Raw genomic sequence first — 54005 nt, forward strand, 5'->3', positions numbered from 1 at the left:
CGAGCTAGGGTTGACGCGCGTCACCTTCCCTTCTATGTCCTTGAACTCGCCTCTGACTATCCTGACGGTGTCCCCGACACGCGGCCTGACTGTCCGCCTGTGGTGCTTCTCCCTCAGATCTGGCGAAAGTTGAGATCCGAACTTCATGCTCCCACCTATACTATTATGGACGCCAAGTTGGCTATCCTGGGCCACTTTTCTGCGGCCTCGCTCGCTACAGGGCCCTTGATGTCAGTCCCCTTTAGGTCTCCTTCGGGGGTGATGATGACAGCGGCGTTGTCCTCGAAGACGATTCTCTGACCGCTCACCCTCCGCACCGGGTACTTCTGCCTCACTATGACAGCCCCGAAGACGGTCTTCTTCAGCTCTGGGGGCCCTTTCTTCACGACGCAGACAATCGAGTCGCCGACGGAAGCGGATGGGACCCTGCTCAACCTCCCCTTCGCCTTCGTGACCTGGACGACCCGGAGCGTCTTCGCCCCGGTGTTATCTGCGCAGGTGATTACTGCATAGAGCGGGATGGCTCTCGTTATGTAGTTCTTGAACTCCTCCACGCCCTTGGCAGAGACGGCACGAGACTTCGTCGACACTACGCGCCCCTCCTGGACTCTACCACTACGAAGGAGATCGTCTTCGAAAGCGGTCTGCACTCACCCAAGGTGACCGAATCTCCTTCCCTGACTTCGATGCATGGCGGGACGTGGGCGCTGACCCTGCTCCTCCGCCTCTCTCCCCTGCTGAACTTTGGTACCATGTGTAGGTACTCCATCTGCACGACGGCAAAGCTCTTCTCTGAAGCGGAAACCGCCCTCCCGGACAGCAGCCGCCCCCTTATCTTCAGGTGGCCATGGAAAGGGCACCTCTCGTCCTGGCATTTCTTCTTCGGTGGGGCCACTTCGAGGCCAGCAGCGTTCATGCGGCGTCGCTTCCTATCCGGTCCTGGAGCCTGCCGGCAAGGCCGGCTCCCGGCACGACCTTCCCGGACTCGAGCCTGAACGTCGAGGTCCCCTTCTCGACCCTCATGACGCCTTCCTTTGTCCCAAGCAGGAGGGTCTTCGCAGTGTCCAGCAGCACGGTTCCCTCCCTCCCCACCTTGGAGGGATCGCTTGACGCGACCACCGTCACCCTTTCACCCACGACGTTCATTCCGCTACACCCTTTTCGTGCATGACAGTGACAACCCTGGCGATGTCCTTCCTAATCCTCCTTATGTTCCCGACGTCCTTCTTGACTATCCCCCTCTGGGCGCCGCCTGCGAGCTTGGAGAGCTCCGACCTGAGGTCGAAGAGCGTCTGCCGAAGCTTGTCAGCGTCCTGGTTCCTGAGATCCTTGGGTTTCAGATGTGGCATCTTCTTTCTTTTCCTCCTTGACGTCTTCCTTCATCTGGAAGTCCGGCGGAAGCGCGTCCCTGAGCGCGATCTTGACCTTAATCCCGTAGAGGCCGAGCTTCATCTGGAGGTCGGTGGTTGCCTCGCTGACCGACCTGTCCGCTGTGTCTCCGCTCTTGGGGACTACCCCTGCTCTGTACTTCTCGCCGTGGGACCTGTCGCTCCTCAGCTTCCCCGCTACGGAGATCTCCACGCCGGCGGCCCCCGCGTTCATGATGTTGTTCACGGACCACTGCGCCGCCCTGCGGAACGCCGTCCCGCGGGAAACAATCTGTCCAATCCTCGCGGCCATTATCCTGGCGTTGAGCTCCGGGTTCTCCACCTCAGTGACCGCTATCTGAGGGTTCGGGAAGGTGAACTTGGTGGCCACCTTGTCCGTAAGGTCCTTGATCCCTGTCCCGCGCCTCCCTATGGCGAGCCCCGGCCGAGCCACGTAGACTTTCAAGGTGGTTCCGACGGGAGACTTTTGCACTTCCAGCCCACCGTATCCGGCATCCCGCAGCTCCTTCTCGAAGAACTCGTCCAGGTCAGCATACGACTTGCTCGTCGTCAGAATCGACTTTACGGTGGTTCGCTGCTGGACGGACATCCCTACACTTCCTTGCCTACTAACTCGATGTGGACCAGCTGGTGGAAGTTCGGAGAACTCCTCCCGAAGGCCCTCGGAACGTAGTCCTTCACTGTCCTCCCCGCATACCCTGCCGCGTGGATGATCCGGACCCTTTCCGGGTCGAGACCCTTGAACTCCGAGTTGCCCTGAAGGTTGTGGAGGACGTCCAGATATGCCTTCGCAGCCTTCACAGGATACGAGCCGGTCGGGAACCCCTGCAGCTCGCTCCTATGCCCGACCTTGAGCTTGTGCCGCCTGAAGGCGACAGGCATCTTCTTGGCCTCCACCTGCTCCATCAGATCGATGGCCTTTGTCAGGTACATTCCTTTGACCGTTACCGCGACCTCACGGGCGGCCTTCGGAGAGACGTTTACCTCGCGCCCGCTGGCCCTGACATGTACCGCTGGGTCGAAACCCTCGAAACTGTAACCATAGTGAGGCACTTTACCCCTCTCGTAGACCCGGCCGATTGTTGATGCGGTTATAAACGTGTCCATGTGAAACGGGGAGTCAGCCCGAAAACGGGCGTTTTCGCCGCCCAGCATAGGTTTACAAAATCTGCGGCGCCTTCGGGGAAAGGCCTAAGAAAATATCTCAGACCACCCTTGACGGGGAAGTTGGTAGAGGCACTTAGGCACGACTTGGTCATCGTAGGGTCAGGGATTGCGGGCCTGAGGGCCGCCATCGAGGCGGCCAAGGTCAGCAACGGGAAGCTGGACATAGCCGTGGTGACCAAGGTACAGGCCATGCGCTCCCACTCGGTGAGCGCCGAGGGCGGGACAGCGGCGGTACTTTATCCCGAGTTGGGGGACTCCTTGGATTCCCATGCCTTCGACACGGTGAAGGGCTCGGACTACCTGGCCGACCAAGATGCTGTCGAGCGGTTTGTGAAAGAGATGCCCGGAGAGATCTACCAGCTCGAGCACTGGGGGCTCCCTTGGAGCCGGAGGGAGGACGGAAGGATAGCCCAGAGGTGGTTCGGAGGATACAGCTACCCCAGGGCCACGTTCGCCGAGGACAAGGTGGGGTTCTTCGAGATGCAGACGCTCTACGACACAGCCACAAAGTACGACGACATACATTTCTACCAAGAGTGGTTCGTCACCTCGATTCTTACCGAAGGGGGGGAGTTCCAGGGGGTAACGGCCATAGACATGAAGACGGGGGACTTCGTCCAGATACTCGGCAAGGCGGGGATAATCGCCACAGGAGGCTCCGGGCGGCTCTACAGCTTCGCGACGTACGCCTACAGCTCTACGCCGGACGGGATGGCAATCGCCCTCAGAGCAGGGATTCCGCTGAAGGACATGGAGTTCATCCAGTTCCACCCCTCCGGGCTGATACCTTCCGGGATACTCATCACGGAAGCAGTGAGGGGGGAAGGAGGCGTCCTAGTCAACAAGGACGGAGAACGATTCATGAAGAAATACGCCCCCCAGAAGCTGGATCTGGCATCGAGAGACGTAGTCTCCAGGGCAATGATGACCGAGATCGAAGACGGGAGGGGGTTCAAGGACGAGGCCACGGGGCTGGACTATCTTCACCTCGACCTCTCCCCCATTGGAGGCGACAAGATCAAGTCGAGGCTGTCGCAGATAAGAGAGATTGCGATAAAGTTCAGGGGGATAGATCCGGTGGAGAAGCCCCTTCCGGTCCGTCCGGTCTGCCATTACGTGATGGGAGGGATAGACGTCAACATAGACGGGGCGACGCAGATCAGAGGGCTGTGGGCCGCCGGAGAGGCGGCCTGTGTGAGCATCAACGGGGCCAACAGGCTGGGCGCCAACTCCACTGCAGAGTGTCTGGTTTGGGGCAAGCTCACCGGAGCGGAAGCCGCCCGCTACGCCGCGGGGAGGGGTGCCGCACCTCCAGTTGGGGATCAGGTCCAGCTAGAGGAGAAAAGGATCTTCGACGGGATCTTCCACGGAACAGGGGGGACGAACCCGTACGAGGTCAGAGATGCGCTACAGAAGCTGATGGCCAAGGACGTGTTCGTCTACAGGACCGCGGACGGGCTCTCTGAAGCCCTCAGGATGGTCCGTGAGCTCAAAACCAAGGACTTCCTGCACTGCGAGGACAGAAGCAGGGTGTACAACACGAACCTTAACGACGTCCTGGAAGTCGAAAGCATGCTCACCGTCGCCGAGGTGGTGATCGCCGGGGCGCTGGCGAGGACTGAGTCGAGGGGGGCCCACGCGAGGAGGGACTTCCCACAGAGAGACGACAAGAACTGGCTCAAGCACACCCTCGCGTTCTGGGGACCAGACGGGCCGCGGCTCCACTATTCTGGGGTGACGATTACGAAGTACCAGCCGACGGAGCGGCACTACTGAGAAACTGTAAAACGGGGCGAGGAGTAGGAGAAACCGATGGCGAAGAAAGCAGCCAAGAACAAGCGCGGGGTCGCGGGGTGGCTCAACCCATACCACTACAACGCCGAAAGGTGGGCATACATGTTCCAGAGGGTGACCGGGGTCGCGGTGCTCCTCTACGTCCTGGGGCACCTGGGGGACACGAGCTTCTTCGTTGGAGGCCCGATGGGTACCGGACCCAGCGCTTCCAGCTGGGCTTTCATCGGGACCGTCTTCGAGAACTCCTTCGGTCATACCATCCTAGTCCTCCTGGTGCTCGTGCTCGTGTTCCACGGAGTCAACGGAATCAGGCTGGTCCTGAGCGAGTTCGGGCTCATCCTGAGGAAACCTTCAGCCATCGAGTTCCCCTACAAGCCGAAGGCCCTTGCCGCGGGGCAGAGGACCCTGATATACGTGGGGATCGCGACGGCCGTCCTCGCTGCCATCTGGACCTACCTGGTGCTTTTCGAGGGGATGGGATGAGAGAGTCAAGGCTGATGCTCCTACAGTACGTGACGGCCCTGCTGGCTGTGGTTCTCGTTTCCATACACCTGATAATGCAGGGAGTCATCCTCCCCTATGACACTGCCATCTCGTTCAGCAACATGCTCTCGATATACAGGAACGCAGTCACCGCCGTATTCCTCGAGGCCCTGCTCCTCGTGGTGCTCGTGCACGGGTTCAACGGGCTCAGGATAATCCTCTATGAACTCAGACAGACGAAGCCCTGGACTACCTGGGTGGACGTCGTGACAGTCGCGGCGGTGATAGGGACGGTCGCGTATGGGACGAGGACCGTCATACTGGCAGCCTTCGGGGTGGTCTCCGCGTGACCGATGTGAGGCTCCTCGTCCAGAGGTTCGACCCCCTCAAAGACGAAGGGCCGCGGCTTGTGGAATACAAGGTCCCGAAGCGGGAAGGGATGACTGTTCTTGACGCCCTCCTCTACGCCAGGGACTACGTAGACCACTCAATCGCCCTGAGGTTCTCCTGCAGACAGGCTTCCTGCGGCTCGTGCGGGATGAAGATTAACGGGAGACCGAGGCTCGCGTGCTACACCCAGGTGGACGAGCTCGCAGGAGAGAAGGTGGTAGCCCAGCCCATCGACAATTTCACCATAGTCAGGGACCTCGTCACAGACCTAGGCTCCTTCTTCGAGAAACACATAGAGGTGGTTCCCCACCTAGTCAGGTCCGACCTCCAAGAACAGGAGCATCCGACCTCCGAATACGTGATGAAGCCTGAGGAGCTCTCGCGGGTCCTGCAGTTCACCTACTGCATAAAGTGCGGACTATGCACCTCTTCCTGCCCCACGGTGGCAACGGACTCGAAGTTCCCCGGGCCGCAGGCCCTCGCCCAGGCATACAGATACACGGCGGACGTCAGGGACGAAGGAGGAGACGAGAGGATCACCGCCCTCGACTCCTCTCATGGCATCTGGAGGTGCCATTTCGCGGGGTCGTGCTCCTACGTCTGCCCCAAGGGCGTGGACCCTGCCCTCGGCATACAGCTCCTGAAGCGGCATGTCATGTCTGGACACGCTCCACGAAGAGCAGGACAGGGGTCCCCGACAGCGAAGTCCGGCTCCTCGGGTGCCAGCCAGACCGGATAACCGTTATATCTCAGGTAAGGCGCAATAGGAGACCAGAGCCATGGCGAAGCTATCCGACCCGGCAAAGTGGGTCAACAGCCACATCCCGAGGACCGGGAACCAGTTCGAGACCGAGCTGAGGAGCCTCCTCAAGGTAGCGTTCTGGGTGGCGCTGCTCGCCCCGGTAGTGATAATCCCGGCGTACTACCTCCTCGTTTCGTTCGGGCTGGCTCCGCCCATACTTCTGCCGTCTGGCTAGGGGAGTTCCCCTTCGTCCTTCTCTTCGTACTGCGCGCCCAGGTACCCGTACACGCCTGTCTTCAGGACCTTCATCCCGAGCAGGGCGCATTTGACCCTGGACGGGCCGAGGTCAGGGTTCCCGAGCATCTTGAAGACGTCCTCCTTTGAGAGCTCCTTGACCCACCCCAGGGGCTTCCCCTTGGCCAGTTCGGTCAGCATCGACACCGACGCCTGGCTTATGGCGCACCCCTTTCCAGTGAACTTTACCTCGTCCATCTTCTGATCGCTTCCCACCTGTACCTGCATCTCGATTTCGTCCCCGCAGAGCGGGTTGCTGTCGTGGAAGTCGATGTCGAACTTCTCGAGCTTCCCGAAATTCCTCGGATGCCTGTAGTAGTCGAGGATGACCTCCCTGTAGATGTCTGCGCTGCTCATAGTTTGAACAGCCTCCCGGCCTTCTGGATCCCGGCCGTGAGAGCGTCGACGTCGTCGTAAGAGTTGTAGACGTGGAAGCTTGCCCTGGCCGTCGCGGGGACGTCCAGCCACCGCATGAGCAGCTGGGCGCAGTGATGCCCCGACCTGATCGCCACCCCCTCTTCGTCGAGTATGGTGGCGAGGTCATGCGGATGGACGTCTGCGTAATTGAAAGAGACCACCCCTCCCCTTCTGGCCGGGTCAGGAGGACCGTAGACCTTCAACCCCTTGACCTCAGAGAGGGTCTTCAGGGCGTACTCGAGCAGAGCGACCTCGTGCTTCCTCACCCTCTCCATCCCTATGGAGGCGAGGTAGTCGACGGCCACCCCCAGCCCGATTGCGTCCGCGATGTTGACCGTCCCGGCCTCGAACTTGTGGGGGACTTCGTTCCAGGTCGAGTGATCTTCGAACACCTCCTTGATCATCTCTCCCCCTGACTGGAACGGGTCCATCCCCTCTAGCAGCTCTTTCCTTGCGGCAAGGGCCCCGACTCCCGTGGGAGCGAGCATTTTGTGCCCAGAGAAGGCGTAGAAATCAGCCCCGATCGCACCAATGTCTACCGGCATGTGGGGAACGGATTGGGCGCCGTCGACCAGGGTGGTGGCTCCGGCCTTCTTCGCCTTCGCGCAGATTGCCGAGACTTCGTTGACCGTCCCGAGGACGTTCGAGCAGTGAGTCACGGCGACCAGTCGGGGGGCTTCTCTGAGGAGGTCTTCAAGCTGGCCCATGTCCAGGGTTCCGTCGGGGTTTAGCCCTACGTACTTCAGGGAAGCCCCTTTGCTCTTCGCTAAGAGCTGCCAGGGGACGATGTTGCTGTGGTGCTCCATCAAGGTCGCGACCAGGACGTCTCCCTTCTTCACGTACTTCTCCCCCCAAGCGAATCTCACAAGGTTCGTGGCTTCGGTGGTCCCTCTGACGAAGACGAGCCCCCTCGGGTCTGCGCCGACAAACTTTGCGGTCTTGGACCTCGCAGCCTCGTACCCGGCAGTCGCCTCCTCCCCCAGAGTGTGGACCGACCGGTGGACGTTCGAATTATAGCGCGAGTAGAAGTCAACCAGGGCGTCGATCACAGGCTGCGGCTTCTGGGTCGTGGCCGCGTTGTCAAGGTAGGTGAGCCTCTTGCCGTGGACCTTGCGCTTCAGTATCGGGAAGTCTTCACGTACTTTGGCGACATCGAAAGCTTCTGCCTTGAGCAATCCCTTGGCGACCCCTATACCTCAATAAAAATTGTCCCCTCGGAGACCCTCGCGTTGAAGCGCTTCAGGGGGGTCTCGGCAGGGGGATTGACCGCGTTGCCGGTCTTCAGCTCGAACTGTGACAGATGAAGCGGGCAGACAACCCTGTCTTCGATGACAAATCCCAGACCAAGATCACTCTCTTCGTGCGTGCACGTACCGCTCACGGCATAGATCTCCCCTCCGATCTTGGCGACGAGGATGTGGTTCCCGCCTAACTCGACCGTCGAGATGGAGCCTTCTTCCAGCTCGGCCGCTTTCATTGCAGGTAGCCAGTCCATTTGAGCTCTACCTGTACTTGTAGTGCCGCTCAAAGATGTCTTCCGACTCCTTGACCTCAGGGGTGAGCTCCCCGGTCGCCTTCAGGAGGGCCTCTCTGTCAACAAGGCGCCTCGTCTCCCCTTGCCACTTCCCTTCAATCATGAATCTGGCCCCCTCCCTGGTCTGCTCTATGGGGACCCTGGACAGGACGGGCTCGAAGAATCCGAGAACCACCATCTTCTTCGCTTCGTCATACGACAATCCCCTCGCCATCAAGTAGAACAATTGCTCGTCGTCTACCTGGGCCACTGAAGCCGAGTGGGTCGCCTTGACCTCGTTGTTGTCGATCTCCAGGCTCGGGACACCGTCAGACTTCGCCGTCCTCTCGAGGAGCATGGCGTGGTGGGCCAGGTAGGACTTCGAGTTCTTGGCGGCGTTCACAATCTTGATCATCCCCTTGAATATCGACTGTGACTCTCCCTTGAGGACCCCTCGGGCCTGGGTGGACCCGGTCGAGTCGCGGGAGTTGTGGACAAGGTTGGTTTCGTAGTCGTATTTCTGCTTCGAGTCTGTGAAAAAGATCTCGAAGCCCTCCGCGAGGGAGCCCCGGCCGTTGAGGAGGAAGTTCATCCTAGAGCGGGACGTCGCTGCGCCCAATGAGAGTGAGCTCACCGTGGCCCGGGCGTCGTTGGTGATCTCCACTGCCCGGTTGGAGATGTGTGTCGTCTGCTGGTCCAGCAGCTGGATTGAGGAGAAGTCTACATGCGACCCGGGCCTCGCGTAGACCTCCGAGTTGGAAGCAACAAGCGCCGGGGTACCTGGGCCTTTCGAATACATCTCCTCTAAGAACACGAGCTTGGACTCTTCCTCGGCTACGACGAACAGCTGCTCGATGACAGGGGTCGCGGGGGCGTCGAGGAGCAGCATCCTGCGAAGAGTCTTATCCACGGTCACCCCCCTCGGGACCCTCACGAACAGACCGCCGTTGAAGAAGGCGTTCACAAACGCGGCGTACTTGTCCCCCGACGACTTCACGTTCCTCGACTCGACGAGGGCCCTGACCTTCGTCTCGTCCGAAGCCAGAGCTTCATGGAACGACATCAGGTTCACCCCCTTGGAGGCCAGCTCAACGTCCAACTCGGAGTGCACCTGCACACCGTTGCCTTGCAGCACGATGTCAGACTCCCGACCCGTGAGGTAGTCCCCGAAGAACCTCCTTAAGTCTACCTTCGACTTCACGGTGGACATCCTGAACCGGTCGATGTCGAAACCGAAGGTGCTGACGTACTTGGTGTAGAGCGGATTCGTCTCTGGGGGGAGCTGTGAGAAGTGGTGGAACGAGTCCAAGCGCACCGCGGTGAGCCAGTCAGGCTCTTCCAGTGACCTGGACAGCGCCCTAACAAGGTCTTCTCCGAACGAGGACAGCGCTGCCTGGGACACTACCAACCCTCCAGAAGCGGTCTTACCCGACCGCGTTCGTCATTTCGAGCGACATCAGGCGGTTAAACTCCACGGCGTAGGTCATGGGCAGCTCTTTGGCGAACGGCTCCATGAATCCGTTGACTACCATGCTTAGGGCGTCTCCCTCGGAGATCCCCCTGGACATGAGGTAGAACAGCTGCTCCTCACCCACCTTCCCCACGCTGGCTTCGTGGGTGACGGTGGCGTCGTCTTCCTGTATCTCCATGTAGGGGTAGGTGGCGGTGGTGCTGATGGGGTCCACGAGGAGTGCATCGCATCGTACGGTCGATTTTACGTTCTTCGCACCCTTCGCGATGTGGAGCAGCCCACGGTAGGCGGTGTGCCCTCCCCCCTTCGACACAGAGCGGGAGATTATCTTCGACGTCGTGTCCTTGGCCAGGTGTATGGCCTTGGCGCCGGTGTCCTGCACCTGGCCGGGGCCCGCATAGGCCACTGAAATGATGTCCGCCTTGGCCCTCGGGCCAAGGAGGTAGACTGACGGATATTTTCTCGTGATCTTTGATCCACCGTTAAAATCGACCCAGGACACAGTCGCATCTTCGTGGGCGTGCGCACGTTTTGTGACAAGGTTGAGGACGTCCCTCGACCAATTCTGTAGGGTGGTGTATTTGACGAAGGAGCCCTTCCTTGCGATGATCTCGACGATGGCAGAGTGCAGAGACTGCGCAGAGTAGACGGGAGCTGAGCAACCTTCATTGTAGCTGACCTCGCTGTAAGGCTCTGCGACGATGAGCGTCCGTTCGAACTGCCCCATCTTCCTCTCGTTTATCCTGAAGTATGCCTGCAGGATCATCGGAACCTTGACCCCCTCGGGGACGTAGACGAATGAACCCGCGCTCCACACCGCCGTCTGCAGGGCTGCGATATAGTTGTCCTGATAGGGGACGACGGTCCCGAAGTACTTTTTCATGATGTCAGGGTACTCTTTGAGCGCGGTCACCGTGTCCGTGAAGACGACCCCCTGCTTCTGGAGCTCCCCCTGGATGCTGTGGTACACTGCCTCGCTTTCGTACACGGCCCCTACTCCGGCGAGAAACTTCTTCTCCGCCTCAGTGATGCCGAGCTTGTCATAGGTATTCTTGATGTACGCCGGAAGCTGGTCCCAGGAGTCTGCGGCTCTGGCGGTCGGCCTGGCGTAGTAGTAGAACCCCTGGTAGTCTATGTCGGCCAGGTCGGGAGCCCAAGCCGGGGGCTTGATGTCCAGGAAGTGTCTGAGCGCCTTCATCCTGGTCTGTTCCATCCAGGCGGGCTCGTCGTGGATCCGGACGATCTCCTGTACCACGCGCTCGCTCAGCCCCTTTATCCCCTGGACGGCGTAGGATTCGACAGGATCGCTGAAGCCGTACTTCTCCTTGTAATCGTCGGTCACGATGTCGACGTTAGACGTCAATCTTTCAGGCCTCCGAATATAACATAAGTTATTTTCCCCCTTTAAGGGTTACCCCGTCTGTTGGGCGACAGGCTCTTCTTCTTTGTAGCCTTGTATCCATGTGTACCCCTTTTCTTCCAGGAGCCTCGAGAGCTCTTCCCCTCCCGACTCGATGATTTTCCCCTGGAACATGACATGGACGAACTGGGGTTTCACGTACTTCAAGATCCGCTGGTAGTGCGTGATCATCAGAATGCCGGTCTGGGGGCCCGCCACTTTGTTTATCCCTTCAGCGACGATCCTGAGGGCGTCTATGTCGAGCCCCGAGTCTGTCTCGTCCAAGATCGCGAACTTGGGCCTTATGAGAGCCATCTGAAGTATCTCAGCGCGTTTCTTTTCCCCCCCGGAGAACCCGTCGTTCAGGTACCGGTTCAGGTATGAGTCGTCCATGCTGAGCATCTTCAGCTTCTCGGCGACGGCGTCCTTGAACTCGAAGATGGTGGGAGCTTCCGACCCGGCCGGGCGGGAATTGTTGTAAGCGGCCCTAAGGAACGAAAACATGCTCACTCCCTGGACGCTGACCGGATACTGGAAGGCGAGGAAGAGGCCCTTCTTCACCCGCTTGTCGGGGGTTAGGCCCACTATGGTCTCCCCGTCCAAAAGCACCTTACCGGAGGTAATCTGGTACTTCGGGTGCCCCATCAAAGCGTTGGCGAGTGTGCTCTTCCCCGAGCCGTTGGGCCCCATCAGGGCGTGGGTCTCGCCTTGGCCGATGGTGAGGTTCACGCCCTTCAGTATCTCTTTACCGTCGACCGAAGCATGGAGGTCCTTGATTTCGAGTTTCATCGTCGCTTCTGAGATTCCCTCGCGGTGCCTATTAAAAAGTATAACCTATGTTATAGGGGCATCCTACCAGACGGCGCTCGCCTTTCGCGCGACCGCCTCGAGAAACTCCTTGTCCACGGAGGAGAAGGCGTCGAGTTGGTCGCTGTCTATGTCTATCTCTCCGACGACCCTGTCCTGGTTCGATATCGGCACCACAATCTCCGCCTTCGTCGAAAGGAAACACTGCAGGTAACGCGGGTCCTTGGTGACGTCCGAGACAATCTCGGTCCTTCCTGCCTTGGCTGCGAAGCCGCAGACGCCCTTCCCTATCGGGATTCGCGTGTGCTCGGTAGCGGCAGGGCCGGACCAGGCATCGAGGACGAGGTCACTCCCTTCGACCGCGTAGATTCCGACCCAAGAGTAGGTCGGGACAGAGGAGTTCAGCAGCTTCACTATAGCCTCCCTGGCTGGCCGGCCGCGGGACGAGCCTACGGCCGAGTCGACGCTCACGAGCACCTCCTTTGCCTGCTCCCTTCCTAGCCTGGTGGAATTCGCCTTCAATATGCCGATGCCTCACTCATCTGCGACATTTGCTCGCGCCTCTTCAGTCCGGGCTCTCGACCAGATACCTGTACACAAGGCCGGCGAGAATCCCGCCTATGACGGGACCTATGAGGTAGATGTACCAGTAGGCCGGATAGAACCCGCCCGCGATCATGGGACCGAAAGCCCTCGCCGGGTTCATCGCCGCCCCGGTCAGGCTCCCTGCGACCAGGACGTCAGCCAGGACGGCCAGGCCGATACCCAACCCCCCGATGTGGGGCGCCCGGGCGTCGACAGCCGTCCCGTAGACTGCGAACACGAGGAAGAAGGTCATCATTGCCTCTATGGCGATCCCCTGGCCGTAGGTAAGGGCGCCGTTCAGCGTAGGCGATCCCCACTCGACGCTTGTTCCCATCACCGAAGGGAAGGCTGCCACGAGGGCCAGCCCAGCCCCGATGGCACCCGCGAGCTCGGCGACGATGTAAGGGACCAGGTCCTTGGACTTCAGCTTGTGCCCGACCCAGAGCCCGACGGCGACCGCAGGGTTCAGAGCTCCCCCGGAAACACCCATGGTGGCCGATACTGCCACAGCCAAGCCCAGACCGTTCGCGAAGGCCGCGACGAGAATCCCCGAGGCTGGGTCGAGATGCAGGCTCGCGGTTCCGACCGCCGAGCCAGCGCCGACGAGGACGAAGAGGAAGGTGCCTAAAGCTTCGGCGGCCAGCTTTTTGGAGAGGCCTGGGGCTGCTGACAAAACGTTCGAGCGCGCTGCGGAAGAGCAGTCCACTTAACTGTTGTCGTGTCTCTTCGGCCGGGACGAAGAGCAGAACAATTCTTATAAACCAAGAGTTGTATAGTGTTTTTGACATGTCGGCAACTGGACAACCCGTCATAATACTGAAGGAAGGTTCCGGAGAGTCGAGGGGGAGGGAGGCTCAGAGGAACAACATTTCCGCTGCGAAGCTAATCTCAGAAGTGGTGAGGAGTTCGCTCGGCCCGCGGGGGATGGACAAGATGCTGGTGGACTCGATGGGAGACGTCACGATTACGAACGATGGAGCCACCATGCTGAAGGAACTGGACGTGCAGCACCCGGCGGCGAAGATGATGGTGGAGATCAGCAAGGCGACAGACAACGAGGTCGGAGACGGAACCACGTCAGCCGTGGTGGTAGCGGGCGCCCTTCTCGAGAAGGCCGAGGACCTCATCAACAAGGACGTCCACCCTGTGGTGGTAGTGGACGGATATGGGAGGGCGGCTGAGAAGGCCCAAGAGATACTCGAGGAGATAGCAGAGAAGATAGACCCTGAAAGCAGGGCAGACATCCTCAAGGTGGCGAACACGAGCATGTTGACCAAACTCGTCAACGAAGACTCGCCTCATCTTGCCGGGATAGTGGTGGACGCTGTGCTTCAGGTGGCAGAGAAACGAGAAGGGGGGTTCAAGGTGGACATCGACAACGTCAAGGTCGAGAAGAAACCAGGAGGTGCCCTCACGGACACTCAGATGATAAGAGGTCTGATCCTCGACAAAGAGGTCGTCCACTCTGGGATGCCGAAGCGCGCAGAGGAAGCGAAGATAGCGTTGGTAAACTCGGCCCTTGAGATAGAGAAGACCGAGTTCTCGGCGGAGATCAGGATCAACGACCCCCAGCAGATGCAGCAGTTCATGGATGAAGAGACCAGCATCCTGAAGGGGATGGTCGAGAAGATCCAGTCGGCAGGGGCGACCGTCCTCATCTGCCAGAAGGGAATCGACGACCTGGCTCAGCACTTCCTCGCGAAAGCCGGGATTCTGGCTGTGAGACGGGTCAAGGAGAGCGACATGACCAAGCTCGGGAAGGCCACCGGTGCGAGGATAGTGACCAACCTAGACGACCTCGGATCGAAGGACCTGGGGTTCGCGAAGCTCGTGGAGGAGAGAAAGCTCGAAGATGACAAGTGGGTCTTCGTGGAAGGCGCCAAGAACCCGAAGGCTGTGAGCATCCTCGTAAGGGGCGGGACCCAGAGGGTGGTGGACGAGGCCGAGAGAGCCCTGCACGACGCGCTGATGGTGACGAAGGACGTCGTGGAGCTTCCTGCCGTCGTGGCAGGAGGTGGCGCACCTGAGGAAGAGGTGTCCATCAAGCTGAGGAGCTGGGCCCAGAAGCTCTCGGGGAGAGAGCAGCTGGCGGCGCTGAAGTTCGCCGACGCCATGGAAAGCATCCCTCTGACGCTCGCTGAGAACGCGGGGATGGACCCGATAGACACTCAGGTGGACCTTAGGGCCAGGCACGGCAAGGAAGGGAAGTGGTACGGCGTCGACGCCCTGAATGGCAAGGTAGCCGACATGTACTCGAAGTCGGTCTGGGAGCCTCTGGCCGTGAAGCTCCAGATACTGAGGGCAGCCACAGAAGCCGCGTCAATGATTCTGAGGATCGACGACGTCATAGCGGCAAGCAAGATGAGGGCACCACCTATGCCACCCGGAGGCGGGATGGGCGGCATGCCCCCGATGTGAGCTAGCCGAAGCTGAAACCAGGGTAGCGCGGGTCTGACCTCGCTTTATCATACAGCGCGCTGGCCAGAGCCACGTCTTCAAGGGCCACGCCCCCGGACTTGAACAGGGTCCGTCCCCTTGCGGCCGCCTTGCCTGTCACCACGTCGCAGAGTTTCAGGGCCGAGTCCCATGAGAAGGAGCCTGCATCCGCGGCAAGGATGAGGTCGCCGTATTCGTTCTTGGCCTGGGTGACGTCGTCCACGACCACGGTCTGGAAGGTCCCTAATGCTCCTGGTGCGATCTCGGAGTGAGTAGGCACGTTCCCTCCGCAGAGGTTCACGTGAGAGACGGCCCCGACCAAGTCTTGAGTGAGGAAAGGGTCCTTCGCCGATGTGATAGCGGTGGCTATCTGGGCCCCTTCAAGGGCATCCCTGGCCGAACCGCAGTCCTTCGCCCTGACCCCACTTTTGGCCAACCGCGCCACGAAACCAGCCCGGTTCCGTTGGTTGGGACTCCATACCCTTACCTCCTCCAGCGAAGTGACCACGCCCAGAGCCGTGACCTGCGTCATCGCCTGCTTCCCCGTGCCCAAGAGGGCCAAGGTGGCGGAACGCTTACGATAGAGATACTTCGTAGCAACCGCCGAGGCGGCGCCCGTTCTGTACCTCCCGAGCGCGTCAGCCCCCATGATGGCGAGCGGGGTGGAATCTGACGAGTCGAAGAGAGCGACCACGAACTTGGTCCCCGCCTTTGAATATGCGTAAGCCTTCAGCCCGCTCCTTCCGAGATAGGACAGGCTCGCATGCATGACGTTCAGGACCGAGGCTGGTCCTCTGGATCTGGTCCTCGGAGAGTTGGTAGCCTCCCCCTCCCCTTCCTCCCTGAACGCTACTTCGACGACTTCGACCGCCTCCCTCATGTCGAGCAGACCCTCTGCGTCTCCCTCAGAGAGGAAAATCGTCAATTTGCTTTAGGCTTCTTCTTCCTTCCTCTCTTCCGTCTCAGGAGCGCCCCATCTCCCGACCCTCGGGAGCCCCTTCGTGCGGAAGAGGGCCATCCCCTGCTGATATCTCTGGAGCTCCACCTCTAGGAACCTGACGTCGGCCGTGAGAGACGCAGCCGCTTTTTCGGCCCCTTTCTTCCCGGTGAGCTCTGCAAGCTTGGCCTTCTTCTCTTCGACCATCTTTGAAATGAGCTGTTCATACTCGGTGGTCATGGCGGGGCAGGTTTCGTGCCGCCTCGAAACTATAAAGGCGTTATCGGGGACCGGGAGCCATGCGTCCGTCGCTGTTCTCAGGGGGAGTGCTCGTCGCCCTGATGGGTGGAGTGTTCTACATCCTCGCCCTCCCCTTCGTCTTCTTCTGGAGCCTCCCGTTCGCGGCGGGCGGCGGGATAATGATCCTGGTCAGCCTCATCCTCCCAGAAGACGAGGCGCCCCTGGCTCCTCCGGAGGGGTACAGGTTCTGCCTTTTCTGTTCAACGCCTGTGCCTATCGAAGAAGAAAGATGCCCACACTGCAACGGTTACCAGCCGAGGCTGAAATGAAGATGGACGAACGTGCCGCTGCCGAGCCCCGGAAGCCCACGGACGTCGTGACTTTCAGGGGACACCCCAAGGTCCTTTCGGAACACCCCACGACCATTGAAGTCACCACCGAGGGGCACCTCTCGGAGAAGGGAGACTGCATAGTCGGCGTCTCGGCGGACAAGGGGTGTCTAGGGCTCAGTCCTGAGGTGAAGCATGGGCTCAGGAAGACCGGGACCCCGGTCAACGTCAGGATCGTGGTCGGAGAGCTGTCGTATCTCGTTGCGGCGCGGGGGGATTCCAGGCTCCAGCTCACGGACCCGCATGACATCGTCATCAGGAAAAGCGACTTCGTAAGTGAAAGGACGCTCGCGCTGCACGCCGACTCCTCGGCCAGGGACCTGCCGAGGGAGATGGTCCGGGCGCTCAGGGACCCGGAGGCAGAAGGAAGGCTCGAGATAGAGGTGGGCTGAGGGGTGGCCGAGTACAAGGCTGTGGCATACACCATGCAAGCCCTCGTCAAGTACCATGGGCTCAAGGACTGGAAGCTCCGGCTCCCTTACCACGACAGCATCTCGGTCAACACCACGTCGATGAAGACAGAGGCCACGATATCCGATTCCAGGGGGGGCGGGGTGTTCATAGAAGGGCGAGGGAACGCCTCGGCGAATGCCAGGTTACAGGCGGTCGTCGGGCGACTGGACCCCTCGAAACGGGTCACCGACTTCCGCATAGACAGCCGGAACGTCCCGTCGGGGAAGGCGAAGGGGATAGGCTATTCGTCTTCTGCAGGAGCGGCCCTGACCCTGCTCAGCCACAGGCTGCTGGTGGGCGGAGCTCCTGACTTGGTTGGCCTTTCGAAAGCCGCGCGCCTCTTCGCGGCCTCTGCGTCCAGGTCGCTGGTAGGGGGGTTCTCGAGGCTGTACGCCGGGAAGGACGACGAAAGCACCTATGCGGAGAGGTTTGCCGACCAGAAGACCATGGACCTCCGAATGGTGATCGTCCCTCTTCCGTCGAGGGTCAGGACGGAGGACGCGCACAGAGAGGTGCTGACCTCCCCGTTCTTCAAAGCCAGGGTGGAGTCGGCGCAAAGAAGGTGCGAAGAGATGCAGAAGGCCATCCTCGGGAACGACCTTGACCAGCTCGGGAAGCTGGCGGAACGAGACACGCTGGAGCTGCACGCACTGACGATGACCGGAGAGAGCGGGCTTGTCATCATGACTGAAGACTCGGTCAGGATAATCAGGAAGGTGAGGGAGCTCAGGGACGAAGGGGCGAAAGCCTACTACTCGATGCAGACCGGGCCGTCGGTGTTCATCAACACCTCCGAGAAGGACCAGGAAAGGGTGATGAAGGCGGTCCAGAAACTGGGGTATAGAGCCTATCCCTCCGGGGTCGGAGGGGAGGCGGAGATCCTCTGAGCAGGAACTTCAAGAACGTCAGAGATTACCTAGGAGAGCTCGAAGAGTCGAGACGAGGGAGAGAAGAGCAGGTTAGGGCCGGGCTGGACCTTTACGTGGACCTCTGGGAGAGGGCCATAAAGCGAGGGGTCATCGGAGAAGCAGACGCCATCGACGAGGCCCTTGCGAAGATTGAGCGGGCAGGCGGGCTCCAGAAGGCCGCCGGTGACTAACGGGTCGCTTCGCCGCCGTCCAGCGCAATCACCTGGCCGGTGATGAAGCTCGACTCCTCGCTCGCCAGGAAGAGCGCCAGGCTGGCAGCCTCGGATGGCTTCCCGAACCGGCCGAGCGGTATCGCCGCCCTGTAGGACTTCGCCTGCTCCGGACCCAGCCAGTCCACCCAGGTGGTCTCCATTGAGCCGAAGGCCATACAGTTCACCCTGATTGCGGGGGCGAGCATCTTGGCGAGCATCCTCGTCATGGAGACGACCGCCCCCTTCGCGGACGCGTAGACCAGCCCTTCCGTGTCCCCGACCAGCGCCGGGATCGACGCGACGTTGATTATCGAGCCACCCCGTTTCATGAGGCTCCGGGCGCCTTTGGCGCACAGGAAGGTACCGAAGGTATCTACGGCGAAGACCCGCCTCCACATATCCAGGGTCGTGTCTTCGATGGGGAGATTCCAGAGGGCGCGGTCTGCGAGCCCGGCAGCGTTGACGAGTATGTCCAACCCGCCTGCCCTCCTCCCCACCTCCGAGAACATCGCTTCGACGCTCGACTGGTCGGACACGTCTGCGTGGACCACTGAGGCATTCCCACCCCTCCTGCGGATCGATTCCAGGACAGGTTCGGGGTGCCTCTTCCCCCCGCGGTGGTTGATGAACACGGTCGCCCCCTCGCGGGCGAAGCGCTTTGCGATCTCAGCGCCTATCCCCTGAGATGAGCCGGTCACAAGGGCCCGCTTGCCCTCAAGACTCATTCGACCGCTACAGGAGGTTCCATGTCTTAAGGGTTCGAAGCTAGGGGCGGGGCGCTCTGTCCCTCGCCGTGGCTCCGGTATTGTACTTCTTCAGGAATCGTATGTTGAAGAGCGAGGCCTTGGCCGAGTTCCTCACCATCTCGTCCGGGTCAGACTCCGCCTTGACCAAGACCCCCTCTGAGTCCGCGCTCCCCACCGAGCCCAGAGCCGCCGCAGATTCGTGCCTCACGATAGGGTCTCTGTCGTTGAGCACCGCCTCCGCCAGGGCTACGTTCCCCTCAGAGAGTCCTATCTGCCCCAGGGAGAACGCGGCTTCGTGCCTGACAAGGGGATCAGGGTCATGCAGCAGGACGTCTCCCAAGGCAGGGACCGACTTCTCTCCTCCTACCTCCGCAAGGATGCATACCGCGTGGACCCTGAGGACCAGGCTGGGCTCCTCCGCCAAGACCTTTATGAAAAACGACTCGTCTTTCCTCTCCCACGCCTCTTCCATCCCCTTCATCACCAGCATGGCACGGGGTTCGTCTTCGACCACGGTCCTCGTGTACATCGTTGTAAGTCGGAGGTGTTCAGCCTATAAACAGCGCGGAGCCGGACGCGGTTCTGGTCTATGGTATCAGCAGGACCTTCCCTCGCACGTCTCTCGACTCCACTATTTCGTGCGCGCGCCGCGCTTCGCCAAGCGGCAGCTCTCTGTATATGGAAGGCTTCAGTCTGCCCTCGGCCGCCAGCTTGAGGACCTGCTCGACATCTCCTTTCGACTGGCCGTACACGCCCATGATGCTGAGCTCGTCGGAGTAGACGCGGCGCACGTCGACCTCGGACTTCAGCCCGGAGGTCAAGCCGAGGGCTACCATCCTTCCGCCCCTGGCAAGGCAGTCTATGCTCTTCGCCCAGGTGTCCCCTCCCACATGGTCGAACACGACAGAGGCGCCGAGCCCGTCTGTGAGCGACCGCACCTCCTCCGCTATGTCGTGGGACGCATAGTTGACGACGTGGTCAGCCCCGAGAGACCTGACGAATTGGGCCTTCGAGTCGCTCCCCACGGCTGCGATCACTCTGGCGCCGAGATACTTTGCTATCTGAACCGCGGCGTGTCCCAGACCTCCCGCCGCGCCCCACACCAGGACAACGTCTCCGGCACCGACTTCCGCCTTCCTCGAAAGCCCGCTCCAGGCTGTACCGAAGTCGACGGGCATCGCAGCTGCAGTCTTCAAGTCGAGGCCCTTGATGGGGAGCAGGTTCGCCAGGGGGACCTTCACGAACTCGGCGTATCCGCCGTCAGTCGCTATCCCGACGAAACCCCTCCCGAGACACAGGCTCGGGGAGCCTCCGCGGCAGTAGACGCAGGACCCGTCTGACAGTACGGGATAGACCACGACCTGTGACCCCGCCTCGGCACCTGTAGCACGGGAGCCAGCTGCGACCACATCTCCGGCGATGTCTGTGCCGAGGGTGTGCGGGAGGGACGTCTTGTACCTCCCGCTGCGGGCCCAGATGTCGATCCTGTTCACGCCGGCCGCGGCTACCCTGACAACCGCCTCCCCTTCGGAGGGCTCGAGGTTGGGGACTTCCTCCTGCGAAAGGACGTCAGACCCGCCTGTCTCGTGGTACCGGACCGCCTTCAACTGGTGCGAGGACCGGGAGCCAGGTACTTACAGGTATCAGGCGGCCTGAACGCCGACTTCCTTCTTCCTCGGGAGGACCAGGCTCCAGACGGCCACGATCGCAAGGTTGACTGCTAGCGCTATCAGCCCGATGTAGAGCAGGCCCCATGGGTTGACCGCGTAGGTCGAGGAATACAGGATGCCGAAGCTGTTCTTCAGTTCCACCAGATATATCCCGACGAACTCTCCGGCCAGGAGGCCCACTATGAGGGAGTGCTTGTTCATCCGTCTGAAGAAGAGGCCCAGGAACACGGCCGGCAGCGTCTGGACGATTATTATCCCCCCGAGGAGCTGAAGCTGTATGGCGTAGGTGCTCGCCACCACGAAGACGAAGGCCAGCGCGATGAACTTGAAGACCACGGACGCCCATTTGGAGATGGTCGTCTCTCCCTTGGGGGTGAGATTCGGCTTGAACTCCTTGATTATGTTCCTGGTAAGCAGGTTCGCCTGAGAAATCGCCATTATCGCGGCGGGGACCAGTCCCCCGATGAAGATACCGAGCAGAGCCACCCCGGCGAACCAACTCGGAAGGGTGCTGAGTATCATCGCGGGGACCACTAGGAGGCCCTGGGTGACCCCCGTGCCTCCGATCGGGAACTGCTTGAGGAAGGTCTGTGCGGCGGCGTTACCCCAGGCGAGCACCCCGAACATCGCCAGGGCTCCGAGCCCGAGGCCGTAGAACGGGAGGAGAGAAGTGCTCTTCCTCACCTTCTCCGGGTCCTGCGCACTCAGGACCCCGTTGATAGCGTGAGGGTACAGATAGAGCGCAAGGGCGCTGATGAGGAAGGTGCTCCAATATGCGTTGATGAGGACGGCCGGAAGGGTCGGATATACTTCAGGGGCCTTGCCGGCGTTCACCCCGGGGTAAGGAGAAAGAGTGGTGGTCGCCGCGTGGAACGCAGCCCCGAAGCCGCCTGATGAGACAACGACAGCTAGGACGGCGATGATTCCCAAGAATATGAGCAGGTCTTTCATCACGGCGGTGAGAGTGGCGCCTCTGAGCCCGCTCGTGTACGTGAACGCGGCCAGGACGATGAAAGCGATTATGAGCGAGACCTCGGCTATCGTGGTCACGTCGCCTATCCCCGCGAGCATCGCGGTCAGAACAGCCTGCATCCCCACGATCTGGAGGGCGATGTACGGGAGCTCCGCTATGATCCCCACGATTGCGACCAGCATGGCGAGGGTCCTGCTGTCGAAGGTCCCCCTGACGAAGTCCGCGGCCGTGATATACCCGTGCTCATGGGAGACTTTCCACATCTTTGGCATGACTATTATCGCGATGCCGAAGGTCAGAGCGACGTAAGGGACGGCGAAGAAGTACAGCGAACCTGTCCCGGGCAGGTTGTGGAAGCCTGCGTAGACGCCGGAGGGCACCGAGATGAACGTGTAGGCGGTATAGAGGTCGGCTCCCACGAGGAACCACACGAGGCCCGTCCCGAGCCGCCTTCCGGCTAAGGCCCACTCGCTGAGGTCGTTCATGTCTCCCTTCCTCCACTTGCCTCCGTAGAAACCCAGGAAGACGAACACCACGAAGAGCGCCAGGAACGCTACTATTCCGTCTATGGCCAGCATCTAGGACTTCCTCCCCAGAAGATTCGCCGCGATGAAGAACAGGACCCCGCATATGACCAGCCACACCATCTGGTACCACCAGAAGAAAGGTACCCCGCCCCACATCGGGTTCGCTATGTCGTAGGTCTTGACCGGGAGAAGAAAGACGAACGGGATGATGATAAGGACCGCTGCGACGATGTCCTTGGACCTCACGCGCAGGCAGGCTGGTAGTAATCTGGCGATATAAGACTCGGGGACTCCTGCCTGTCGGGATGTAAACTTCGACTACAGTCGAATTTTCGGGCGCGAGCTGCCACCGGACCAAGGGAGGGTTGCCGGGGGGAGACCAGTCCGTCTTCCGGGCCACGCCCTCGCCGCGTTCGGTCACGCCGGGGCCCGCGCCGGTCCCCGCTTAGCGTCTGCGGAGGCATCCGCGGATCCTGGTCAGCCCTTCAGCAATCCTTTCCTCGTCTTCAGCACAGAAGACGAGCCTCAGGTGCCCCTCCCCCGATGGTCCGTACTTCACCCCGGGCATGGTCTTCACTTTGGCGTCTCTTGACAGTCGAGCACACAGGGCAACGGAGTCTCTGGAGTGGGGCGAGAAGTCTGGGAAGACCTCGAACCCTGCGCTGGGGAGAGCGAATCCTACGTCCTCCAGCTCTGAGAGCCCCCGGAGCATCGCGCTCCTCCTTTTGTCGAGCTCTCGCACCATGGAATGGACGAAGGACGCGCACTCCTTCAGGGCTCTGGCTCCTGCGTACTGGACGGGGTAGCTCACTCCGCCGTTGAGCTCGAACGAGAGGTGCTTGATGGCGTCGGCGTGCGCCTTGTCTGTTACTACGTATCCGAGGCGCCACCCCGTCATGGCGTAGGCTTTCGAGAAACTGTTGACCAAGAACGTGCGCCCGCGAAGGTCCTCGTCGTCCGAGGGGAAGGCGGTGAACCTGGTGCCGTCAAAGAGTATCCTGCTGTAGCATTCGTCCAGGAGAAGGGAGACTCTCTTCTCTTCCCTGAGCACGCCGCTAAGCGCGTCGACGTCCCCTTTGCCTAGGACCGTCCCCGTGGGGTTGTTGGGGTTGCAGATGAAGACCATCCTCGTCCTTTCTGAAATCGCCGCCCTTACGGCGTCCGTGTCGAGCCTCCATCCTTCGCCCTCCAAGAGAGGAACCAAGACAGGGCGCACCCCGAATATCTCGAGCTTCTCGATGAGCGCGTTGTAGGTGGGCTGAGGGACGACTATCTCATCCCCCGGCTTCATGGCCGCCAGTATCGAGAGCGACAAGGCCTCCTGGGCTCCGTGGGTGATGCACACCTCGTTCGCAGGGTCCACCTCCAGGCCGCGGTCTTCCTCATAGAACGTAGCGATCGCCTTGGGGAGGACGAGCTCGTCGAACCCCTTCGCGGGGAAGTAGTGGGTGCACCCCGAGTCGACGGCGTAGTTGAAAGCGTCGACTACCTTCCGGTCGGTGGGAAACGCAGGGTCGGCTACCCCCATCGAGATGAGTTCATCGGCGCCTTCTGCCCTGCCAAGCTCTGACAACGCGTTGAGGAAGCGCCGGCCCCTCTATATCTTCGTCATCCAGAGCATGCGTCGTGCGGACGTTCGAGGAGCTTGTCGCAGAGGCGAACGCCGCGCCATTCGCACCTTCGGAGAACCGTCAGCGTCGAACAGGTCAGGCAGAAGCTGTGCGATTGACGGTCCGCCTTCTTGTATGATAGCTTGGGGGAGGCGATGAAGCTGGTCTTTGGGGCCGGTGGGCAGTCCGACTCGTTCTGCCTTTAACAACACGAGTTCCTTGGAGTGCGTCGCCTCGTACGCTGAGCCGTGTTCGGTCTGAGGGTGTTGAGATCGTACGGCTCCCTGACAAGAGGCACCACCTTGTCCCAGTAGAAACCATACTCTGAAGCTCTGTTCCCACTTGCGTAGCGGTAATGGGGCGGATAGCTGGTGAGGTTTCCATCGCCCAGGTGCAGCCAGGTCTCGTAAGCTAGATCACGGCCAGAAAGTTTGGGGCCAATCATAGCAAGATGCCCCCTGACGAGAGGGCGAAGCAGGTGGCGGGCCCTGTGGGATTCGAACTCGTGGGCGATTTGAGCGCCTCCCACGGCATGCTGGTGACTCCCAAAGCTAGCTAAGAGCCAGCCGCTCTAACCTGGCTGAGCCAAGGGCCCACCGAGGACGCCGCCAATTAGCCGGAATTAAAAGCGTTCCCAACGCCATGGGGATCGGGCGAGCGGCGCCCCGATAAGGAGGCAATCAAAAATGGAAAGCCCCCCCCGCCGGAACGTCGACGAAACCATTCTGGATTGATATAATGGGAAGTCATAGGCAAGGACAATGGGTCGTCTCTCCTTTGTCGGCCTCGGCCTAGGCGCCGAGGGGTTGACGCTCGAAGGCGTAGAAGAACTGAAGAAGGCCGACGTGGTCTATCTCGAGTACTATACCACCCCCCACGAGCCCAAGCTGCTCAACGAGTTGCAGAGGGCGACGGGGAGGATCCCCACGGTCGTGGACAGGGATTTCCTCGAGGATGGAGGGAGGATCTTGTCTGAAGCGGCGGGCCAGAAGGTTGCTCTCGCGGTCTTGGGGGACCCGATGATAGCCACCACGCACAACGAGCTGAGGGCGAGGGCGGTCAGGCAGGGGACGGAGACCAGGGTGGTCCACTCGGCGACCATCGCCTCCGCCGCCGCGAGCTCATCTGGGCTCCATTCATACAAGTTCTCGCGGACCGTCACGGTGACCAGGGACTCGGTGGGGAAGCTGACGCAGGCGTACCACATCCTACATCAGAACCTCCTCGAAGGGGCGCACACTCTGCTGTTGCTGGAGTACGATGTTCAGAGCGGGGAAGGGGTTTCCCCGGCGGACGCCATCGCGGGGCTCCTCTTGGCTGAGGGGAATTTCAAGCGGGGGGTGGTCAACGAAAGGACGCTCGGGCTGGTGCTTTCCAGGCTCGGACGGGAGGACGAGAGGCTAGCCGCCGGGAGTTTCGAAGCGCTGGCGAAGAAGGAATTCGGGGAGCCGCCGCACTGTATAGTGGTCCCTGGCAATCTCCATTTCACTGAGAAGGAGGCCGTGTCGGCGTTCTTCTCGGTGGCGGAGTCAGACCTCAGAGGGAACTCCGATGGCGTGCTGAGGACAGCCCAGACCCTGGTCCCCAGATACGTCGCAAAGACGAAGAGGGCGCTGGCTTCGGTGAAGCCGAAGCTGGGGACCGAGTACGAGCACGTGCTGGAGAACGCCGAGCTTTACATGAAGGACGCAGAGAGCTTCCTGGCGAACGGGGAGGACGAGATGGCCATGCTGAGCATCGGATATGCCGAAGGGCTTTTGGACTCCCTATCCTTCTCGGGGACCGTCAAGATTGACTGGTGACGCATGAACAGCAGGCACGTCCTGGCGGCCATATTCTCCGCTTCCCTGCTCGGGACCGCTCCCGACGCCCGGACCCTGGGGCAAAGGCTCCACCTGAGCAGGAGCGAAGCAGAGCACGAGCTTTCCGTCCTTGACGAGCGAGGACTGGTCAGGACAGAGGGCGGGAGGGCCAGGCTCACCGAGAAGGGGAGGAAGTCCATCAAAGTGGTCTTCATCGGCGGGGGGTTCGAAGTCATACACTACGGACACGTCTACACGATAGAGAAGGCGAAGGGCCTCGGAGACGCCCTGGTGGTCTCCGTCGCCAGGGACAGCACCATCAGGAAGAGGAAGGGGAGAGAGCCGATCGTCTCAGAGAAGGACAGGGTCAGGTTGCTGTCGGCCCTCCGGAGCGTCGACGCGGCGATACTCGGGGTCGAGGGGGACATCTACGTCACCCTGCAGAAGGTCTCGCCTGACGTGGTCGCGCTGGGCTACGACCAGTACCATATGGAAGGCGACATCAAAAGCGAGGCGGCGCGAAGAGGGCTGAAGGTCAACGTCGTCCGCCTTGACTCCCCCTATCCTGAAATCAAGACGAGCAGGCTGCTGAGAGAGTTCTAGGCACGCCCGCCAGCCAGCTTCTTCTCCAGGCGCGACATCGAAATGCTCACCGACTCCCGCCCGAGTTCCACGGCTAGTAGCCCCCTGGTGTCCTCGACCAACATCCTTGCCACGTCTATCTTACGGCGCGCGCCGTTCACGACGTGGTCGTAGACCGCCAGCGGCGCGCAGGCAGAGTAGAGCTCCTCCATGACCTCGAAGTATCTCTTCGCTCTGGGGAGCTTCCTCCTGAGGATAGAGTCGAGCACGAGCCTCTTCAGTTCCCCTACGGTGTCGAGCAGTCCGAGCAGATACGCTTCGGGAGAAGCCCCCAGGCTCTCCATGGACGGCACTGCCTTCCCTTTGGCAAGGGACACGACGGCTGACGCTTCGACCACCTCCGCTTCGGGAGAGATCAGGTAGCGGGACAGAGAGGGCTCTGAGGACTTTCTCAGCTCGTTCATCAGGGCCCTCGCCTTCGCCAGTTCTCTTTCCCCTTCCTTCAGCTTCCCCGTATGGACGCTGATGATCGCCCTGGAAGAGGCGGATATGACATCCCGGGTGTCTTTTAGGACCCTGTCGCGGCGCTGCAACTGCCCTGAGAAACGGGCCTCCATCGCCTTCAGGGACTTCTCGACCTCGTCCAAATCTGATCCCGCCTCTCGGCCCGGTCGTCATAAGCTTACCCTTCGGGATGAGTTTCTGCAGACCCCTCCCATGGGACGCCCGAGCCCAGAACACGTTTACATGCTTCTGAATCGAGCCCGCTTCCCGGTGCCCAACCGCAACTACCAGTCCGGTCGGTCAAGGGAATACAGGGCGATGAACGCGCTCAGGAAGGACGGCTGGATGGTCTCGCGGAGCGCAGCGTCTCATGGCGCGGTAGACGTGTTCGCGGCGAAGGGGGGGAGGGTCCTGCTCATCCAGGTGAAGAGCGGCAAGGCGAGGGCGACCAAGGAAGAGCTCGAGGAGCTCGCGGAGTGGGGGAAGAACGCGAAGGCGGAAGCCGAAGTGTGGTACTTCAAGGGGGGGAAGGAGATGGTGAAGAGGAGGATATACGCACCCAGGGGGAGCGGCGACTGAAGGCGAAGTGCTATTTCTGCGATGCGGAGCTGGAGGTCGTCCTGCACACCTTCAAGGTCGGGCCCAGGGAGGAACCTGTCTGCGAGGAGTGCCATGTGAAGACCGTCAACCGGATGAGCGCGAAGGCCGAAGAAGACTCAAAGGGCGGCTCAGGCTGAAGCGCAGGCCCGCCTCAGCTCTCGTATCAGAGTCGAACACTCGGTGAACCTCTCCTCGTCCTCTTCCCTCCTGTAGCAGTCCAGTGCCCTCTCATAGACTGAAAGGGCGCTTAGAGCCTTGATGGTGGGGGTGACCGTCGGCTCGGAGAGTATGAGCCTCCCGGCGGTCTCATACCACCCGGCAGCGTCTTCATATTGCTCTAGCTGGTAGAAGCAGCTCGCTATCGACTCGCAGGTCTCCACCTTCTGAGGAGATGAGGAGAACTTCTCGAACTGTTCCTTCAATATGTAGACCGCGGCGTTGCCACTGCGCATCCTGTCGACCCTGAACCCTTCGGAGAAGTCGCGCACGTCCCCGAGCAGCGGCCGAGCACCCTAAGTGCGACGTGCTCTAGTTTTCTTGAGCCGGCAATCAAAGTCCGGCAGGTGTCACCGGCTCCGAATCACTGCCTGGGCCGCCTCCCGTAGCTTCCTCCTTGCGAGGGCCTCCCTGAAGCGTCTCTTCTCCTTGGGAGTGGTCGGAGAGAGAGGAGGGATAGGGGTGGGCTTCCCCTTTTCGTCGAGGGCGACGTAGGTCAGAAAGCAGGACCCCGTGTGGGTCCCTCTGCGGGTGGACGGGTCAACCGCCTCTATCCTGACCCCAATCTCCATCGATGTCGTCCCGACGAAGTTCACCGCCGCCTTCATCATGAGGAGGTCCCCCACGAATACGGGTGCGTAGAAGTCCATCCTGTCGATCGAGGCGGTGACCACGTTCTTCCCCGCGTGCCGCCAGGCCACGATGGCGGCTATCTCGTCCATGTACCTCATTATCGCCCCACCGAAGACGTTCCCCAGGACGTTGGCGTCGGTGGGCATCATCAGCCTCGCTGTAGTCATCTCAGACTCCGACGGCTTCTTACCCGCGGGGCTCAAGTCCGGGCCTTCCCGTGCAGTGGAACTTGATAAACGTGAATCTGCCGCTGTGCGCGCGTGGCACTGGTGGTGAATCAGATCCCGGTAGGGCCCATGTCGAACATGGTCTACCTCGCCGTGGACCCGACGACGCGGGACGCAGCGGTCGTCGATTCGGGGTGGGAGACGGGGCCTATAGAGAAGGCGGTGGCCGAGTCGGGCGCCCGGGTGAAGTACATCGTGGCCACCCACGGACACTTCGACCACATGTCTACCATGGGAGAGCTCGCCGGGAAGGTAGGAGGGAAGCTGGTGGCCCATGAAAACTCCACGGCGGAGTGCGACCTTAGGGTCAGGGACGGAGACGTGCTCGAGGTCGGGCGGGCGGCCCTGAAGATCCTCCACACGCCCGGCCATACCGAGGACAGCGTCTGCATCTATGGAGGGCGCGAGGTCTTCACCGGGGACACATTGTTCGTCGGGACAATCGGGAAGTTCGACCGGGAAGAGGCGAGCGCTATGTACTCGAGCCTTTACGACGTCATCTTCAACCTCCCTCCGGAGACCGTCATCTACCCTGGGCACGACTACGGCGAGGTGAGGTCGAGGACCTTGAGGGAGGAGCGTGTGTCGAACCCGTATCTTATGGCGCGGAACGTCAGGGAGTTCATTTCCGCCTTCGCGTGATGATGGACCGGAGGAGGTCCACTGCAATGTTCCCCCCGCTTATCACCAGCACAACCCTGTCTCCCGGTTCTCCCCTCAGTGGTCCTTTCATCGCGGCCAATGGGGACGCTCCCGCGGGTTCCGCCAGGACACGGGAAAGGGAGAGGAGGTCGAAGATGGCGTCTTCGATTTCTGAGTCGCTCACGAGGCCGATCTTGTCGACGAACCTCCTTGCCGCCTCAAAGGTGAGCTCCCCCGGGGCTGCCGCCTGCATCCCGTCGGCGATGGTCCGACCCGGGTCGACCCTGGTCACCCTCCCCAGCCTCACGGACTCGAGCATGGAAGGGATGGCGACGGTCTCGGCGCCGTAGACCCGGGCTCGGGGGATAGACTTCTTCACGGCGATGGCCACCCCGGATATCAGACCCCCGCCCCCGATGGGCACGGCCACCGAGTCCATCTCGGGGAGCTGCCTCACCATCTCGAGGCCGCACGTCCCCTGTCCCGCGATCACGACGCTGTCATTGAAGGCATGGACGAAGGTGAGACCCCGCCTCTTCGCCTGGACCAGGGCGCTCTCGTAGGCCCCGTCATACCCTTCTCCATGCCTCAGGACGGTCGCGCCCTGTTCCTGGATGGCGGCAAGCTTCTGCGGGTTTACGTTCTTTGGGACGCAAATGGTGGCAGACGCCCCGAAAAGCCTGGAGGCGTAGGCGATCGCGAGCCCGTGATTCCCCGAGGACGCTGTGATCACACCCCTCTTCAGGTCGGCCTCAGGGAGGGAGAGCAGCTTGTTTAGTGCGCCTCGCAGCTTGAAGACGTGGATAGGAAGCGACGTCTCCAGCTTGAGATACGTCCTCCTTCCTAGCAGGTCGGACGCCCCCTTGGAGTATTCGAGGGGGGTCTCGGGGACGTACTTGCGTACCCTGACCTCGGCCCGTTTGATGTCGGCAAGGCTTGGCAGGGAAGGAGGGGTCAACCGAACCACTTCTCCAGTGTCTCAGACTGGGCTGCCTTGGTAGAGTGTACCCTGGCTATGGCCGCCTCCACCCGGTCCCTAGAGAAGGAGTGCTCCCCCACTAGGAAGGAGATCACCCTTTCCCTGTCGAGGGGTTTCCAGACCGGTTGTACTCCCTTGACAGACGGGGCGTCGAGGTATAGCTTCCTTATCGCCGCGTAGTCGACCGCCTCCAGCGGCTTGCTGAGCTCCCTGACTTCTTCGAGCTTCCCGTACTTCTTCAGGTACTTCAAGGCGGTAGCCGGACCGACCCCCTCGAACCCGTCCGGGTTGAAGTCGGTCCCAAGGAGTATCGCGTAGTCGACGAGCTGCTCGCGGGTCAGCCCCGTCGATTCGAGCACAGAAGACAGGGTTATCCTTTCTGGCACGACGTTGATCACGATCCCCTTGCTCGGGAGCCGCCTCTTCCCCGAAATCGTGACGTTGCGGACGAGGACTGGGGCGCCGAAGACCAGCGAGTCGTGGTCCTGGGACGCCACCGCACCCACCGACCCTTCGATCGCCATGACGGAAGCCTGCGCTTCCCCTTCCGACGGCGCATCCACCCAGGGGATCCCCATGGCGTCCAGGAGCTCCTTGGCGTCAGCAACCATGTCCCGCCTGAGGACGGTGGAGGCTTCGGCGTACTTCCTGGCCTGGGCCACCTCTCCCGCCTGTAGGGCCCGGAGATACTTGTCCTTCGCTTCGCGCCTCGCTTCGGAGCGGCGCCTGATCTCCTCCATCTTGAGCTCCGGCGGCTTCCCGTCGAAGACGTAGACCAGCTTCATCCCAAGTTCGAGCAGGTTCACGTTCCTGTAGAAGAGGCCCGAGATGTGCGAAGTCACCCTCCCCTGGGAGTCCTTCAGGTGACCCCCGTCCATGCCGCGGATTATCGCTAGGAACTGGTAGAGGGTGTTATAGCCGTCGACCGCGAGCTTCCACCCGGATATGTCTTCCAGCTGTATCTTCTCGCGTGGAATGGAGTCCCCGAAGTCGACGCCCACGCTTTAGCTCGCCTCGGCCCGGCCGATATATCGGTTAGGTCACTCAGCCATGCGGGGCATCCGAAGCTCCTCTAGGGGCTTCTCCTGGAACTCTATCCGCCTTTTGTCCTTGGACACCCACCTTATGGAAATGAGGCCGAGGATTTCAAGCTGCATGAGCACCTTGTCAAGCTCGTTCGGAGAGCACTTGCTTCCGTTCTTGTTCAGCGCCTCCAGGAGTTCGGAGTCCGTCGCGTTCTTCTTCTCCTTGATCCACTCGAATGCTGCATATCTGAGAGGGTATCTCATGAAATCCACACCGCTGTAGAAACGGCGTGTTCAGGGTGCCCCCGGCGGTATAAAAGGTATCAGTCGATGGCAGGGTCAGGACGGCGGCTGCGGTGGGAGTTTGCTAGACATCCGGCTCACCCCTGTCACCTCGTACTGGCTCACAAGAGGAGCCTTGGAAACCGCGTCTTCGATCCTGTCAACCACGCCTTCCTCTTCCGGCGCGACCACGTCGACGATGACGGCCGACAGCCCGAAGGCTATGGGCTCGACCCTCTGGCTTTTGATGCGGGCGGGTTCCGGGAGGTGGGCTGCGACCGAATCGGTGAGCTTCTGAAGGTCGGTCGCAGGGTCCTCAGGAAGGAGCTTGATTCTGATCAGGTAGGAACCCAACGGGCGCGCCTCCTAAGGCCCTTCGAAGCCGCAGTTGACGCATTTGTATCTCCTGGAGAACTTCCTGCATTTTTCCGAGCGCCAGATGACTGTCTCGTGGCAGCTCGGGCAGCTGAAGTGGACGGCCCTCTCGGCAGGCTTGATGGGCCTGTTGCATGAATTACAGAGGGGGAGCGTCACCGTGCCCTGGGACATTTCTTAAGGTCCCCTCCCGCCCCGGCAGATATAGGTTGCTGAAACGGGCTCTGTTAACTTGATTTTGGTTCAAGGTTCTCCCTGTTAACCGACTGGTGTTCCCTCCTAACCCAAAGACCCGGATGGCTCCGCCGCTGACAGTCACGATTAGCCCAAGGGCGGGGACAGACCGACTAGGCAAGACCGCCTTGAGTTTCACAAACCACAACTCCGCCGATAACGACGATGATCAGCCGAATGGTTGCCCCCCACCGGTCAAAACTCGGTTGGCTCAAATGCCCCCTCTCTCCTCCTTCAGACCATTTGAAGCGTGGGCCGTTAACCACGCCGGGGCCGGACAAGTCGGCCAAAGACGGGTTAACAGAGCCCTGGAACGGGGCGGGTCTCACCCCTCCACGAGGAGCGACCTGACCTCCGCCGAGGCCACGACCCTGGCGATCCTGAGAAGCCCTCCCACTCCCAAGGCGCCAAGCAGGGCGGTTGCGTGGAAGTCGAAGTCGGTCTGCGAGAGCCTCAGGACCAGCTTCGGGGTCGCCAACGATGTGAAGACCGCCTCGAGGTCGGAGTCGGAGAGCTTCTCGAAGACCCCGCGGAGCCTCAGCATGGCCTTCATCTCCTTCAGGAAGGCAACCTCCCATTCCCTCTGATACCGTTCGAGCAGCGCGGGCTTGTCCTGTTCGATGCTGGCGCAGGCCCATTTGGCCGCCATCACGGCCCCGGCGATGGAAGTCATGATCCCCCCCGCCGTGGTAGGCTTGACCTGGCCCGCCGACTCTCCCACGTATATCTTCCTCCCTTCCACGAAGTCCGCGGCTGGCCCTCCGACATAGATCGGCGCCGTGACCCGCCTCAGCACGTTGAAGCTCCTCCCGGCGAGGAACCCTTCGAGGGCTTTGTAGGGGCTCACCCCGTATCCCGCGGCTCCCACCTTCGCCCTGTGCCCTCCGAAGGGGATGACCCAGGCGAAGAACCCCGGATACCTTGCTGCGTCCACGAAGACCTCTACGACGTGTTCCCTTATCCAGTCCCCCTCCAGCTCGTACTTGGCCGCAGGGATTATGCCTCGACGGGGGCTTGACGCCGGTCCCGTGGCGTCCACGAAGAGCTTCGAAATCACCTTTTCCCCCCCTACCGAGACTTCCATCCGGTCTCCTTTCTGCTCCGCCCTGGCGACGCGCGTTCGGAGGGACACCACGGCCCCGTTCCTTTCAGCCGACGCCGCGACTTCCTTGTCAAACGCGCTCCTGTCCAAGACGACGACGTCGAGGGCCGTGGCGTTGACGGCGAAATGCCTCCCCGAAGGGGAGTGGAACACCGCCGAGAAGATCTTGTTCTGCACAGACGCCGGTCCCGGAGGGTAGCCGTACTTGCGCAGGCCCCTGAGGCTCACCAGGCCGTCGCACTTCTCAGGCTCTCCTATCTCAGGGTGCTCCTCGGCCACGAGGACCTTCGCCCCCCTCTTCGCCGCTTCGGAAGCAAAAGCCAGGCCGGCGACGCTCCCGCCGGCGACCACCACGTCGTACTCGTTGGTCACGTCCCAGGACTTTACAAAGCCTTAACCAGACTCGTAATAACCATTGGCAAACGCCGTCAATGAAGCAGGTCATAGTCGTGAGGTCGGACCTCAAGATGGGGAAGGGGAAGATCGCGGCACAGGTCGCGCACGCGTCGCTTTCAGCAGCCGAGATGGCTCAGCGGAAGCCCGCTTGGTATGAGGTCTGGAAGGAGGAAGGGCAGGCGAAGGTGGTGTTGAGGACCCAGTCCGAAGCAGAGCTCCGAGAGCTGTTTCAGAGGGCGAGGCGCGCTGGGCTCCCGGCGGCCCTGGTAGAGGACAGGGGGCTGACCCAGGTTGAGCCCGGGACAGTCACCTGCCTGGGGATCGGACCGGGGCCCGACGGAGAGATTGACGAGATAACCGGGAACCTCAGGCTGCTATGACCGAGCCCCCGACGGCGGAAAGAGCGGTGGGGATGGAGCTCTATGCTACTCCAGGGCCGCCCTGCGCAGGCCGCGCGAAGGTCACGCCGGGAGACTTCAGGGTCGAGGAAGTCATCGGCGCGGAAGGGCTGGAACGCGAGTGGAGCGCCGGGAAGTACCCGCTCTATCGGGTGGAGAAACGATCCATAGACACGATGCACATGGCGAGAGAGCTAGCTTCGGGGCTGAAGAGCAGGGTCAGCTACGGAGGGATGAAGGACAGCAGGGCCGTCGCGGTCCAATACGTCACCCCTACGAGCCTCAGATCATCTCGTCCCGCGCACGTGGAGGGGGCGAGGTATGAAGCCTCGCTCGTAGGGTACCTCCCCAGGCCGCTTTCCCGCTCCTCTGTGATCGCGAACAAGTTCGAGGTGGTCCTCAGGGACTGTTGCAGGGAGATCGGCGAGAGGGTCGCCGAGGCGCTCCGACTGGCCGAGGCCAGAGAGCTCCCCAACTACTATGGTCTGCAGAGGTTCGGAGCGACGAGCCCCGGCACCCATTCGATAGGAAGGGCGATGGTGAAGGGAGATTTCGAAGGCGCCGTCAACCTGCTCATCGGCAAGGGAACGAAAGGCGAGGAAGACGCTCCCCTCCCAAAAGGCAAAGACATGGAGACGAGGGTCTCGAAGGCGGTTGCGTCTCACCCTGGCGAATGGGTCAGGGCTCTGAGGGCGGTCCCCGTCAGCCTGCGCAGGCTCTACGTGCAGGCGTACCAGTCGTACATTTTCAACAAGGCCCTCAGCACGGCCCTGAAAAGGGGCGAAGACCTCTCGGGGTGCCGGCGGGGGGACAACTGGGCGTCTTGTGGGGAGAACGGCCTCCTGCTGTCGAAGGTGAGAGGGGTCAAGGAGGACCCGATCGCAGATGCTGTGCCGCTGATTCAGATGCCTGGATATGCCTACCGCGACTATGGGTCGCGGTTCGACGCGTGCACGGGCGAAGCGCTGAAAGCAGAGGGGGTCATCCCCGCCCAGTTCTACCTGAAGGAGATGCAGGAAGCCTCGTCAGAGGGCGGGTTCAGAAGGCCCCACCTGGCCGTAAGGGATGCCAAGTGGGACGTCCAAGAAGGGACTGTGAAGCTGAGCTTCACGCTTGCGCGGGGTCAGTATGCCACAGTCCTCCTTCGCGAGATGCTGAAACCCCAGGACCCGGCGGCATCTGGGCTCTTCTAGCCCCGAACCCTTATACAGGGTTCAGGGGGGCCAGCCAAAACGCCCATGCCTGACGACGTTTATGACATCACCATAATCGGCGCGGGTCCCAGCGGCCTCTTCGCGACATTCTATGCCGGACTGCGGCAGATGAAGACCAAGCTGATCGACGCGCTCGAAGAGCCGGGAGGCCAGGTGGCGGTCTTGTACCCAGAGAAGTACGTCTTCGACGCGCCTGGCTTCGCAAAGGTGCTCGCGAAAGACCTCGTGAAGAACCTAGTGGAGCAGGCCTTCCAGTACAATCCGACCGTGGTCCTTGGAGAGAGGGTGATGACCCTGCGCAGGGACAACGGACTGATCGAGCTCGGAACGGACAAAGGGACGACCCACGTTTCGAAGGCGGTCCTGATCGCGGCAGGCGTCGGAGCATTCTCCCCCAACAGGCTTGACGCCCAGGGCGCCTCGGACTACGAAGGGAAGGGAGTGTACTACTTCGTCAAAGACAAGAGCGCCTTCAGCGGGAAGAGGCTCCTTGTCGTTGGCGGTGGGAATTCGGCCGTGGACTGGGCGCTGAACATACAGGGGATCGCCAAGAAGATCACGCTGGTCCACAGGAGGGACGTGTTCAGGGCCCATGAGGGGAGCGTTTCCGAGCTTATGAAGTCGGGGTGCGACGTACGGCTCTTCCACGAGGTCAAGAGCGTAGAGGGAGACGGGTCGAAGGTCACTCAGGCGGTCATATTCGACAACCGGACGAAGGCAGAGGAGACGATCGACGTCGACGCGATACTGGTCAACATAGGGTTCCGGGCGGACCTGGGGCCCATCAAGGACTGGGGGCTGCAGATAGATGGGAGAGAGATCAGTGCGAACGGGAAGATGGAAACGAGCATCCCTGGGGTGTTCGTCTCAGGAGACATAGCGGGACCTCTGGACGGCGTGAAGCTCAACCTTATCGCGACCGGGTTCGCCCAGGCGGCCACGGCGGTGAACGTCGCAAAGGCGTACACCGACCCTACCTCTAAGATATTCCCAGGCCACAGCAGCGAGATGAAAGGGTAGCCTAGTCCAGGATCCCGAGCACGCGCTTGTAGTTGTAGTCGGCCCTGATGGCCGGGTGCTCCGGGTCGATCAGCACGCACTCATACCAGGCATGCATCCCGTCCTTCCACACCGGGTAGGAGCCCAAGACCTTCATGTTCGGATGCCTCTCCTGCACCCTCCTCTCGGCGACCTGCTGGGACGAGACCGCCGATTTTATCTTGAGGACCCCCATGTGCTTGGGTCTCCTCCCTGACGTGGGGCGCTGCTTCCTCATCCCGCCCCGCGAGACCCTCATCCTCACCACGATCACCCCTTCCTTCGCCTTGTAGCCCAGAGCCCTCGCCCGGTCGAGCCTCCAAGGGCGGTCCACCCTTAGGAGGGCGGGCTGCTTCCTCAACTCGACGGCCCTGGACCTCATGTCCCCTCCCTTCTCGTGGAGCACCTGCTGCCAGGTCTTGGAGATCCGAGCGTAGACGGGCATTCGGACGCCTCGTTCGCTGTCGGCAAATAAACGTTGAGTCAGCTCTTCGAAAAGAAGGCTCTGACCTTCTCCCCTACCACCACGATGGCGTTGGTCTGCGCCTCCTCGGTCTGGCCCCCTATGTGGGGTGTGAGTATGGTGTTGGGCGCCTTGAGTATGTCCCCCGTGGGTGGCTCTGCCTCAAAGACATCGAGGGCTGCGCCCCCGATTTTCCCTGCCGCGAGGGCCTTGGAGAGGGCGGCCTCGTCTATCACGCCTCCCCTAGAGGTGTTCACGACCACGCTCCCCCTCTTCATCCTTGCCAGCCTGGCGGCGCCGACCATCCCAACCGTTTCGGGAGTCATGGGGACGTGCAACGTGATGTAGTCAGACGAGGAGAAGAGCTCGTCCAGGGACACCGCCCTGGCTCCGACCGGAGAGAGCAGGTCAGGGGAGATGGGGATTACGTCGTACACGAGAACGGACATGCCCAGCGTCCTCCCGATCTCCGCTATCCGCCTTCCAATCCTACCGAACCCGACTATGCCGAGGGTCCTCCCCTTCATCTCCCTCCCGACGAGGGCGTTCTTCTCCCACTTACCGGATTTCGTGCTGACGTCGGCTTCGACCAGCTTCCGGCTGAGGGCAAGCATCAGCAAGACCACGTGCTCAGCCACCGCCTCGACGAGGGACTCGGGACTGTTGACCACGGTCACCCCCTTCTCCTTCGCGTAGCTGACGTCTACGTTGTCGAGGCCGGTGCCGGGACGGGCGACCAGCTTGAGGCGCCCCGCCCTGTCGAGGACTTCCCGGTCAACCTTCGTCCTGCTCCTTACAATCAGCGCATCGTACTCCCCAGCCACGGTCAAGAGCTCGTCTCTGGTTATGTCAGGCCGGTAGTCCACCGTTATATCTGGGCCCAGCGAAAGCCGTTCGAGCTCGACGTGGTCGCAAATCAGTACCCTGACCATGACTTCAACCCCAGCCGCGCCGTATCAGACACCGGCGATATATCGGTTGAACCTAAAGGACCGTAGGCCAGCGACGCAAGGGTCGAACCGTTGGGGATCGACGATAGGAGCCCACCTGGATCGGGATTGAACCTTCCCACGGTCTCCACGCTCACAACCCGACCCCTTTGGTCATATGCTATGGCGCAGACGGAGCACGGGTCTTGCTTTGAAGCGACCGTCGCCACTCCCTCTCGAGAGCGCAGGCTTGCCATAGGCGGCCCGTAGCGGAACCAAGACAGCCCGAAGATCACTGAGAAGAAGCTGCGTCCCGGGCGGAAGCTGACCTCGCCACCTGCAGCGTTCGCCCCTGCGACCCTCCCCGAAGCCGCCGGAAGGTTCAGGGTACCCTCGGGAGAGACCAGCCCCGATGGTTCGGCGCAACCGCCCGCGGCGTACACTGTCTCGGCCCCTGTCCTGAGAAAAGAGTCGACGACGACGCCCCCCGAATGCCCGAGCCGGGCCGGAAGTGAGGGGACCCGCGGCCGCCTCAATGGGACCTGGACAAAGGTGTCACATGGGATGACTTCACCTTCCGCTATCATGGCCTCCACCCGGCCTTGGCCGACCACCCGGCTGGCCTGCCCGGTACGCAGAGAGACCCCCCTTTCTGCGGCGCCCGCGGCGATCGCTGCCATGGCGCCTGCACCTGGTGCGCCGAAAGACCAGCAGGAAGCGACGAGCGCCACCTTCCTCCCCCCAGCCGCGAGCCTCTCCGCAACCTCAAGCCCTCGGACGCCTTCCCCTGTCACCACAGAGCGTTCCGACCCCGCGATGGAGCGCCCAAGTTGCTCGTACTTGTATGGCGCATCCAGAAAGTATGACCCTCGCTTCCCTACCCCCTCGACCCCCCTTGAGCCGTTCGAGGTCCCGGTGACTACGACTATGGCATCCGCCCGCAACGTCGGCCCCGACGCCGTAGTCGCCTGGGCGGGACCGACAGAAACGATCTTCGTCCCGAGCTCGACCGGGACCCCTGCTTTGTGCGAATCGGCAGTGCCGGACAGGAGGCTGCCGCCGATCAGGTCAGGCCAGGCTCTCCAGGGGGGGTCCAGCCTCTCAGACTGGTCGACGACCGTCACGTCTGCCCCACGTTCCAGTGCCTCCCGGGCCGCTTCCATCCCCGCCGTGCCACCCCCCACGACCACGACCCTGGGCAACCGTCCTCGTCCGGCCTGAGACGGTTATAACAGGCGGGCAGAACGGCCGCAACGTGCTCGTGGGAGTCGTCGGCAAACCTAATGTCGGGAAGTCGACCTTCTTCTCAGCCGCGACCCTGAAGGACGTGCAGATCGCCGATTACCCGTTCACGACCATCAAGCCGAACGTCGGCGTGGCACATCTGTCTGTAGAGTGCGTCTGCAAGGAGATGGGGGTCACCGACTCTCCCCGCAACTCGACATGCCTTGATGGGAAGAGGCTGGTCCCGGTGAAGGTCGTAGACGTGGCGGGCCTGGTGGAAGGGGCGGCCTCCGGGAAGGGGCTCGGGAACCAGTTCCTCGACGATCTGAGGCAGGCTGACGCGCTCATCCACGTGGTCGATGCGTCAGGCTCGACGGATATCGAAGGCAGGAAGGTCCCCCCCGGGAGCCATGACCCGGCCCAGGACATAGACATGGTCGAAAGAGAGTTCGATCTCTGGATGTACGGGATACTGAAGAGGGACTGGGAGAGGGCGACCAGGTCTCTAGAGCAGACCGGGGGGAAGGTAGTGGAACACCTGGCTGAGAGGCTGTCGGGGCTCTCTGTGACGCTGCCTGACGTCGAAGAAGTGGTGCTCAGGCTGCACCTCAGGACCGAGAAACCGAGCGCCTGGACTGACGGGCAGATCCTGGAGCTTGTGAGGGAGACCAGGAAACTGACGAAGCCTTCGCTTCTCGCGGCTAACAAGGCAGACCTGCCCACGTCGAAGGCGAACATCGAGTCGCTCAGGAGGACCGGGAGAGAAGTGGTGCCATGCGCATCCGAAGCCGAGCTTCTCCTCCGCAGGGCCGCCGAACGGGGGCTCGTGACCTACTCCCCTGGCGACCCAGGATTCGCCGTGAAGGACCCGGGAAGGCTCACCCCCGCCCAGGCGGGGGCGCTCGCCATGGTCGAGGAGAAGGTGATGAGAGCCTACGGAGGGACCGGGGTCCAAGAGGCAGTGAACAGGGCCTTCTTCGGCCTCCTCAGGGCGGTCGTCGTGTTCCCCGTCGAAGACGAGACCAAGCTGACAGACAGGGAAGGGAGGGTCCTCCCCGACGCCTTCGTGATGAAGGGAGGGTCGACGACCCTCGACCTCGCCAGGACTGTGCACACAGAGCTAGCAGAGGGCTTCCTGTACGCGGTAGACGCCCGGACGGGGAAGAGGCTCGGAGCCGACCATCCTCTGAAGAACAGGGATATAGTGAAGATAGTGTCAAGCGGCAAGAGGGGCTAATGGCTCGGCCTTCCTCGCCGTAGGCCTCGCAATCAGCTTGCTCTTCCTGACCCCGACGTGCCTGAGACGGGTCACCTTCTTGGCTTCGTTGTACACGTCAGACGCCACCTTCTGGAGGACCAGTTCCTGGGCGAACCCCTCGTAGCTCATGCCGGCGGCCTTCTCCCCGATGACCTTGTCCATGATTAGGCGGAGGTCGTGCTTCTTCGAGCTGTTCATCTTCCCCTGGGAGAGCGCCGTGCAGTAGACTCTGACCACGTAGCCGTCCTTCGTGGTGTAGTCCCTTATGAAATCGGACATCGAAGAACCGCGGCGGATCAGGCTCCTGAGGAACTCCCTGGAATATTCGTGCCCCTTGAACACCGTGTATGCCGTCTCACCCTCGACCCTGTCGATCTGGAAGAAGAGCTTGAACGCGTAGTGCTGGGGGTCCTGCTTCAGGATGTCGTAGAGGGTCGTCTCGATGACCCTGCCTTCGGGCTTCTGGACGTCTGTCAGCGGGACCTTGGCTATGGGGGCGTTGCCGAAGGACGGAGAGGCGGTGACGGTCACCCACGACTTCAGCTTCCACTTGTCCCTCACTTTGGCTACTTTCTTCGGCAAACGAAGGCGCCCCGCCCGTCTCGCGCTTATAACCTCAGCGCTGCTGTAGCGCGCCTATCTTCCCCATGTAGGGAGCCAGGGCCTTCGGAATCTTCACGGTGCCGTCCTTCTCCTGGAAGTTTTCTAGGATGGCCACCAGCGTCCTTGTGACCACCCCCGTGGAGTTGAGGGTGTGGAGCGTCGCTGTCGGGTCGCTCTGCTTGTCCCTGTACCTGATTCTCGACCTCCGGGCCTGAAAATCGGTGATGTTGCTGGCAGAGACCATTTCCCTGTACTTTCCCTGCCCTGGAAGCCAGGCCTCGAGGTCGTAGGTCTTGGCAGACATGAACCCGGTGTCTCCGCCACACAGGGTGACGACCCTGTGTGGTATCCCGAGGTCTTGGTAGATCTTCTCGGCGTTCGAAATGAGCTCCTCGTGGAGCGTCCAGCTGTCCTCGGGCCTGCAGAACACCACCTGTTCCACCTTGTAGAACTGGTGGCCCCGGAATATCCCCTTCGTGTCTTTGCCGTGGGCGCCCGCTTCCACCCTGAAGCAGGGGCTGAAACCGCAGTACTTGATAGGGAGCTCGGACGCCCGGATGATCTCGTCGGAGTGCATCGACACCAGCGGGTGCTCAGAAGTCGCTATCAGGTGGAGGTCTTCGCCCTCGACCTTGTAGATGACCGGACCGAAGTCGTCGAGGTTCACGACCCCCTCATATGCAGACCGGTTGAGCATGAAGGGCGGCTCCACGGCCACGAACCCCTTGGACCTGAAGAAGTCCAAGGCATACTGCATTATAGCGTGCTCCAGCTTGACGGCATCCCCCTTCAGAAAGTAGAAGCGCGCTCCCGCCACCTTCGCCCCCCTCTCCATGTCCACCATCCCCAGCGAAGTCAGGATGTCTATGTGGTCCCTGGGCTTGAAGTCGAACTCGGGCTTTCCGCCCCAGGTCCTCACGGTCACGCTCTCGGACTCGTCCTTTCCGTCGGGGACGCTGGAGTGGAGCATGTTGGGGAGGCTCATGAGGGCCTTCGTCAGCCTCTCGTTCGCCTTGTCTGCCTCTAGGTCAAGCCCCTTGATCTTCTGAGGGATTCCTTTGACCTCTTCGAGTTTTTCCTCTATCGGAGCCCCCTTCTTCTTCAGGGACGCCACCTCCGCCGTCAGGTCGTTCTGCCTGTGCCTGAGCCTGTCGGCTTCGGTCTTCAGCTTCCTCCACTCTGCGTCGGCGTCGGCGGCCTCCTTGACGAGCGGGACCTTGTCCTGGGCTCCCCTCCTGGTCAGGTTCACCACTATCGTCTCGGGGTTTTCCCTGACCAGTTTGATGTCCATCATGTCGACTTCACACCCTTGGGCCGACCGTCTGTCCTACGCGATAATAGCGATATCTCCTCGAAGAGCGCGATGTCCCGTAGAAACGCAAGGGCGGTCGAGAGGGACGTCGAGACGGAGTCCGAGTCGATGGAGAAAGTGATCCCTCTCCCGCTCTCTGCGACCGAGATTTTGAGCCCCTTAGGGAGCCCCTCGTTGTCAGGGGCGAGTACAGAAGCGAGCCGCTCCCGGATCCTCTTGTCAGCGCAGGTCACTCTGAGCGCTGCGGAGGCCTTCAACTCAGGACCCGTGCCTCGACGGCCTTGGAGAAGGTTCCGACGGCGGACGAGGGGATCTTGGCCCCCGCTGCCATCTCGTGCCCTCCCCCGACCCCCTTCACGGCCTCGGCCGCTTCCCTCATTATCGCCCCCAGGTTTACCGAGCCGTCGAAGGAATCGCCTACTCGGGAGGAGACCTTCACCTCGGACCCCTGACTCGCTGCGGTCCCGACGACGACCTTGGCCTTGAACTCCGGAGAAGAGGTCAGGATGGAGATGACCGGGCCGAGGAGCTTCTCGTCCACTATCCCTTCGCCGTTGACAAAGACCAGCTTTCCGTGTCCTTCTATCCTGGACCGGTCGGAGGTGATACCTTCCAGGGCCTTGTTGATCCCTGATCTGTACGCCGCGAGGACCTTCGTCGCGTCCTTGAGCGCCTGGGACCTGTCTCCAAGGCAGATGGAGACCCCGACCCCGGGAGCGCCCATCCTTCCGCAGGAGTTGAGCAGGGTCCCGAACTCTCTCGCGTCCCTCAGCGGGGTGAACGTGTCCTCGAACCGCTGCACATAGACCTCTCCGAAGAGGCCCGCGAGCGCCTCGGTGGACCCTTCTTCGGCCCCCAGTGCCCCCGCTATGATCTCCGTGAGGCCCTTCTTTTCCTCGTCGGAGAGCGAGGAGATGGTCCTCCAGGTCCCGCCGTCCTTCAGCTTCATCCCCGACTGGTGGAGCAAGGCGAGGACCGCGTCCTTGCTCCCGGTGAGGCCCTTGAGGAACGGCGTCGAAGTCAAGGCGACTGCTTCGTGGATGGGCCTGGTCTCCCTCCCTGTGAACATGAGGTCGGTCGACGCCGCAAGGAGCCCGGTTGACCTGGCGGCATCCATGGCGGACCTGTTCAGGCCGGTGAGGGACCTCCCCTCCCCGGAGTCCTGGCGGTCCGCGAGCGCTCCGACCACCGCCAGCGGGGCCAGGTCCCGGTTAGCCGGGTCCACCGCCTCCGAAAAGAAGTAAGCCATAGCGGACGAGCATGCCTCCCTCCCCCCGTCGTAGCCGTAGTTCCAGGCGTTCACCACGACGGGCTTCGCCGCGTCTGCTTCGGAGATCTGATGGTGGTCGATTATCAGGAACCTCTCCCCGAGCGCCGCCTGTAGTTCGCTGACGAGGGCCGAGCCCAAGTCGGTGAAGATGTGAAGGTCATAGCCTGCGCCGCCGATCTGTTCGATGGTCTTGAGGTCGAGGTCCGGGACCGCCCTCAGGGTGACGTTGGCCCCTTTGCGCATGAGAGACGCGAAGACTATCGAGCCGCTGCAGAGGCCATCGGCGTCGATGTGTGTTACAACCAGGATCTTCTTCCCCCCAGTAGCGGCGCTGAGTATAACCGGGACGAGACTCAGGTACCTCGCCCGGAGACCATCGAGGTCAGCCAAAGGGGCCTCGCCAGCTATGCCAGCTGCGCGACCACGGCGGTGTACTTGAAGTCGGGCGGGAGGATCCCTCTCTCCTTGTAGTACTTTGAAAGCCTGTAGATCTTTGCTTCCACTAGTTCCAGGGAATGGACGTTCTTCCTGTCGCTCTTGTGGGTCCCGAGGTGTTTCTGCACCCTCTGGGCTCTTTGTATCAGGTCCTGGAGGTCCTGCGGTGTCTTCGGGGCGGCCTTCCCTTCGGCCAGTATCTTCCCGAGGGGCTTGCCTGCGAGGGCCCTGATCAGCGGTACTCCATAGTCATCCCTAAGCGACAGCCCTATCTTGCTTGGAGAGACCCCCTCCTTGGCGAGCTTCAGTGCGACGGTCCTCGCTTCTTCGGGAGTCGTGGTAACCCACGTGGGGTTTGTCTTGCTTGGGGGCCTGGTCTGGTGAGACTTCCCGTGTCTGTGAGAGTGAATGCGGGCCAATCTTTGTTCGAGAAGGCGAGTCCATTCCGCTCTGCTGATAAACGTTGCCTGCGTTTTGGCCGTTTCACACGACTCTGGCGTAACGCCCCCGGCGCTCTATGCTCCTCAGCTGTCTCAGGACCGACCTGAACCTCTGCGACCCGACCTCGGAGGCGTAACCGCGGAAAAGAGAGTCCAGGGCCGCCTGGGCGACCCCCGGATGCGCACCTATGAGGGTCTCCTTGATGAGCCTCAGGTCGACCGCGTGGTCCTCCAGCCTGTTCGTGCGGGCCGAGAGCCCGAAGTCTATGAAGACCAGGTCCCTCCCTGTCTTCAGCACGTTGGCGGTCGTCAGGTCCCCGTGCATTATCCCAGCCATGTGCATCCGAGCCGCGCTCCTTCCGAATCCCTCGAAAGTGTCCTCCGCCTCGTCCGTCCCTAGCGACCCCACCAGGTCCCTGAGCCTGTCTCCCCGGACATACTCCATCACCAGAGTAGCACGGGGGAGGTCCATGGCATAGAGGAAGGGAACACGAACCCCGGCCCTCTTGGACTGCGCCATAATCTCAGCCTCCCGGACGGTCCTCTGCCGCCTTATCGAGTCGTCGAGGGCCGGGAGCCGGTAAGGGAGCGGCTTCCTTGACTTGAACACCGCCTCCAGCCCCTGCCACTCTCCCAGAGTGATGTCTGCCTCGGCCCCCCTGTAGATGAGGGTCCCAGGAGGGACCTCAGCTTCGCCAGGGCGTGTCGACACCGTCAAGCCTCCATGACTGCCTGACCCTCGCTTCTTGAACGGGAATCCGGGAGCCCGAGCTGTAGGCTAGCCACCCAGTCCAGGCTATCTGAGCCCCGCAGTCTCCGCTGTACTCCAGAGGGGCGGAAGCCATAGCGGCGGAGTGCCGCCCCGCCATGACGGTCATCATCTCTGAGAGCCTCCTGTTGGCGGCAACCCCCCCGACTATCATGACCTCCCGCTTGCCTGTGAACGCGAGGGCCCTCTCTGTGACTTCTGCGACCATGGCGAATGCCGTCTCCTGGACCGAATATGCGACGTCCTTGAACGAGGTCCCCCCGTCGATCATCGTCTTGGAGGCGGTGAGGAGCCCCGAAAAGGATACGTCGTTTCCCTTGACGGCGTAGGGGAGCCTGCGGTATCCGCCTCCCATGGCCGCTTCTTCGATGGCACGACCGCAGGGCGAGGCGAGTCCGTGATGCCGCCCGAGCTGGTCAAGCAGTTGCCCCAGGGTGAGGTCGAGCGACTCGCCCAGGATTCTCCATCGCCCTCCCGAGTGAGAGATTATCATGGTATGGCCGCCCGACACGAGGAGCACCACCGGGTCCTTCATCCCCGTTAGAAGGCAGCCGAGCTCGATGTGTCCCACTGCGTGGTTCACAGGGACCAGGGGGACGTCGAGACCAGCCGCCAGCGTCCTGGCGACGACCCCTCCGACTCGGAGACAGGGCCCGAGTCCGGGTCCCATGGCGTAGGCTACGGCAGAGATCTCGCCCAGGGGGACCTTCGAGGCTTCCATGGCGTCAGCTACGACGGTGGAGGCGGAGGCGAGGTGGCTCTGCGACGCTTCGAAGGGGTGTATCCCGCTCCCTTCAGGGGCCTTGTAGATCGACTTGGAGTTGGAGAGTATTTCCCCCTGGGACGACACGACAGAGACGGAGAAAGTGTGCGCCGTGCTTTCGACGCCGAGGACGAAGCGCTTCATCGGATCCTACAACTTTCGGGATTGGCGGTAGAGGTCCCCTAGCAGGTTGACGTAGGGCTTAACCTCTGAAAGAAAGTCGTCAAACTTGCCCCTCTCGAAGGTGGCGCTGTGCTTCCCCCCTTCCTCGGTTATTTTGGCGGCGAGGACGATACCCCCGCTCCGGTCAGGGTTCGGCTTCAGCTTGGGGAAGTGGATGAGCGCACCGTAGCCTATCTTCTTCCGCCCGACCGTGAAGACCACGTTGTAGTACATGCTGAGCGTTTTGGTGAACTGGGCGAGTTGCTTCTTCCTGCTTTCGCTCCGCTTCACCTGTTCGAAGTCAGCCTCGGACAACCTGTCTATCATCTCCTTGAGGAGCTTCATCTCGCTTACCTTGTTGGTGTATCCAGCGTACTCGATTGGCAGCTGGTAGACGCTGTTCATGACCGAGTCCCAGTTGTCTATCACAGCAAACGTGGCGGTGTCCATGTTCATTTCGCGCTTGAGCTCGTCAGAGAGGATGTCTTCGACGGTGAACTTCTTCGGCACAGGACCGCCTGGGGAGCGCGTCTAGTTATGGTTAACTCTTAGTAGACCACCCCCGGAAGTCGGGATGCGGAGAAGCGAGGGAGAGGGCGCTTGAAGGGGTCGATTCAATCCCTCCACGTCGCCTGTTTCACCCATGAGACAGAAGACGAGGGGAGGGTGGCAGAGGCCCTGGCGTGGCTGGTGGGACCAGGGACCATCCCGGAGGTGGAGGAGCTCGAAGGGCACTTCGGGAACGCGATCAGGAGGGTAGAGCTCAAACTGACGGGGAAGGAAGCCGAAGCCGGGTTCAGACAGGCGGTGTCGAGGATGCCAAGGACGGTCGTGGAAGAGATAGCCGGTGAAATACCCTCCTGCATGGATGAGCACGGAGCGCTCTTCGTCAGGCTCGACAAGCAGCAGCTCGTGCTCGGAAGGGTAGCCCTCGGCTCAGCGGACCCGGTCAGGCTGAAGGTCAAGCCCAGGGGGGACATCATCAGGGGTGGGGCCCGCGAGTTCTACCTTCGCCTGCTGCGAGGAGGGTGAAATGGCGAAGCGGTACGTGCTCTTCGTCGCCGAAGACGACCTGACAGAAGGAGACCTGAGGGCCCTTTCGGAGTCCCTCGAAGAAGAATACGGCCAGGCCAGGGTGATTGCCGTCCCCGGACGCCCGAGGGCCGTGATCATCCGGACGCTGCAGAAGTTTGTCCCCTCTCTGCGCGACCCCGCGACGTCTCCCCGGGTCGGCGGGAGGAGGCTGATCCCGCTGTCGACCTCGGGGGCGGTCGGTAACCTCAAAAGGAGAGCAGGAGGGGCGGCCCCGCATGGCAAAGTTCATGAGTGATGAGTACGTCTCCCAGGTGCAGGCAACCCTGGTCGCCGACCCGAAGTGGTCCGAGTCGACGAAGGCCCTGAAGACAAGCATCGCTTTCAACGTCACCGATGCCGGCCAGAACTTCATCCTCACGGTGGAGAATGGGACGTCCACGTTCCAGAAGGTCCCCCCGGGGTCGGCCGCAGAATTCTCCTTCGACGGGACCTACGATGTGTGGTCCAAGGTGGCGAAGGGGGAGGTGGACATACAGGCAGCGGTCCTGAAAGGGGAGCTGAGGTTCAGGGGCTCCCTGACGAAGATCCTTGCCTACAGGGACAGGTTCATCAGAGTCGCCGAAGTCATGAGGGACGTGCCTAAGGAGTTCTAGGAAGGCACGAAGACGTAGTAGGGGTTCCCTCCTTCTCCGGTCCTCGTCTCGATCCTCACCTTCATGCCTGGCTCCGTAGTCTCTGGATCTGCTCCTTCGAGCCAGGCCAGCGCCTTCACCCCGTCTCTGAACTCCGCGATAGCTATGATGTAGGGCCCCTTTCCCTCGAAACTCGCCGGGGTCACCCTGACCTGGGTGAACGTCACCAGGCTCGCCTCCGTGCCGAGGTCGACCCATTCTGATTGTGACGCCATGCAACCGGGGCAGTCGGACTGCGGGGGGAAGGAGATGCGGCCGCAGTTCGCGCACTTGGTGGTGACGAACTTCCCTCGGCTCAGAGACTCCCAGAACTCGCGAGTCTTCGAGATGGGTATGTCGAACCTGAGGGTCAGGGTCCTCCTCGAGCGAAGCTGTGGAAGGTCGTCCATGGTCAGTCCCTCGAGAGTATCGTCACGTAGGCGTAATGACCTGTCCCTCCGATGTTGTGGGCCAGCCCCACGCCGTGCTTGATAGGCGCCTGGTGGCGCCCTGCCTCGCCTCTGAGTTGCTTTGTGATCTCCACGGCCATCGAAACCCCGGTCGCCCCTATGGGGTGCCCTTTGGCCTTGAGCCCGCCATCGAGGTTTACCGGGATCCTCCCGCCGAGTTCCGTCTCACCCTCGCGGACCATCCTGGCCCCTCCCCCCTTCTCGCAGAAGCCCAGGTCTTCGTAGGCCATCAGCTCCGCGATGGTAAAGCAGTCGTGCGCGGTGGCGACGTCGATTTCTCGGGGGGATACTTTGGCCATGGCGTAGGCTTTCGACGCGGCTGTGACAGCCGCGCGGAGCCCCACATAGTCCTCCCTCCTGCTCAGGTTGGCGGTGTCCGAAGAATAGCCGACCCCCCTTATCCAGACAGGGGTGTCGGTGAGGGTCTTGGCGACAGCCTCCGATGCTAGCACCACGGCCGCCGAGCCGTCGGAGAGAGGACAAGCGTCGTAGAGCTTCAGCGGCCACGCAACCATCTGCGAACCGAGCGCCTTCTCCAGGGTGATCTCTTTCTGGAACTGCGCCAGGGGATTCATTGAACCGTAGCGGTGCGCCTTCACAGATATCCTGGCGAGGTCCTCCTGGGTGGTGCCGAACTTCTTCATGTGGGCGACGGCGTAGAGGGCGTAGTAGGCTGGGAAGGTCATCCCGTAGTTCTCGAACTCCCAGGTGTAGGAGCCTGCCCTCCCGATGAGCTCCACCGAAGTCGGGGTGTCGACCTCGGTCATCTTCTCGACCCCCACTGCCATGGCCACCTCGGTCTCCCCGCTCACGATGCTGTTGTAAGCAGCCTTCACCGCGGCGCTCCCACTGGCGCATGCTGCCTCCACCCTCATGGTCCCCGCCCCGCTCAGCCCAGCGTACTCGCCTACTACGACCGCGGGGAGCGACTCCTCATACCATCCACCGGCGCTGCCGACCACGACGTTGCCGATGTCCTTCCTGTCGACCCCGGCATCGTCGACCGCCTGCTTTATCGACTCGAACGCGAGCTCCCCCAGGTTCACGTCGGTCCTCCGCCCGAACCGGCTGTGACCTATCCCCACGACGGCGACGCGGCTCAAGTCTGCCTTTCCCTTCGAAGTCCTACCCTTATTTCAAGTTCCCAGCGAAGTGAGGCTACTGAAGGACCCCCATCTCCTTCGCCACTTCCTTCATGATGGTCAGCCTCTGGATGTCGTTGGTCCCCTCATAGGTCTTGATGATCTGCGAGTCCCGGAGGACCCTCTCGACCTGGCTGTCGGTGGACACCCCGTAAGCTCCCATTATCAGCATGGCCATGTGGGCGTTCTTCTCGGCTGCCTCCGTCGCGGTTATCTTCGCGATCGAGGACGCCTTGATGAAGTCCTTCCCCTTCTTCGTGAGGGTGGCTGCCCAGTAGGTGAGGAGCCTCGCCGTATGGACGGCAGCCGTCATCTCTGCAATCTTGAATTGGACCTGCTGGTAGCTGAGCAGATAATTGTCGAAGGTCTGCCTCTGGGTAGAGTAGTTCAGCGCGGCTTCGAGGGCGGCCTGGGCGAGGCCCGTTCCCTGGGCGGCTACTCCCACCCTCCCGTGGTCGTAGCAGGTCAACGCTATCCTCACCCCTCTTCCCAGCTCGCCGACTATGTTCGTCTCCGGGACCTCGAGGTTATCGAAGACCAGCTCCACCGGCTGGTCCCCCCGTAGCCCTATCACGTCCGTCCTCTGCCCGACGTTGAGCCCGGGCATCCCCTTCTCCGCTATGAAGGCGGTTATCCCGTGGTGCCTCTTTCCCTCCTCCTTGGGGCTGGTTCTGGCGAATATGAGGAAAGTCTCAGCCTTGTCGCCGTTGGTGATGAACATCTTCTTCCCATTGATGACGTACTTGTCCCCCGCCTTCTTCGCGCTGGTCGAAATCGCCGCGACGTCCGAGCCAGTACCTGGCTCTGTCATGGCATGGGCGGCTATCCTCTCCCCCCTGGCTATGGGGACCAGGTACTTCCGCTTCTGCTCCTCGGTCCCGAAGAGGAAGAGTGGGGTAGAGACGAGGTAGGTCGCACCCACCACCGCGGAGAAGGCCGCCGAGAAGCGGGCAATTTCTTCTGTGGCTATCACGAGCGAAAGGTCGTCGCCGCCCCCTCCGCCGTACTCCTCTGGGAAGGGGACGCCAAAAAGGCCCAGCTCCGCCGCCCTCTTTACCAGCCTCATGTCCATCTGGTTGTCCCGGTCTATCTTCTGGGTGACCGGCGCCAGCTCCTTCTCGGCGAACTCCCGCACGGCGAGCCGGAAGGCCTCCTGCTCTTCTGTCACAGAGATGTTATAGTCAGATGAAGTCGGGGACAGGGTGCTCATGGCTCGGTCGCCCGAGTTCGTCGAATATTAAGGGGTATCCCACCAGTAACCTCCATTTCCAGTGGAAAGGGAATTAAGTGGCTCTGTGGCGTCCACTGTCCCGAGAGAAGATGGCAATCACAAAAGTCACTGTGGTAGGGGCGGGGGACATGGGGCACGGCATCGCGGAGCTCTTCGCCGTGAACGGGTTCGACGTGGTACTGGTGGACAAACTCCCCCAGGCCATCGACAGGGCGAAGGCTAGGATTTCGGCTAGCCTCGATAAGATGGTTGAGCGGGGGAAGATCGGCCGGGAACAGGCGGACGCGACCCTGCGCCGGCTCACCTATTCAGGGAACACGGGAGAGGGGGTGTCCGGGTCCGACCTAGTGGTCGAAGCCGTCCCTGAGTCGCTAGAGCTCAAGAGGTCCGTCCTCAAGGAGATAGGCGAGGCCGCTCCTCGCCGAGCCATCATCGCTTCCAACACCTCGAACATCAGGATCACCGACCTTGCTGAGGCCGTCCCTGGCCCGGAGAGGGTCGTCGGTATGCATTTTTTCAATCCTCCTATGGTGATGAAGCTCGTCGAAGTCATCCCAGGGGCCAGGACCGACGACGCAGTCGTGCAGCAGACGGTCGACGCCTGCCAGAAGGTGGGAAGGACGGCGGTCAGGGTCATGAAGGACAGACCGGGGTTCATCGTGAACAGGATTAACGCGGCTGACACGCTCTTCTTCTGCCTCGTGCAGGACAGGAAGCTCGCCACGCCAGCGGAGGTCGATTCGTTCGCCAGAGGGCAGGGGCTTCCCATGGGCCCCTACGAGCTCGTGGACTTCGTCGGGGTTGACGTCGCAGCGGACTCCCTCGCGTACTTCGCGGGGTCTATTTCCCCAGAGTACGGGAAAGGGAGGACTTTCGGAGAGATGCAGAAGCAGGGGCTCCTCGGCAAGAAATCTGGGAAGGGATTCTATGACTGGTCGACAGGGAGGGCGCAGATTCCGAAGGCGGAGCCCACAGGTGCGATATCCATCATGGACGTATTCGCGCTCGAGATCAACGAGTCGGTCAAGCTCATCGAAGAAGGGGTGGCGGCCCCGGGAGACATAGAGAAAGGGGTAGTCCTAGGGATGAACAGGCCATTCGGTCCCATCTCGGTCGCCAAAGATCTCAGTAATGCGGAGGTGAAGTCCAAGCTGGAAGAGCTTGCCTCGAAGTTCGACTGCGCCATCTTCGCCCCTGCGAAGTCAATCGCAGAGGGGAGAATGAGGGAAGCCATCGACGGGCGGCTTCAGGCGGTCCAGGCCCCCGCGGCACCCGACGCAGTGCCGCCTCCTCCCCAGAGTGGGGGCGGGGTGCTGAGGCTAGAGAGGCTCCCCGGCGGGGTAGCGAGGGTGGTGCTGGGGAGGCCTAGGCTCAACCTAATCAACGGCGAGGTCCTCGCCGAGCTGGACAGGGCTCTAGACGCAGTCCAGCTCGACCAAGATATCCGCGTGGTGATTGTGACGGGGGAAGGGGGGGTCTTTTCAGCCGGGCTTGAGCTCACGCAGTACGTCCCGGGAACGGTGGCGATGATGGATTTCGCAAGGAAAGGAGAGAGGGTGATGAAAAAGTTGGCCGACCTCCCCAAGCTGACGATCGCCGTCCTGAAGGGATACGCTCTCGGGGGAGGGATGGAACTGGCGCTGGCCTGCGACCTGCGAGTGGCGACCTCAGACGTGGAGATAGGGTTCCCAGAGTTGAGCAGGGGGCTCGTCCCGGCATGGTCTGGGACACAGAGGCTCCCCCGCCTTGTAGGGCTCTCGCACGCGTCGTCCCTGATACTCACAGGGGAGAGAATCAAGGGGGGGCGGGCGTACGAGATCGGCCTGGTAAACAGGGTTGTGCCGGACGGCGACCCGGACGAGTTCGCCAAAGCATTCGCTTCCCAGCTGGCGGCATCCCAGGCCCCGGTGGCGGTCACACTGGCAAAGAGGCTCCTCAACAAGGCGGCAGAGGCATCCCCCGACGTCGGCCTGGAGATGGAAGCCATGGCAGCAGGGGTGCTCTTCGGGACCGACGACCTGAAGGAAGGGTTCTCAGCCTTCCTCGGGAAGAGGAAGCCCGAGTTCAAAGGGAAGTGAGCACGGGCATGGCTGAGATTCGTGAGGTGTACGTAGCCGACTACCTGAGGGTCCCCTTCTCCAGGTCCCGGCCGGGCCAGCCCGAGAGAGACGTCTACAACTCCGTCAGGATGGACCAGGCCCTCGGCCTGCTCATACGCCGGCTGGTCGAAAGGTCGGCACTGAGGCCGGAGGACATCGGAGACGTCGTCACAGGGTGCGCGTTCCAGACGGGCGAGAACTGGCTCTATGGGGGAAGGCACCCCGTGCTGCTGGCCGGGCTCCCGGTGACGGTCCCGGGGCTGGCCATGGACAGGGCGTGCGCGTCTTCGATGAACGCCGCGGCCGAAGGGGCGATGGAGATAATGACAGGGAACTCGGAGCTCGTCCTGGCTGGAGGGATGGAGCACCTCACCCACGTCCCGATCTCCAACAACCCCGCCCTCGCCCCCAACACCAGGCTTCTCACCAGACCAGAGTACATGAGGTATCAGATGAGCACAGGGTACTCCATGGGTCTCACCGCCGAGAAGCTGGCGGAAGAGGAGGGGTTCTCCAGGGAAGAGATGGACAGTTACTCGCTCGGGTCGCACGTCAAGGCCGCAAAGGCGCTGGACGACGGCTGGTTCAAGGGAGAGCTGATGGAGATGAAGGTCGAAGTGTCGGGGGAGGAACGGGTCGTCGACGCCGACCAGAGCATCAGGAGGGACACGACGATCGAACAGCTGGCGGGCCTGCAACCATCGTTCAAGTCCGGGGGACTCATCACAGCCGGGAACTCGTCACCGCTCAATGCCGGCGCATCCATGGTAGTCCTCGCCTCGAAGGACAAGCTTCAGGAGCTCGGGGTCGAGCCCCTCGCACGGATAGTGTCCATGGGGTGGGCAGGGGTTGACCCGAGCGTGATGGGGAAGGGTCCTGTCCCCGCGTCCCAGAAGGCCCTCGCCAGGGCCGGGATGAAGCCGGAACAGATCGACCTCTGGGAGATCAACGAGGCGTTCGCGGTCGTGGTGCTATACGGGATGCGCGAACTCGGTCTTGACCCTGGCAGGGTGAACGTCAACGGAGGCGCCATAGCCATAGGGCACCCGCTTGGCGCGTCGGGCGCGAGGCTCGTCGGGACCCTGGCCAGGGAGCTGAAACAGACCGGGAAAGAACGTGGGATGGCGACACTCTGTGTGGGGGGCGGGCAGGGGTTCGCGATCCTGATGCAGCGGGCGTAGCCTTACTCTATCGCGCCGCTCGCTTTCAGCCTGGAGACCGTGGAAGCGGCGTACCCCAGAGCCCTCATCACAGAGAGGGTGTCAGCGCCAAGATCCGGTGCGGGCGTGAACGGTTCCCTCCGGATGGCGGGGGTACCCCTGAGCGGGCCGTTGAGGACCTGGCCGTCCTCCCTGATTTCGACGAGCATCTTCAGGGTCCTCGCCCAGTCGCTCTTCAGGGCTTCCTCCACCGTGAGGACGGGGGTCGCACAGGTATCCCTCCCCATGAGCAGCTCCGACCACTCGTCCCTCGTCCTGCTGGCGAACACCCTCTTGAGCTCCGAGGTTGCGAAGGCCCTCTCCTCCTTGGTCCCAAACCTCTTGTTCTGCAGCTCGGGGACCCCCAGGGCTGTGACCAGGTTTCGCCAGAAGACCTCTTCGATGGCCGCCACTGCAACGTACCCGCCATCGGACGTCCTGTAGACGTTGTAGTACGGGGTCGAGCCGAAGACCATGCTGTGCTTCTCCCTCGGCGCCTTCCCGGTCGCGAGGTATGCAGCCGCGGGTATGACCATCCATGAAAGAAGCGAACCTACTATGGGGACGTCCAAGAAGATGCCGCGCTGCCGCCCGGCGAGGGCACCCAGTATCCCCAGGGCGGCGTACATCCCTGACGCCACGTCCCCAAGCTGGAGGAGCGGGACCTCGGTCCCCTTCGAATATGCCATGGTCCCCGCCATCGCCTGGAAGTTGATGTCGTGGCCAGGCA

Annotated in this window: 69 protein-coding genes and 1 tRNA gene (2 of these 70 cut by a window edge); 22 read left to right on the forward strand and 48 right to left on the reverse strand. The window is 61.6% G+C overall.

What is annotated here, in order from left to right; translation table 11 throughout:
• The 7 genes in view from rplX to JRN21_06930 are tightly spaced (at most 35 nt apart) and all read right to left on the reverse strand, a layout consistent with a single transcriptional unit that may run on beyond the window.
• Nucleotides 1-147: the 5' portion of a 50S ribosomal protein L24 gene (rplX, locus tag JRN21_06900; protein ID MDG6989038.1), read on the reverse strand. The gene continues 144 nt to the left of window position 1, outside the view; the window shows 147 of its 291 coding nt (coding positions 1-147); its start codon is at nucleotides 145-147; the stop codon falls past the left edge of the window.
• Nucleotides 148-155: 8 nt separating this feature from the next.
• A complete protein-coding gene (locus JRN21_06905; GenBank protein ID MDG6989039.1) occupies nucleotides 156-554 on the reverse strand; it encodes a 50S ribosomal protein L14 in 399 nt (132 codons plus the stop codon).
• A gap of 35 nt (nucleotides 555-589) precedes the next feature.
• Nucleotides 590-916: a 30S ribosomal protein S17 gene (locus JRN21_06910; protein ID MDG6989040.1), complete on the reverse strand. Its 327-nt coding sequence runs from the start codon at nucleotides 914-916 to the stop codon at nucleotides 590-592.
• Nucleotides 913-1146 (reverse strand): ribonuclease P protein subunit, encoded by a 234-nt coding sequence (locus tag JRN21_06915; GenBank protein MDG6989041.1) that lies wholly within the window; start codon nucleotides 1144-1146, stop codon nucleotides 913-915. The genes JRN21_06910 and JRN21_06915 overlap by 4 nt, the downstream gene beginning before the upstream one ends.
• A complete protein-coding gene (gene rpmC, locus JRN21_06920; GenBank protein ID MDG6989042.1) occupies nucleotides 1143-1349 on the reverse strand; it encodes a 50S ribosomal protein L29 in 207 nt (68 codons plus the stop codon). The genes JRN21_06915 and rpmC overlap by 4 nt, the downstream gene beginning before the upstream one ends.
• Complete coding sequence (locus JRN21_06925) at nucleotides 1306-1977, reverse strand: 30S ribosomal protein S3 (protein MDG6989043.1); 672 nt, start codon at nucleotides 1975-1977, stop codon at nucleotides 1306-1308. The genes rpmC and JRN21_06925 overlap by 44 nt, the downstream gene beginning before the upstream one ends.
• 2 nt (nucleotides 1978-1979) lie before the next feature.
• Nucleotides 1980-2441 carry a 50S ribosomal protein L22 gene (locus JRN21_06930; GenBank protein ID MDG6989044.1) on the reverse strand — a complete coding sequence of 154 codons (462 nt, stop codon included), beginning with the start codon at nucleotides 2439-2441 and terminating at the stop codon, nucleotides 1980-1982.
• A gap of 174 nt (nucleotides 2442-2615) precedes the next feature.
• On the opposite strand from JRN21_06930, the gene JRN21_06935 reads away from it, so the two are divergent.
• The 5 genes from JRN21_06935 to JRN21_06955 are packed head-to-tail and all read left to right on the forward strand — an operon-like array spanning nucleotide 2616 to nucleotide 6199.
• Nucleotides 2616-4331: a succinate dehydrogenase/fumarate reductase flavoprotein subunit gene (locus tag JRN21_06935; GenBank protein ID MDG6989045.1), complete on the forward strand. Its 1716-nt coding sequence runs from the start codon at nucleotides 2616-2618 to the stop codon at nucleotides 4329-4331.
• A gap of 36 nt (nucleotides 4332-4367) precedes the next feature.
• Nucleotides 4368-4832: a hypothetical protein gene (locus JRN21_06940; GenBank protein MDG6989046.1), complete on the forward strand. Its 465-nt coding sequence runs from the start codon at nucleotides 4368-4370 to the stop codon at nucleotides 4830-4832.
• Entirely contained in the window at nucleotides 4829-5182 is a 354-nt protein-coding gene (locus JRN21_06945; protein ID MDG6989047.1) for a succinate dehydrogenase, read from the forward strand. The genes JRN21_06940 and JRN21_06945 overlap by 4 nt, the downstream gene beginning before the upstream one ends.
• On the forward strand, nucleotides 5179-5961 hold the full coding sequence (gene sdhB / locus JRN21_06950; protein ID MDG6989048.1) for a succinate dehydrogenase iron-sulfur subunit: 783 nt from the start codon (nucleotides 5179-5181) through the stop codon (nucleotides 5959-5961). The genes JRN21_06945 and sdhB overlap by 4 nt, the downstream gene beginning before the upstream one ends.
• A 40-nt stretch (nucleotides 5962-6001) precedes the next feature.
• Complete coding sequence (locus JRN21_06955; protein ID MDG6989049.1) at nucleotides 6002-6199, forward strand: hypothetical protein; 198 nt, start codon at nucleotides 6002-6004, stop codon at nucleotides 6197-6199.
• Here JRN21_06955 and JRN21_06960 read toward each other — a convergent pair.
• The 8 genes from JRN21_06960 to JRN21_06995 form a co-directional block, all read right to left on the reverse strand.
• Nucleotides 6196-6615, reverse strand: coding sequence for an SUF system NifU family Fe-S cluster assembly protein (locus JRN21_06960; GenBank protein ID MDG6989050.1), 420 nt, complete (start codon nucleotides 6613-6615; stop codon nucleotides 6196-6198). The two genes, JRN21_06955 and JRN21_06960, sit on opposite strands and share 4 nt — an antisense overlap.
• The gene (locus JRN21_06965) at nucleotides 6612-7850 is read right to left on the reverse strand and encodes a cysteine desulfurase (GenBank protein ID MDG6989051.1); all 1239 of its coding nucleotides are present in this window, start codon (nucleotides 7848-7850) and stop codon (nucleotides 6612-6614) included. Before JRN21_06965 ends, JRN21_06960 begins: the two co-directional genes overlap by 4 nt.
• 14 nt (nucleotides 7851-7864) lie before the next feature.
• Complete coding sequence (locus JRN21_06970) at nucleotides 7865-8170, reverse strand: Rieske 2Fe-2S domain-containing protein (GenBank protein ID MDG6989052.1); 306 nt, start codon at nucleotides 8168-8170, stop codon at nucleotides 7865-7867.
• 7 nt (nucleotides 8171-8177) lie between these two features.
• On the reverse strand, nucleotides 8178-9590 hold the full coding sequence (sufD, locus tag JRN21_06975; GenBank protein ID MDG6989053.1) for a Fe-S cluster assembly protein SufD: 1413 nt from the start codon (nucleotides 9588-9590) through the stop codon (nucleotides 8178-8180).
• Between the two features lie 22 nt (nucleotides 9591-9612).
• The gene (gene sufB, locus JRN21_06980; GenBank protein MDG6989054.1) at nucleotides 9613-11022 is read right to left on the reverse strand and encodes a Fe-S cluster assembly protein SufB; all 1410 of its coding nucleotides are present in this window, start codon (nucleotides 11020-11022) and stop codon (nucleotides 9613-9615) included.
• Between the two features lie 48 nt (nucleotides 11023-11070).
• Complete coding sequence (sufC, locus tag JRN21_06985; GenBank protein MDG6989055.1) at nucleotides 11071-11847, reverse strand: Fe-S cluster assembly ATPase SufC; 777 nt, start codon at nucleotides 11845-11847, stop codon at nucleotides 11071-11073.
• A 63-nt stretch (nucleotides 11848-11910) separates the two neighbouring features.
• On the reverse strand, nucleotides 11911-12342 hold the full coding sequence (locus JRN21_06990) for a GAF domain-containing protein (protein MDG6989056.1): 432 nt from the start codon (nucleotides 12340-12342) through the stop codon (nucleotides 11911-11913).
• 88 nt (nucleotides 12343-12430) lie between these two features.
• Nucleotides 12431-13156, reverse strand: a complete 726-nt coding sequence (locus JRN21_06995; protein ID MDG6989057.1) for an aquaporin — start codon at nucleotides 13154-13156, stop codon at nucleotides 12431-12433.
• An 80-nt stretch (nucleotides 13157-13236) separates the two neighbouring features.
• On the opposite strand from JRN21_06995, the gene JRN21_07000 reads away from it, so the two are divergent.
• Entirely contained in the window at nucleotides 13237-14868 is a 1632-nt protein-coding gene (locus JRN21_07000) for a TCP-1/cpn60 chaperonin family protein (GenBank protein MDG6989058.1), read from the forward strand.
• Nucleotide 14869: 1 nt separating this feature from the next.
• Here the strand turns inward: JRN21_07000 and JRN21_07005 are convergent, their stop codons facing one another.
• Both JRN21_07005 and JRN21_07010 read right to left on the reverse strand, forming a co-directional pair.
• The gene (locus JRN21_07005) at nucleotides 14870-15811 is read right to left on the reverse strand and encodes an ornithine cyclodeaminase family protein (protein MDG6989059.1); all 942 of its coding nucleotides are present in this window, start codon (nucleotides 15809-15811) and stop codon (nucleotides 14870-14872) included.
• A 6-nt stretch (nucleotides 15812-15817) separates the two neighbouring features.
• Nucleotides 15818-16063, reverse strand: a complete 246-nt coding sequence (locus JRN21_07010) for a hypothetical protein (protein MDG6989060.1) — start codon at nucleotides 16061-16063, stop codon at nucleotides 15818-15820.
• A gap of 59 nt (nucleotides 16064-16122) precedes the next feature.
• On the opposite strand from JRN21_07010, the gene JRN21_07015 reads away from it, so the two are divergent.
• The 3 genes from JRN21_07015 to JRN21_07025 are packed head-to-tail and all read left to right on the forward strand — an operon-like array spanning nucleotide 16123 to nucleotide 17792.
• Entirely contained in the window at nucleotides 16123-16392 is a 270-nt protein-coding gene (locus JRN21_07015; GenBank protein ID MDG6989061.1) for a hypothetical protein, read from the forward strand.
• Nucleotides 16389-16844: a DUF371 domain-containing protein gene (locus JRN21_07020; protein MDG6989062.1), complete on the forward strand. Its 456-nt coding sequence runs from the start codon at nucleotides 16389-16391 to the stop codon at nucleotides 16842-16844. Before JRN21_07015 ends, JRN21_07020 begins: the two co-directional genes overlap by 4 nt.
• 3 nt (nucleotides 16845-16847) lie before the next feature.
• Nucleotides 16848-17792 (forward strand): hypothetical protein, encoded by a 945-nt coding sequence (locus JRN21_07025; protein MDG6989063.1) that lies wholly within the window; start codon nucleotides 16848-16850, stop codon nucleotides 17790-17792.
• 208 nt (nucleotides 17793-18000) lie between these two features.
• On the opposite strand, the gene JRN21_07030 is transcribed toward JRN21_07025, so the two are convergent.
• The 7 genes from JRN21_07030 to JRN21_07060 form a co-directional block, all read right to left on the reverse strand.
• The gene (locus JRN21_07030; GenBank protein MDG6989064.1) at nucleotides 18001-18750 is read right to left on the reverse strand and encodes an SDR family oxidoreductase; all 750 of its coding nucleotides are present in this window, start codon (nucleotides 18748-18750) and stop codon (nucleotides 18001-18003) included.
• A gap of 40 nt (nucleotides 18751-18790) precedes the next feature.
• Nucleotides 18791-19300 (reverse strand): HEAT repeat domain-containing protein, encoded by a 510-nt coding sequence (locus JRN21_07035; GenBank protein MDG6989065.1) that lies wholly within the window; start codon nucleotides 19298-19300, stop codon nucleotides 18791-18793.
• 58 nt (nucleotides 19301-19358) lie between these two features.
• Entirely contained in the window at nucleotides 19359-20378 is a 1020-nt protein-coding gene (locus JRN21_07040; GenBank protein ID MDG6989066.1) for a zinc-binding dehydrogenase, read from the reverse strand.
• Nucleotides 20379-20414: 36 nt separating this feature from the next.
• Nucleotides 20415-21992, reverse strand: coding sequence for a sodium:solute symporter (locus JRN21_07045; GenBank protein ID MDG6989067.1), 1578 nt, complete (start codon nucleotides 21990-21992; stop codon nucleotides 20415-20417).
• A complete protein-coding gene (locus JRN21_07050; protein ID MDG6989068.1) occupies nucleotides 21993-22193 on the reverse strand; it encodes a DUF3311 domain-containing protein in 201 nt (66 codons plus the stop codon).
• A 193-nt stretch (nucleotides 22194-22386) separates the two neighbouring features.
• The gene (locus JRN21_07055; protein MDG6989069.1) at nucleotides 22387-23514 is read right to left on the reverse strand and encodes a pyridoxal phosphate-dependent aminotransferase; all 1128 of its coding nucleotides are present in this window, start codon (nucleotides 23512-23514) and stop codon (nucleotides 22387-22389) included.
• A 516-nt stretch (nucleotides 23515-24030) separates the two neighbouring features.
• Nucleotides 24031-24146: transfer RNA gene (locus JRN21_07060), tRNA-Lys, on the reverse strand.
• A 166-nt stretch (nucleotides 24147-24312) separates the two neighbouring features.
• Here JRN21_07060 and dph5 point away from each other — a divergent pair.
• On the forward strand, nucleotides 24313-25353 hold the full coding sequence (gene dph5 / locus JRN21_07065) for a diphthine synthase (GenBank protein ID MDG6989070.1): 1041 nt from the start codon (nucleotides 24313-24315) through the stop codon (nucleotides 25351-25353).
• Nucleotides 25354-25356: 3 nt separating this feature from the next.
• Nucleotides 25357-25956 carry an FAD synthase gene (locus JRN21_07070; protein MDG6989071.1) on the forward strand — a complete coding sequence of 200 codons (600 nt, stop codon included), beginning with the start codon at nucleotides 25357-25359 and terminating at the stop codon, nucleotides 25954-25956.
• On the opposite strand, the gene JRN21_07075 is transcribed toward JRN21_07070, so the two are convergent.
• A complete protein-coding gene (locus JRN21_07075) occupies nucleotides 25953-26582 on the reverse strand; it encodes an RNA-binding protein (protein MDG6989072.1) in 630 nt (209 codons plus the stop codon). The two genes, JRN21_07070 and JRN21_07075, sit on opposite strands and share 4 nt — an antisense overlap.
• A 127-nt stretch (nucleotides 26583-26709) precedes the next feature.
• Between JRN21_07075 and JRN21_07080 the strand changes: the two genes are divergently transcribed.
• The gene (locus JRN21_07080) at nucleotides 26710-27018 is read left to right on the forward strand and encodes a hypothetical protein (protein MDG6989073.1); all 309 of its coding nucleotides are present in this window, start codon (nucleotides 26710-26712) and stop codon (nucleotides 27016-27018) included.
• 149 nt (nucleotides 27019-27167) lie between these two features.
• Here the strand turns inward: JRN21_07080 and JRN21_07085 are convergent, their stop codons facing one another.
• Both JRN21_07085 and JRN21_07090 read right to left on the reverse strand, forming a co-directional pair.
• Nucleotides 27168-27527: a hypothetical protein gene (locus JRN21_07085; protein ID MDG6989074.1), complete on the reverse strand. Its 360-nt coding sequence runs from the start codon at nucleotides 27525-27527 to the stop codon at nucleotides 27168-27170.
• A gap of 78 nt (nucleotides 27528-27605) precedes the next feature.
• Nucleotides 27606-28055, reverse strand: coding sequence for an acyl-CoA thioesterase (locus JRN21_07090; GenBank protein ID MDG6989075.1), 450 nt, complete (start codon nucleotides 28053-28055; stop codon nucleotides 27606-27608).
• A gap of 93 nt (nucleotides 28056-28148) precedes the next feature.
• Here JRN21_07090 and JRN21_07095 point away from each other — a divergent pair, with 93 nt between their 5' ends.
• Nucleotides 28149-28757, forward strand: a complete 609-nt coding sequence (locus tag JRN21_07095; protein MDG6989076.1) for an MBL fold metallo-hydrolase — start codon at nucleotides 28149-28151, stop codon at nucleotides 28755-28757.
• Here the strand turns inward: JRN21_07095 and JRN21_07100 are convergent.
• From JRN21_07100 to JRN21_07125, 6 genes are all read right to left on the reverse strand, one after another.
• Nucleotides 28738-29715: a threonine/serine dehydratase gene (locus JRN21_07100; protein MDG6989077.1), complete on the reverse strand. Its 978-nt coding sequence runs from the start codon at nucleotides 29713-29715 to the stop codon at nucleotides 28738-28740. The two genes, JRN21_07095 and JRN21_07100, sit on opposite strands and share 20 nt — an antisense overlap.
• Nucleotides 29712-30737 carry a flap endonuclease-1 gene (locus JRN21_07105; protein MDG6989078.1) on the reverse strand — a complete coding sequence of 342 codons (1026 nt, stop codon included), beginning with the start codon at nucleotides 30735-30737 and terminating at the stop codon, nucleotides 29712-29714. The genes JRN21_07100 and JRN21_07105 overlap by 4 nt, the downstream gene beginning before the upstream one ends.
• A gap of 39 nt (nucleotides 30738-30776) precedes the next feature.
• Complete coding sequence (locus JRN21_07110; GenBank protein ID MDG6989079.1) at nucleotides 30777-31025, reverse strand: hypothetical protein; 249 nt, start codon at nucleotides 31023-31025, stop codon at nucleotides 30777-30779.
• A 75-nt stretch (nucleotides 31026-31100) separates the two neighbouring features.
• On the reverse strand, nucleotides 31101-31397 hold the full coding sequence (locus tag JRN21_07115; protein ID MDG6989080.1) for an elongation factor 1-beta: 297 nt from the start codon (nucleotides 31395-31397) through the stop codon (nucleotides 31101-31103).
• A 12-nt stretch (nucleotides 31398-31409) separates the two neighbouring features.
• Complete coding sequence (locus tag JRN21_07120) at nucleotides 31410-31592, reverse strand: DUF1610 domain-containing protein (GenBank protein ID MDG6989081.1); 183 nt, start codon at nucleotides 31590-31592, stop codon at nucleotides 31410-31412.
• A gap of 385 nt (nucleotides 31593-31977) precedes the next feature.
• On the reverse strand, nucleotides 31978-33126 hold the full coding sequence (locus JRN21_07125) for an NAD(P)/FAD-dependent oxidoreductase (protein MDG6989082.1): 1149 nt from the start codon (nucleotides 33124-33126) through the stop codon (nucleotides 31978-31980).
• A gap of 59 nt (nucleotides 33127-33185) precedes the next feature.
• On the opposite strand from JRN21_07125, the gene JRN21_07130 reads away from it, so the two are divergent.
• From JRN21_07130 to JRN21_07140, 3 genes are read left to right on the forward strand one after another with little or no spacing between them, the layout of a single operon-like run.
• A complete protein-coding gene (locus JRN21_07130) occupies nucleotides 33186-33530 on the forward strand; it encodes a peptidyl-tRNA hydrolase (GenBank protein ID MDG6989083.1) in 345 nt (114 codons plus the stop codon).
• Entirely contained in the window at nucleotides 33527-34741 is a 1215-nt protein-coding gene (gene truD, locus JRN21_07135; protein MDG6989084.1) for a tRNA pseudouridine(13) synthase TruD, read from the forward strand. Before JRN21_07130 ends, truD begins: the two co-directional genes overlap by 4 nt.
• A gap of 45 nt (nucleotides 34742-34786) precedes the next feature.
• Nucleotides 34787-35782 carry an NAD(P)/FAD-dependent oxidoreductase gene (locus tag JRN21_07140; GenBank protein MDG6989085.1) on the forward strand — a complete coding sequence of 332 codons (996 nt, stop codon included), beginning with the start codon at nucleotides 34787-34789 and terminating at the stop codon, nucleotides 35780-35782.
• A 1-nt stretch (nucleotide 35783) separates the two neighbouring features.
• On the opposite strand, the gene JRN21_07145 is transcribed toward JRN21_07140, so the two are convergent.
• From JRN21_07145 to JRN21_07155, 3 genes are read right to left on the reverse strand one after another with little or no spacing between them, the layout of a single operon-like run.
• Nucleotides 35784-36245, reverse strand: coding sequence for a 50S ribosomal protein L15e (locus JRN21_07145; GenBank protein MDG6989086.1), 462 nt, complete (start codon nucleotides 36243-36245; stop codon nucleotides 35784-35786).
• Nucleotides 36246-36283: 38 nt separating this feature from the next.
• On the reverse strand, nucleotides 36284-37195 hold the full coding sequence (locus JRN21_07150) for a hydroxyacid dehydrogenase (protein ID MDG6989087.1): 912 nt from the start codon (nucleotides 37193-37195) through the stop codon (nucleotides 36284-36286).
• Nucleotides 37180-38394 carry an FAD-dependent oxidoreductase gene (locus JRN21_07155; GenBank protein MDG6989088.1) on the reverse strand — a complete coding sequence of 405 codons (1215 nt, stop codon included), beginning with the start codon at nucleotides 38392-38394 and terminating at the stop codon, nucleotides 37180-37182. The genes JRN21_07150 and JRN21_07155 overlap by 16 nt, the downstream gene beginning before the upstream one ends.
• 53 nt (nucleotides 38395-38447) lie before the next feature.
• Here JRN21_07155 and JRN21_07160 point away from each other — a divergent pair, with 53 nt between their 5' ends.
• Nucleotides 38448-39653 carry a redox-regulated ATPase YchF gene (locus JRN21_07160; protein MDG6989089.1) on the forward strand — a complete coding sequence of 402 codons (1206 nt, stop codon included), beginning with the start codon at nucleotides 38448-38450 and terminating at the stop codon, nucleotides 39651-39653.
• Here the strand turns inward: JRN21_07160 and JRN21_07165 are convergent.
• The 8 genes from JRN21_07165 to JRN21_07200 form a co-directional block, all read right to left on the reverse strand.
• Nucleotides 39633-40256, reverse strand: a complete 624-nt coding sequence (locus JRN21_07165) for a 30S ribosomal protein S3ae (GenBank protein MDG6989090.1) — start codon at nucleotides 40254-40256, stop codon at nucleotides 39633-39635. The genes JRN21_07160 and JRN21_07165 overlap by 21 nt on opposite strands.
• Nucleotides 40257-40290: 34 nt before the next feature.
• The gene (serS, locus tag JRN21_07170; GenBank protein ID MDG6989091.1) at nucleotides 40291-41571 is read right to left on the reverse strand and encodes a serine--tRNA ligase; all 1281 of its coding nucleotides are present in this window, start codon (nucleotides 41569-41571) and stop codon (nucleotides 40291-40293) included.
• Nucleotides 41568-41846 carry a hypothetical protein gene (locus JRN21_07175; GenBank protein ID MDG6989092.1) on the reverse strand — a complete coding sequence of 93 codons (279 nt, stop codon included), beginning with the start codon at nucleotides 41844-41846 and terminating at the stop codon, nucleotides 41568-41570. Before JRN21_07175 ends, serS begins: the two co-directional genes overlap by 4 nt.
• Nucleotides 41843-43249, reverse strand: coding sequence for a DHH family phosphoesterase (locus JRN21_07180; GenBank protein MDG6989093.1), 1407 nt, complete (start codon nucleotides 43247-43249; stop codon nucleotides 41843-41845). Before JRN21_07180 ends, JRN21_07175 begins: the two co-directional genes overlap by 4 nt.
• Nucleotides 43250-43263: 14 nt before the next feature.
• Entirely contained in the window at nucleotides 43264-43713 is a 450-nt protein-coding gene (locus JRN21_07185) for a 30S ribosomal protein S15 (GenBank protein MDG6989094.1), read from the reverse strand.
• Nucleotides 43714-43777: 64 nt separating this feature from the next.
• Nucleotides 43778-44446 (reverse strand): Kae1-associated serine/threonine protein kinase, encoded by a 669-nt coding sequence (locus JRN21_07190; GenBank protein ID MDG6989095.1) that lies wholly within the window; start codon nucleotides 44444-44446, stop codon nucleotides 43778-43780.
• A complete protein-coding gene (tsaD, locus tag JRN21_07195) occupies nucleotides 44421-45410 on the reverse strand; it encodes a tRNA (adenosine(37)-N6)-threonylcarbamoyltransferase complex transferase subunit TsaD (protein MDG6989096.1) in 990 nt (329 codons plus the stop codon). Before tsaD ends, JRN21_07190 begins: the two co-directional genes overlap by 26 nt.
• Before the next feature lie 6 nt (nucleotides 45411-45416).
• A complete protein-coding gene (locus JRN21_07200; protein ID MDG6989097.1) occupies nucleotides 45417-45938 on the reverse strand; it encodes a hypothetical protein in 522 nt (173 codons plus the stop codon).
• Nucleotides 45939-46028: 90 nt separating this feature from the next.
• Between JRN21_07200 and JRN21_07205 the strand changes: the two genes are divergently transcribed.
• The 3 genes from JRN21_07205 to JRN21_07215 are packed head-to-tail and all read left to right on the forward strand — an operon-like array spanning nucleotide 46029 to nucleotide 47116.
• Nucleotides 46029-46460: a hypothetical protein gene (locus tag JRN21_07205; GenBank protein ID MDG6989098.1), complete on the forward strand. Its 432-nt coding sequence runs from the start codon at nucleotides 46029-46031 to the stop codon at nucleotides 46458-46460.
• 1 nt (nucleotide 46461) lies between these two features.
• Complete coding sequence (locus tag JRN21_07210) at nucleotides 46462-46758, forward strand: hypothetical protein (protein ID MDG6989099.1); 297 nt, start codon at nucleotides 46462-46464, stop codon at nucleotides 46756-46758.
• Nucleotides 46739-47116, forward strand: coding sequence for an SCP2 sterol-binding domain-containing protein (locus JRN21_07215; GenBank protein MDG6989100.1), 378 nt, complete (start codon nucleotides 46739-46741; stop codon nucleotides 47114-47116). The genes JRN21_07210 and JRN21_07215 overlap by 20 nt, the downstream gene beginning before the upstream one ends.
• Here JRN21_07215 and JRN21_07220 read toward each other — a convergent pair.
• Genes JRN21_07220 through JRN21_07230 form a run of 3 tightly spaced genes read right to left on the reverse strand, consistent with a single transcriptional unit; the run spans nucleotide 47113 to nucleotide 49956 of the window.
• Entirely contained in the window at nucleotides 47113-47544 is a 432-nt protein-coding gene (locus tag JRN21_07220) for a Zn-ribbon domain-containing OB-fold protein (GenBank protein MDG6989101.1), read from the reverse strand. The genes JRN21_07215 and JRN21_07220 overlap by 4 nt on opposite strands.
• Before the next feature lie 2 nt (nucleotides 47545-47546).
• Nucleotides 47547-48707 carry a thiolase domain-containing protein gene (locus tag JRN21_07225; protein MDG6989102.1) on the reverse strand — a complete coding sequence of 387 codons (1161 nt, stop codon included), beginning with the start codon at nucleotides 48705-48707 and terminating at the stop codon, nucleotides 47547-47549.
• Nucleotides 48708-48762: 55 nt separating this feature from the next.
• Nucleotides 48763-49956 (reverse strand): acyl-CoA dehydrogenase family protein, encoded by a 1194-nt coding sequence (locus JRN21_07230; GenBank protein ID MDG6989103.1) that lies wholly within the window; start codon nucleotides 49954-49956, stop codon nucleotides 48763-48765.
• 110 nt (nucleotides 49957-50066) lie between these two features.
• Between JRN21_07230 and JRN21_07235 the strand changes: the two genes are divergently transcribed.
• A complete protein-coding gene (locus JRN21_07235) occupies nucleotides 50067-52055 on the forward strand; it encodes a 3-hydroxyacyl-CoA dehydrogenase/enoyl-CoA hydratase family protein (GenBank protein ID MDG6989104.1) in 1989 nt (662 codons plus the stop codon).
• A gap of 8 nt (nucleotides 52056-52063) precedes the next feature.
• Entirely contained in the window at nucleotides 52064-53257 is a 1194-nt protein-coding gene (locus JRN21_07240) for an acetyl-CoA C-acetyltransferase (protein MDG6989105.1), read from the forward strand.
• 2 nt (nucleotides 53258-53259) lie between these two features.
• Here JRN21_07240 and JRN21_07245 read toward each other — a convergent pair whose 3' ends face one another.
• On the reverse strand, nucleotides 53260-54005 hold the 3' portion of the coding sequence (locus JRN21_07245; protein MDG6989106.1) for a CoA transferase. 400 nt of this gene lie beyond the right edge of the window; only the last 746 of its 1146 coding nucleotides appear in the window; its start codon lies beyond the right edge, outside the window — the gene reads right to left on this strand; it ends in the stop codon at nucleotides 53260-53262.

This window comes from Nitrososphaerota archaeon (genome assembly GCA_029785825.1).
In the GTDB taxonomy this organism is placed as follows: Archaea; Thermoproteota; Nitrososphaeria; order Nitrososphaerales; family Gagatemarchaeaceae; genus UBA183.

Bases quoted from the DNA above. Each gene is read 5' to 3' on its own strand.
- JRN21_06970 (MDG6989052.1), bottom strand. From the start codon at position 8,170: ATGGACTGGCTACCTGCAATGAAAGCGGCCGAGCTGGAAGAAGGCTCC.
- JRN21_06960 (MDG6989050.1), bottom strand. From the start codon at position 6,615: ATGAGCAGCGCAGACATCTACAGGGAGGTCATCCTCGACTACTACAGG.
- JRN21_06955 (MDG6989049.1), top strand. From the start codon at position 6,002: ATGGCGAAGCTATCCGACCCGGCAAAGTGGGTCAACAGCCACATCCCG.
- truD (MDG6989084.1), top strand. From the start codon at position 33,527: ATGACCGAGCCCCCGACGGCGGAAAGAGCGGTGGGGATGGAGCTCTAT.
- JRN21_06940 (MDG6989046.1), top strand. From the start codon at position 4,368: ATGGCGAAGAAAGCAGCCAAGAACAAGCGCGGGGTCGCGGGGTGGCTC.
- JRN21_07215 (MDG6989100.1), top strand. From the start codon at position 46,739: ATGGCAAAGTTCATGAGTGATGAGTACGTCTCCCAGGTGCAGGCAACC.
- JRN21_07130 (MDG6989083.1), top strand. From the start codon at position 33,186: ATGAAGCAGGTCATAGTCGTGAGGTCGGACCTCAAGATGGGGAAGGGG.
- JRN21_07090 (MDG6989075.1), bottom strand. From the start codon at position 28,055: ATGACTACAGCGAGGCTGATGATGCCCACCGACGCCAACGTCCTGGGG.
- JRN21_06945 (MDG6989047.1), top strand. From the start codon at position 4,829: ATGAGAGAGTCAAGGCTGATGCTCCTACAGTACGTGACGGCCCTGCTG.
- sufC (MDG6989055.1), bottom strand. From the start codon at position 11,847: ATGAAACTCGAAATCAAGGACCTCCATGCTTCGGTCGACGGTAAAGAG.
- JRN21_07070 (MDG6989071.1), top strand. From the start codon at position 25,357: ATGAACAGCAGGCACGTCCTGGCGGCCATATTCTCCGCTTCCCTGCTC.
- JRN21_07240 (MDG6989105.1), top strand. From the start codon at position 52,064: ATGGCTGAGATTCGTGAGGTGTACGTAGCCGACTACCTGAGGGTCCCC.
- JRN21_07035 (MDG6989065.1), bottom strand. From the start codon at position 19,300: ATGTACACGAGGACCGTGGTCGAAGACGAACCCCGTGCCATGCTGGTG.
- JRN21_07015 (MDG6989061.1), top strand. From the start codon at position 16,123: ATGCGTCCGTCGCTGTTCTCAGGGGGAGTGCTCGTCGCCCTGATGGGT.
- JRN21_07110 (MDG6989079.1), bottom strand. From the start codon at position 31,025: ATGAGATACCCTCTCAGATATGCAGCATTCGAGTGGATCAAGGAGAAG.
- JRN21_07140 (MDG6989085.1), top strand. From the start codon at position 34,787: ATGCCTGACGACGTTTATGACATCACCATAATCGGCGCGGGTCCCAGC.
- JRN21_07045 (MDG6989067.1), bottom strand. From the start codon at position 21,992: ATGCTGGCCATAGACGGAATAGTAGCGTTCCTGGCGCTCTTCGTGGTG.
- JRN21_07145 (MDG6989086.1), bottom strand. From the start codon at position 36,245: ATGCCCGTCTACGCTCGGATCTCCAAGACCTGGCAGCAGGTGCTCCAC.
- JRN21_07120 (MDG6989081.1), bottom strand. From the start codon at position 31,592: ATGTCCCAGGGCACGGTGACGCTCCCCCTCTGTAATTCATGCAACAGG.
- JRN21_07210 (MDG6989099.1), top strand. From the start codon at position 46,462: ATGGCGAAGCGGTACGTGCTCTTCGTCGCCGAAGACGACCTGACAGAA.
- JRN21_07000 (MDG6989058.1), top strand. From the start codon at position 13,237: ATGTCGGCAACTGGACAACCCGTCATAATACTGAAGGAAGGTTCCGGA.
- JRN21_07230 (MDG6989103.1), bottom strand. From the start codon at position 49,956: ATGAGCACCCTGTCCCCGACTTCATCTGACTATAACATCTCTGTGACA.
- dph5 (MDG6989070.1), top strand. From the start codon at position 24,313: ATGGGTCGTCTCTCCTTTGTCGGCCTCGGCCTAGGCGCCGAGGGGTTG.
- JRN21_07220 (MDG6989101.1), bottom strand. From the start codon at position 47,544: ATGGACGACCTTCCACAGCTTCGCTCGAGGAGGACCCTGACCCTCAGG.
- JRN21_06925 (MDG6989043.1), bottom strand. From the start codon at position 1,977: ATGTCCGTCCAGCAGCGAACCACCGTAAAGTCGATTCTGACGACGAGC.
- rpmC (MDG6989042.1), bottom strand. From the start codon at position 1,349: ATGCCACATCTGAAACCCAAGGATCTCAGGAACCAGGACGCTGACAAG.
- JRN21_06915 (MDG6989041.1), bottom strand. From the start codon at position 1,146: ATGAACGTCGTGGGTGAAAGGGTGACGGTGGTCGCGTCAAGCGATCCC.
- JRN21_07030 (MDG6989064.1), bottom strand. From the start codon at position 18,750: ATGAGTCTTGAGGGCAAGCGGGCCCTTGTGACCGGCTCATCTCAGGGG.
- tsaD (MDG6989096.1), bottom strand. From the start codon at position 45,410: ATGAAGCGCTTCGTCCTCGGCGTCGAAAGCACGGCGCACACTTTCTCC.
- JRN21_07020 (MDG6989062.1), top strand. From the start codon at position 16,389: ATGAAGATGGACGAACGTGCCGCTGCCGAGCCCCGGAAGCCCACGGAC.
- JRN21_06910 (MDG6989040.1), bottom strand. From the start codon at position 916: ATGAACGCTGCTGGCCTCGAAGTGGCCCCACCGAAGAAGAAATGCCAG.
- serS (MDG6989091.1), bottom strand. From the start codon at position 41,571: ATGATGGACATCAAACTGGTCAGGGAAAACCCCGAGACGATAGTGGTG.
- JRN21_07010 (MDG6989060.1), bottom strand. From the start codon at position 16,063: ATGACCACCGAGTATGAACAGCTCATTTCAAAGATGGTCGAAGAGAAG.
- JRN21_07235 (MDG6989104.1), top strand. From the start codon at position 50,067: ATGGCAATCACAAAAGTCACTGTGGTAGGGGCGGGGGACATGGGGCAC.
- JRN21_07150 (MDG6989087.1), bottom strand. From the start codon at position 37,195: ATGGTCAGGGTACTGATTTGCGACCACGTCGAGCTCGAACGGCTTTCG.